This is a genomic window from Pseudomonas chlororaphis subsp. piscium, assembly GCF_003850345.1.
Classification (GTDB): Bacteria; Pseudomonadota; Gammaproteobacteria; order Pseudomonadales; family Pseudomonadaceae; genus Aquipseudomonas; species Aquipseudomonas piscium.
Genome location: NZ_CP027707.1, coordinates 5,313,902 through 5,369,217, shown reverse-complemented (window position 1 = coordinate 5,369,217; position 55,316 = coordinate 5,313,902). Strand labels below are relative to the sequence as shown.

Annotated in this window: 54 protein-coding genes, 4 tRNA genes and 1 riboswitch (2 of these 59 running past the window's edge); of the genes, 37 read left to right on the top strand and 21 right to left on the bottom strand. The window is 60.8% G+C overall.

Annotated features, from left to right (window positions below):
* From aruF to astE, 6 genes are all read left to right on the top strand, one after another.
* On the top strand, nt 1-643 hold the 3' portion of the coding sequence (gene aruF, locus C4K38_RS24125) for an arginine/ornithine succinyltransferase subunit alpha (RefSeq protein ID WP_053280483.1). Its footprint begins 377 nt before the window's first position; the window shows 643 of its 1,020 coding nt (coding positions 378-1,020); its start codon lies beyond the left edge, outside the window; its stop codon occupies nt 641-643.
* A gap of 54 nt (nt 644-697) precedes the next feature.
* On the top strand, nt 698-1,723 hold the full coding sequence (gene astA, locus C4K38_RS24120) for an arginine N-succinyltransferase (RefSeq protein WP_053280482.1): 1,026 nt from the start codon (nt 698-700) through the stop codon (nt 1,721-1,723).
* Complete coding sequence (gene astD / locus C4K38_RS24115) at nt 1,720-3,189, top strand: succinylglutamate-semialdehyde dehydrogenase (RefSeq protein WP_164487049.1); 1,470 nt, start codon at nt 1,720-1,722, stop codon at nt 3,187-3,189. The genes astA and astD overlap by 4 nt, the downstream gene beginning before the upstream one ends.
* Nucleotides 3,190-3,318: 129 nt before the next feature.
* Nucleotides 3,319-4,665, top strand: coding sequence for an N-succinylarginine dihydrolase (gene astB, locus C4K38_RS24110; RefSeq protein WP_053280480.1), 1,347 nt, complete (start codon nt 3,319-3,321; stop codon nt 4,663-4,665).
* A gap of 63 nt (nt 4,666-4,728) precedes the next feature.
* A complete protein-coding gene (locus tag C4K38_RS24105; RefSeq protein ID WP_007921560.1) occupies nt 4,729-5,016 on the top strand; it encodes a hypothetical protein in 288 nt (95 codons plus the stop codon).
* 13 nt (nt 5,017-5,029) lie between these two features.
* A complete protein-coding gene (astE, locus tag C4K38_RS24100; RefSeq protein ID WP_016702532.1) occupies nt 5,030-6,040 on the top strand; it encodes a succinylglutamate desuccinylase in 1,011 nt (336 codons plus the stop codon).
* Nucleotides 6,041-6,137: 97 nt separating this feature from the next.
* On the opposite strand, the gene C4K38_RS24095 is transcribed toward astE, so the two are convergent.
* On the bottom strand, nt 6,138-6,644 hold the full coding sequence (locus tag C4K38_RS24095) for a 6,7-dimethyl-8-ribityllumazine synthase (protein WP_025805741.1): 507 nt from the start codon (nt 6,642-6,644) through the stop codon (nt 6,138-6,140).
* 122 nt (nt 6,645-6,766) lie between these two features.
* Nucleotides 6,767-6,938: riboswitch (FMN riboswitch) on the bottom strand.
* 211 nt (nt 6,939-7,149) lie between these two features.
* Here C4K38_RS24095 and ltaE point away from each other — a divergent pair.
* The 8 genes from ltaE to mgtE all read left to right on the top strand — a co-directional run bounded on the left by ltaE (nt 7,150) and on the right by mgtE (nt 15,041).
* Nucleotides 7,150-8,154, top strand: a complete 1,005-nt coding sequence (gene ltaE / locus C4K38_RS24090) for a low-specificity L-threonine aldolase (protein ID WP_053280479.1) — start codon at nt 7,150-7,152, stop codon at nt 8,152-8,154.
* 146 nt (nt 8,155-8,300) lie between these two features.
* A complete protein-coding gene (alaS, locus tag C4K38_RS24085; RefSeq protein ID WP_053280478.1) occupies nt 8,301-10,925 on the top strand; it encodes an alanine--tRNA ligase in 2,625 nt (874 codons plus the stop codon).
* Nucleotides 10,926-11,021: 96 nt separating this feature from the next.
* A complete protein-coding gene (locus tag C4K38_RS24080; protein ID WP_007921569.1) occupies nt 11,022-12,263 on the top strand; it encodes an aspartate kinase in 1,242 nt (413 codons plus the stop codon).
* A gap of 185 nt (nt 12,264-12,448) precedes the next feature.
* Nucleotides 12,449-12,637 (top strand): carbon storage regulator CsrA, encoded by a 189-nt coding sequence (gene csrA, locus C4K38_RS24075; protein ID WP_002554426.1) that lies wholly within the window; start codon nt 12,449-12,451, stop codon nt 12,635-12,637.
* 62 nt (nt 12,638-12,699) lie between these two features.
* A tRNA-Ser gene (locus tag C4K38_RS24070) sits at nt 12,700-12,790 on the top strand.
* A 107-nt stretch (nt 12,791-12,897) separates the two neighbouring features.
* Nucleotides 12,898-12,974: transfer RNA gene (locus C4K38_RS24065), tRNA-Arg, on the top strand.
* Between the two features lie 72 nt (nt 12,975-13,046).
* Nucleotides 13,047-13,123 (top strand) — tRNA-Arg (locus C4K38_RS24060).
* Nucleotides 13,124-13,598: 475 nt separating this feature from the next.
* Entirely contained in the window at nt 13,599-15,041 is a 1,443-nt protein-coding gene (gene mgtE, locus C4K38_RS24055; RefSeq protein WP_007921578.1) for a magnesium transporter, read from the top strand.
* 143 nt (nt 15,042-15,184) lie between these two features.
* Here the strand turns inward: mgtE and C4K38_RS24050 are convergent, their stop codons facing one another.
* The gene (locus C4K38_RS24050; RefSeq protein WP_003178899.1) at nt 15,185-15,511 is read right to left on the bottom strand and encodes an Arc family DNA-binding protein; all 327 of its coding nucleotides are present in this window, start codon (nt 15,509-15,511) and stop codon (nt 15,185-15,187) included.
* Nucleotides 15,512-15,891: 380 nt separating this feature from the next.
* Between C4K38_RS24050 and phnN the strand changes: the two genes are divergently transcribed.
* The gene (phnN, locus tag C4K38_RS24045) at nt 15,892-16,476 is read left to right on the top strand and encodes a phosphonate metabolism protein/1,5-bisphosphokinase (PRPP-forming) PhnN (RefSeq protein WP_053280475.1); all 585 of its coding nucleotides are present in this window, start codon (nt 15,892-15,894) and stop codon (nt 16,474-16,476) included.
* Here the strand turns inward: phnN and C4K38_RS24040 are convergent.
* Nucleotides 16,451-16,630, bottom strand: a complete 180-nt coding sequence (locus C4K38_RS24040) for a PA3371 family protein (RefSeq protein WP_053280474.1) — start codon at nt 16,628-16,630, stop codon at nt 16,451-16,453. The genes phnN and C4K38_RS24040 overlap by 26 nt on opposite strands.
* 25 nt (nt 16,631-16,655) lie before the next feature.
* The gene (locus C4K38_RS24035) at nt 16,656-16,898 is read right to left on the bottom strand and encodes a hypothetical protein (protein WP_053280558.1); all 243 of its coding nucleotides are present in this window, start codon (nt 16,896-16,898) and stop codon (nt 16,656-16,658) included.
* 297 nt (nt 16,899-17,195) lie between these two features.
* Here C4K38_RS24035 and C4K38_RS24030 point away from each other — a divergent pair.
* Nucleotides 17,196-17,272, top strand: a tRNA-Arg gene (locus C4K38_RS24030).
* Nucleotides 17,273-17,369: 97 nt separating this feature from the next.
* Nucleotides 17,370-18,548 (top strand): formyltransferase family protein, encoded by a 1,179-nt coding sequence (locus C4K38_RS24025; protein ID WP_053280473.1) that lies wholly within the window; start codon nt 17,370-17,372, stop codon nt 18,546-18,548.
* A 19-nt stretch (nt 18,549-18,567) separates the two neighbouring features.
* Here C4K38_RS24025 and C4K38_RS24020 read toward each other — a convergent pair whose 3' ends face one another.
* The 4 genes from C4K38_RS24020 to C4K38_RS24005 all read right to left on the bottom strand — a co-directional run bounded on the left by C4K38_RS24020 (nt 18,568) and on the right by C4K38_RS24005 (nt 22,659).
* Entirely contained in the window at nt 18,568-19,689 is a 1,122-nt protein-coding gene (locus tag C4K38_RS24020) for a DegT/DnrJ/EryC1/StrS family aminotransferase (RefSeq protein WP_053280472.1), read from the bottom strand.
* Entirely contained in the window at nt 19,686-20,084 is a 399-nt protein-coding gene (locus tag C4K38_RS24015) for a sugar 3,4-ketoisomerase (RefSeq protein WP_007921600.1), read from the bottom strand. The genes C4K38_RS24020 and C4K38_RS24015 overlap by 4 nt, the downstream gene beginning before the upstream one ends.
* Nucleotides 20,081-21,649, bottom strand: coding sequence for a glycosyltransferase family 61 protein (locus C4K38_RS24010; protein ID WP_053280557.1), 1,569 nt, complete (start codon nt 21,647-21,649; stop codon nt 20,081-20,083). Before C4K38_RS24010 ends, C4K38_RS24015 begins: the two co-directional genes overlap by 4 nt.
* A gap of 77 nt (nt 21,650-21,726) precedes the next feature.
* Nucleotides 21,727-22,659: a phytanoyl-CoA dioxygenase family protein gene (locus tag C4K38_RS24005; protein ID WP_053280471.1), complete on the bottom strand. Its 933-nt coding sequence runs from the start codon at nt 22,657-22,659 to the stop codon at nt 21,727-21,729.
* Between the two features lie 386 nt (nt 22,660-23,045).
* Here C4K38_RS24005 and C4K38_RS24000 point away from each other — a divergent pair, with 386 nt between their 5' ends.
* The 4 genes from C4K38_RS24000 to C4K38_RS23985 all read left to right on the top strand — a co-directional run bounded on the left by C4K38_RS24000 (nt 23,046) and on the right by C4K38_RS23985 (nt 28,298).
* Nucleotides 23,046-24,650: a tetratricopeptide repeat-containing response regulator gene (locus tag C4K38_RS24000; RefSeq protein ID WP_053280470.1), complete on the top strand. Its 1,605-nt coding sequence runs from the start codon at nt 23,046-23,048 to the stop codon at nt 24,648-24,650.
* Nucleotides 24,647-25,339, top strand: a complete 693-nt coding sequence (locus tag C4K38_RS23995; RefSeq protein WP_053280469.1) for a sensor histidine kinase — start codon at nt 24,647-24,649, stop codon at nt 25,337-25,339. The genes C4K38_RS24000 and C4K38_RS23995 overlap by 4 nt, the downstream gene beginning before the upstream one ends.
* A gap of 267 nt (nt 25,340-25,606) precedes the next feature.
* Nucleotides 25,607-26,848: a glutamine synthetase family protein gene (locus tag C4K38_RS23990; RefSeq protein ID WP_172833194.1), complete on the top strand. Its 1,242-nt coding sequence runs from the start codon at nt 25,607-25,609 to the stop codon at nt 26,846-26,848.
* Between the two features lie 70 nt (nt 26,849-26,918).
* Nucleotides 26,919-28,298 (top strand): MFS transporter, encoded by a 1,380-nt coding sequence (locus tag C4K38_RS23985; RefSeq protein WP_053280467.1) that lies wholly within the window; start codon nt 26,919-26,921, stop codon nt 28,296-28,298.
* Between the two features lie 59 nt (nt 28,299-28,357).
* Here the strand turns inward: C4K38_RS23985 and C4K38_RS23980 are convergent, their stop codons facing one another.
* The 4 genes from C4K38_RS23980 to flgA form a co-directional block, all read right to left on the bottom strand.
* Nucleotides 28,358-29,104 (bottom strand): flagellar brake protein, encoded by a 747-nt coding sequence (locus C4K38_RS23980; RefSeq protein ID WP_053280466.1) that lies wholly within the window; start codon nt 29,102-29,104, stop codon nt 28,358-28,360.
* 95 nt (nt 29,105-29,199) lie between these two features.
* Entirely contained in the window at nt 29,200-29,667 is a 468-nt protein-coding gene (locus C4K38_RS23975; RefSeq protein WP_053280465.1) for a flagella synthesis protein FlgN, read from the bottom strand.
* Between the two features lie 50 nt (nt 29,668-29,717).
* Nucleotides 29,718-30,038 (bottom strand): flagellar biosynthesis anti-sigma factor FlgM, encoded by a 321-nt coding sequence (gene flgM / locus C4K38_RS23970; RefSeq protein ID WP_009045139.1) that lies wholly within the window; start codon nt 30,036-30,038, stop codon nt 29,718-29,720.
* Nucleotides 30,039-30,188: 150 nt separating this feature from the next.
* On the bottom strand, nt 30,189-30,950 hold the full coding sequence (gene flgA / locus C4K38_RS23965) for a flagellar basal body P-ring formation chaperone FlgA (RefSeq protein WP_053280464.1): 762 nt from the start codon (nt 30,948-30,950) through the stop codon (nt 30,189-30,191).
* 74 nt (nt 30,951-31,024) lie between these two features.
* Here flgA and C4K38_RS23960 point away from each other — a divergent pair, with 74 nt between their 5' ends.
* The 6 genes from C4K38_RS23960 to flgE all read left to right on the top strand — a co-directional run bounded on the left by C4K38_RS23960 (nt 31,025) and on the right by flgE (nt 36,026).
* Nucleotides 31,025-31,957 (top strand): chemotaxis protein CheV, encoded by a 933-nt coding sequence (locus C4K38_RS23960; RefSeq protein WP_007921626.1) that lies wholly within the window; start codon nt 31,025-31,027, stop codon nt 31,955-31,957.
* Nucleotides 31,958-32,001: 44 nt separating this feature from the next.
* Nucleotides 32,002-32,829 carry a protein-glutamate O-methyltransferase CheR gene (cheR, locus tag C4K38_RS23955; RefSeq protein WP_025805695.1) on the top strand — a complete coding sequence of 276 codons (828 nt, stop codon included), beginning with the start codon at nt 32,002-32,004 and terminating at the stop codon, nt 32,827-32,829.
* 242 nt (nt 32,830-33,071) lie between these two features.
* Complete coding sequence (flgB, locus tag C4K38_RS23950) at nt 33,072-33,479, top strand: flagellar basal body rod protein FlgB (RefSeq protein WP_025805694.1); 408 nt, start codon at nt 33,072-33,074, stop codon at nt 33,477-33,479.
* A gap of 3 nt (nt 33,480-33,482) precedes the next feature.
* Nucleotides 33,483-33,926, top strand: coding sequence for a flagellar basal body rod protein FlgC (flgC, locus tag C4K38_RS23945; RefSeq protein WP_007921629.1), 444 nt, complete (start codon nt 33,483-33,485; stop codon nt 33,924-33,926).
* Between the two features lie 15 nt (nt 33,927-33,941).
* Entirely contained in the window at nt 33,942-34,670 is a 729-nt protein-coding gene (gene flgD / locus C4K38_RS23940; protein WP_053280463.1) for a flagellar hook assembly protein FlgD, read from the top strand.
* A gap of 30 nt (nt 34,671-34,700) precedes the next feature.
* A complete protein-coding gene (gene flgE / locus C4K38_RS23935; RefSeq protein WP_053280462.1) occupies nt 34,701-36,026 on the top strand; it encodes a flagellar hook protein FlgE in 1,326 nt (441 codons plus the stop codon).
* Between the two features lie 377 nt (nt 36,027-36,403).
* Here the strand turns inward: flgE and C4K38_RS23930 are convergent, their stop codons facing one another.
* On the bottom strand, nt 36,404-39,295 hold the full coding sequence (locus tag C4K38_RS23930) for a ribonucleoside-diphosphate reductase subunit alpha (RefSeq protein WP_053280461.1): 2,892 nt from the start codon (nt 39,293-39,295) through the stop codon (nt 36,404-36,406).
* Between the two features lie 198 nt (nt 39,296-39,493).
* On the opposite strand from C4K38_RS23930, the gene C4K38_RS32405 reads away from it, so the two are divergent.
* The 3 genes from C4K38_RS32405 to C4K38_RS23920 all read left to right on the top strand — a co-directional run bounded on the left by C4K38_RS32405 (nt 39,494) and on the right by C4K38_RS23920 (nt 42,358).
* The gene (locus C4K38_RS32405) at nt 39,494-39,661 is read left to right on the top strand and encodes a hypothetical protein (RefSeq protein ID WP_155274260.1); all 168 of its coding nucleotides are present in this window, start codon (nt 39,494-39,496) and stop codon (nt 39,659-39,661) included.
* A 364-nt stretch (nt 39,662-40,025) separates the two neighbouring features.
* Nucleotides 40,026-40,751 (top strand): winged helix-turn-helix domain-containing protein, encoded by a 726-nt coding sequence (locus C4K38_RS23925; protein WP_053280460.1) that lies wholly within the window; start codon nt 40,026-40,028, stop codon nt 40,749-40,751.
* A complete protein-coding gene (locus C4K38_RS23920; RefSeq protein ID WP_025805689.1) occupies nt 40,748-42,358 on the top strand; it encodes an ATP-binding protein in 1,611 nt (536 codons plus the stop codon). The genes C4K38_RS23925 and C4K38_RS23920 overlap by 4 nt, the downstream gene beginning before the upstream one ends.
* 27 nt (nt 42,359-42,385) lie before the next feature.
* On the opposite strand, the gene C4K38_RS23915 is transcribed toward C4K38_RS23920, so the two are convergent.
* Together C4K38_RS23915 and C4K38_RS23910 are read right to left on the bottom strand one after the other, a co-directional pair.
* Nucleotides 42,386-43,111 carry a 4'-phosphopantetheinyl transferase family protein gene (locus C4K38_RS23915; RefSeq protein WP_053280459.1) on the bottom strand — a complete coding sequence of 242 codons (726 nt, stop codon included), beginning with the start codon at nt 43,109-43,111 and terminating at the stop codon, nt 42,386-42,388.
* Between the two features lie 103 nt (nt 43,112-43,214).
* The gene (locus C4K38_RS23910) at nt 43,215-44,006 is read right to left on the bottom strand and encodes a dienelactone hydrolase family protein (RefSeq protein WP_053280458.1); all 792 of its coding nucleotides are present in this window, start codon (nt 44,004-44,006) and stop codon (nt 43,215-43,217) included.
* Nucleotides 44,007-44,150: 144 nt separating this feature from the next.
* On the opposite strand from C4K38_RS23910, the gene C4K38_RS23905 reads away from it, so the two are divergent.
* The 3 genes from C4K38_RS23905 to C4K38_RS23895 all read left to right on the top strand — a co-directional run bounded on the left by C4K38_RS23905 (nt 44,151) and on the right by C4K38_RS23895 (nt 46,892).
* Nucleotides 44,151-44,753: a hypothetical protein gene (locus C4K38_RS23905; RefSeq protein WP_053280457.1), complete on the top strand. Its 603-nt coding sequence runs from the start codon at nt 44,151-44,153 to the stop codon at nt 44,751-44,753.
* A 118-nt stretch (nt 44,754-44,871) separates the two neighbouring features.
* Entirely contained in the window at nt 44,872-45,549 is a 678-nt protein-coding gene (locus C4K38_RS23900; protein WP_007931776.1) for a response regulator, read from the top strand.
* Complete coding sequence (locus C4K38_RS23895; protein ID WP_053280456.1) at nt 45,546-46,892, top strand: ATP-binding protein; 1,347 nt, start codon at nt 45,546-45,548, stop codon at nt 46,890-46,892. The genes C4K38_RS23900 and C4K38_RS23895 overlap by 4 nt, the downstream gene beginning before the upstream one ends.
* 9 nt (nt 46,893-46,901) lie before the next feature.
* Here C4K38_RS23895 and C4K38_RS23890 read toward each other — a convergent pair whose 3' ends face one another.
* Entirely contained in the window at nt 46,902-47,900 is a 999-nt protein-coding gene (locus C4K38_RS23890; protein ID WP_053280455.1) for an AraC family transcriptional regulator, read from the bottom strand.
* 343 nt (nt 47,901-48,243) lie between these two features.
* Between C4K38_RS23890 and C4K38_RS23885 the strand changes: the two genes are divergently transcribed.
* Nucleotides 48,244-49,578, top strand: a complete 1,335-nt coding sequence (locus tag C4K38_RS23885; protein WP_053280454.1) for a dicarboxylate/amino acid:cation symporter — start codon at nt 48,244-48,246, stop codon at nt 49,576-49,578.
* A 151-nt stretch (nt 49,579-49,729) separates the two neighbouring features.
* Nucleotides 49,730-50,911, top strand: a complete 1,182-nt coding sequence (locus C4K38_RS23880; protein WP_053280453.1) for a CaiB/BaiF CoA transferase family protein — start codon at nt 49,730-49,732, stop codon at nt 50,909-50,911.
* Between the two features lie 15 nt (nt 50,912-50,926).
* Here C4K38_RS23880 and C4K38_RS23875 read toward each other — a convergent pair whose 3' ends face one another.
* Together C4K38_RS23875 and C4K38_RS23870 are read right to left on the bottom strand one after the other, a co-directional pair.
* Nucleotides 50,927-51,418, bottom strand: coding sequence for a SprT family zinc-dependent metalloprotease (locus C4K38_RS23875; protein WP_007931787.1), 492 nt, complete (start codon nt 51,416-51,418; stop codon nt 50,927-50,929).
* A gap of 144 nt (nt 51,419-51,562) precedes the next feature.
* Nucleotides 51,563-52,165 carry a Yip1 family protein gene (locus tag C4K38_RS23870; protein WP_007931790.1) on the bottom strand — a complete coding sequence of 201 codons (603 nt, stop codon included), beginning with the start codon at nt 52,163-52,165 and terminating at the stop codon, nt 51,563-51,565.
* A gap of 279 nt (nt 52,166-52,444) precedes the next feature.
* Between C4K38_RS23870 and ttcA the strand changes: the two genes are divergently transcribed.
* Nucleotides 52,445-53,269, top strand: coding sequence for a tRNA 2-thiocytidine(32) synthetase TtcA (gene ttcA, locus C4K38_RS23865; protein WP_007931792.1), 825 nt, complete (start codon nt 52,445-52,447; stop codon nt 53,267-53,269).
* Between the two features lie 76 nt (nt 53,270-53,345).
* The gene (locus C4K38_RS23860; protein ID WP_053280452.1) at nt 53,346-54,017 is read left to right on the top strand and encodes a DNA-3-methyladenine glycosylase I; all 672 of its coding nucleotides are present in this window, start codon (nt 53,346-53,348) and stop codon (nt 54,015-54,017) included.
* Between the two features lie 111 nt (nt 54,018-54,128).
* On the opposite strand, the gene C4K38_RS23855 is transcribed toward C4K38_RS23860, so the two are convergent.
* The 3 genes in view from C4K38_RS23855 to arsC are tightly spaced (each overlapping or abutting the next) and all read right to left on the bottom strand, a layout consistent with a single transcriptional unit that may run on beyond the window.
* Entirely contained in the window at nt 54,129-54,554 is a 426-nt protein-coding gene (locus C4K38_RS23855; RefSeq protein WP_041989049.1) for a DUF2069 domain-containing protein, read from the bottom strand.
* The gene (wrbA, locus tag C4K38_RS23850) at nt 54,547-55,152 is read right to left on the bottom strand and encodes an NAD(P)H:quinone oxidoreductase (RefSeq protein ID WP_053280451.1); all 606 of its coding nucleotides are present in this window, start codon (nt 55,150-55,152) and stop codon (nt 54,547-54,549) included. Before wrbA ends, C4K38_RS23855 begins: the two co-directional genes overlap by 8 nt.
* Nucleotides 55,149-55,316, bottom strand: the end of a protein-coding gene (arsC, locus tag C4K38_RS23845) for an arsenate reductase (glutaredoxin) (RefSeq protein ID WP_053280450.1). 186 nt of this gene lie beyond the right edge of the window; 168 of the gene's 354 nt are visible here — the last part of the coding sequence; its start codon lies beyond the right edge, outside the window; its stop codon occupies nt 55,149-55,151. Before arsC ends, wrbA begins: the two co-directional genes overlap by 4 nt.

The following is a 55,316-nucleotide window of genomic DNA, read 5'->3' as shown; positions in this document are numbered from 1 at the left end:
CTATGTGGTCCCGGAGCTGGTGGGTTCGCCGTGGTCGGAACTCAATTCCCGCGGTCGCCTGCTGTTCGTCGCCAGCCACCCGGAGCGTTTCGCCGATTCGGTGGTGACCGAGATCGTCGGCTACAGCGACGAAAACGGCGACTCGCCGTTCTGGGACGCCATCGGCCGCAACTTCTTCGACCTCAACTACGCCGCCGCCGAGCGTCTGTGCGGGCTGAAAAGCCGCACCTTCCTCGCCGAACTGATGCCGCACTACCCGATCTATGTGCCGCTGCTGCCGGATGCCGCGCAGGAAGCCATGGGCCAGGTGCACCCGCGGGCGCAGATCACCTTCGACATCCTGATGCGCGAAGGCTTCGAGACCGACCATTACATCGACATCTTCGACGGTGGCCCGACCCTGCACGCCCGGGTCTCGGGGATCCGTTCGATCGCCCAGAGCCGTGTGGTACCGGTGAAGATCGGTGAGCTCGCCAAGGGCGGCGGACGCCAGTACCTGGTCGCCAACGCGCAGTTGCAGGATTACCGAGCGGTGATGCTGGAGCTGGATTACGCGCCGGGCAAACCGGTGACCCTGGATCTGCAAGCGGCCGAAGCCCTGGGCGTCGGCGAAGGTGCCAGCGTGCGCCTGGTGGCGGTTTAACGCCTTAAGCGAGTTTCGCGGGGGCCGGCAGCGGCGCCCGTCTGAGGAGATAGCATGATCGTTCGTCCCGTACGCAGCAGCGACTTACCCGCTCTGATCGACCTGGCCCGCAGCACCGGCACCGGCCTTACCACCTTGCCGGCCAACGAAGAGCGCCTGAAACACCGCGTGGGCTGGGCGGAAAAGACCTTCCGTGGCGAAGCCGAGCGGGGCGACGCGGATTATCTGTTCGTGCTCGAGGACGACAACGGCCGCGTGGTGGGGATTTCCGCGATTGCCGGCGCGGTCGGCCTGCGTGAGCCCTGGTACAACTTCCGGGTCGGCCTGACCGTCAGCGCCTCCCAGGAGCTGAACATCTACCGCGAGATTCCGACGCTGTTCCTGGCCAACGACCTGACCGGCAATTCCGAGCTGTGCTCGCTGTTCCTGCACGCCGATTACCGCACCGGCCTCAACGGTCGCATGCTGGCCAAGGCGCGCATGCTGTTCATTGCCGAATTCCCGCAGCTGTTCGGCAACAAGATCATCGCCGAGATGCGTGGCATGTCCGATAAAGCCGGGCGCTCGCCATTCTGGGAAAGCCTGGGCCGGCACTTCTTCAAGATGGAATTCAGCCAGGCCGACTACCTGACCGGCGTGGGCAACAAGGCGTTCATCGCCGAGCTGATGCCGAAGTTTCCGCTGTACACCTGCTTCCTCTCCGAGGGCGCGCGCAATGTGATTGGCAAGGTGCACACCGATACCGAGCCGGCGCTGGCCATGCTCAAGAGCGAGGGTTTCAGCTACCAGGGTTACGTCGACATCTTCGACGCTGGCCCGGCAGTGGAGTGTGAAACCTCCAAGATCCGCGCGGTGCGCGACAGCCAGGCGCTGGTGCTGGCCATCGGCACCCCGGGCGACGACGCCACGCCTTTCCTGATTCACAACCGCAAGCGCGAGGACTGCCGGATCACCGCCGCACCCGCGCGCTTCGCGTCGGGCACCCTGGTGGTTGATGCGCTGACCGCCAAACGCCTGCAACTCAATGCGGGCGATCAGGTCCGTGCCGTTGCGCTGTCTGCTTCCCGGGAGTCGAAATAATGAACACGCTGTACATTGCAGGCCAATGGCTGCCAGGCCAGGGCGAAGCCTTTGAGTCGTTGAATCCGGTGACCCAGCAGGTGCTGTGGTCGGGCAACGGTGCCACCGTCGCCCAGGTTGAAAGTGCGGTGCAGGCCGCGCACCAGGCATTCCCGGCCTGGGCCAAGCGTTCGCTGGACGAGCGTATCGCGGTGCTGGAAGCCTTTGCCGCCAGCCTGAAAAGCCATGCCGACGAACTGGCTCGTTGCATCGGTGAAGAAACCGGCAAGCCGCTGTGGGAAGCCGCCACCGAAGTGACCAGCATGGTCAACAAGGTCGCGATCTCGGTGCAGAGCTACCGTGAGCGTACCGGCGAGAAGAGCGGCCCGCTGGGCGACGCCACCGCGGTACTGCGGCACAAGCCTCACGGTGTGGTAGCGGTGTTCGGCCCGTACAACTTCCCGGGCCATCTGCCTAACGGCCACATCGTTCCTGCCCTGCTGGCGGGTAACAGCGTGCTGTTCAAGCCCAGCGAGCTGACCCCGAAAGTCGCCGAGCTGACGGTCAAGTGCTGGATCGAAGCCGGCCTGCCGGCGGGTGTGTTGAACCTGCTGCAAGGCGCGCGGGAAACCGGTATCGCCCTGGCTGCCAATCCGGGTATCGACGGTCTGTTCTTCACCGGCTCCAGCCGGACTGGCAATCACCTGCACCAGCAGTTCGCCGGCCGTCCGGACAAGATCCTCGCGCTGGAGATGGGCGGAAACAACCCGCTGGTGGTGGATCAGATCGCGGACCTGGACGCGGCGGTCTACACCATCATTCAGTCGGCCTTCATTTCCGCCGGCCAGCGTTGCACCTGCGCCCGCCGCCTGCTGGTGCCGCAAGGCGCCTGGGGCGACCAGTTGCTGGAGCGCCTGGTAGCGGTCAGCTCGACCATCGAGGTCGGTGCGTTCGACCAGCAGCCGGCGCCGTTCATGGGCTCGGTGATTTCCCTTGGTGCTGCCCGCGCGCTGATGCAGGCCCAGGAAAACCTGTTGGCCAATGGCGCCGTGGCGTTGCTGGAAATGACCCAGCCGCAGGATCAGGCCGCGCTGCTGACCCCGGGCATTCTCGACGTGACCGCCGTGGCCGAGCGCCCGGACGAAGAACTGTTCGGCCCTTTGCTGCAAGTGATTCGCTACGCCGATTTCGAAGCAGCGATCGCCGAAGCCAACGACACCCAATACGGTCTGGCAGCGGGCCTGCTGTCGGATTCCGAGGCGCGTTACCAGCAGTTCTGGCTGGAAAGCCGGGCCGGCATCGTCAACTGGAACAAGCAGCTGACCGGTGCCGCGAGCAGCGCGCCGTTCGGCGGCGTGGGCGCCTCCGGTAACCATCGCGCCAGTGCCTATTACGCGGCGGATTACTGCGCGTACCCGGTGGCGTCGCTGGAAACCGCGAGCCTGACCTTGCCGAGCGCGCTGACGCCGGGTGTACGCCTGTCGTAACAGGTGGTTTGAATGCGCTGGAAGGCCCTGCGGGCCTTGTCGCAGTGCGCCGCGGTGACAGGAGATGATCCCTGTCGCCGCAGCCTTGCAGATGTCACATATAAAAAACAGATTCGTGGAGCCTCGCTGATGAAATCCTATGAAGTCAATTTCGACGGTCTAGTGGGGCCTACCCATAACTACGGCGGCCTGTCCTACGGCAACGTCGCGTCCCAGAGCAACAGCCAGCAGTCTTCCAACCCCAAGGAAGCCGCGCTGCAGGGCCTGGCGAAAATGAAAGCGCTGATGGAAATGGGTTTCCAGCAAGGCGTGCTGGCGCCACAGGAACGCCCGGATGTGGCCGCCCTGCGTCGCCTGGGGTTTTCCGGCAGCGATGCGCAGGTCATCGAGCGCGCCGCCAAGGATGCGATGCCGCTGCTGGTCGCCAGTTGCTCGGCGTCGAGCATGTGGGTGGCCAACGCCGCCACGGTCAGCCCGAGCGCCGACACCGCTGATGGTCGCGTGCATTTCACCGCCGCCAACCTGAACTGCAAATATCACCGCAGCATCGAACACCCGACCACCAGTCGCGTACTGGGGGCGATGTTCGCCGACCAGAAGCACTTCGCCCATCACGCGGCGCTGCCGGCGGTGGCGCAGTTCGGCGATGAAGGCGCGGCCAACCACACTCGTTTCTGCCGTGACTATGGCCAGGCCGGTGTCGAGTTCTTCGTCTTCGGTCGCAGCGCCTTCGATACCCGCTACCCGGCACCGCAGAAGTACCCGGCGCGCCAGACCCTGGAAGCCTCGCAGGCCGTCGCCCGGCTGCACGGCCTGAGCGACGACGGTGTGGTGTATGCCCAGCAGAACCCGTCGGTGATCGACCAGGGCGTGTTTCATAACGATGTGATCGCGGTGGGGAACGGCGAAGTGCTGTTCTACCACGAGGACGCGTTCCTCGAGACCGACAAGATGCTCGCCGAGCTGCAGGCCAAGCTGGGCAAGCGTGGCGGCAACTTCCAGTCGATCTGCGTGCCGCGCTCGCAGGTCACGGTGGAAGACGCGGTGCGCTCCTACCTGTTCAACAGCCAGCTGCTGTCCCGCGCCGATGGCTCGATGCTGCTGATCGTGCCGGAAGAGTGCCGCGGCAACGAGCGCGTCTGGCAGTACCTGCAAGGCCTGACCAGCTCCGGCGGCCTTATTCGCGAAGTGAAAGTCTTCGACCTCAAGCAGAGCATGCAGAACGGCGGTGGCCCGGCGTGCCTGCGGCTACGGGTCGCGCTCAACCAAACCGAACTGGCGGCGGTCAACCCAGGGGTTATCATGACCGCGCCGTTGTACGGCACGCTGACCCAGTGGGTCGACAAGCACTACCGCGACCGCCTGAGCGAAAACGATCTGGCGGACCCGCAATTGCTGCTTGAGTGCCGGACGGCACTGGATGAACTGACGCAAATCCTTAAACTGGGCGCGGTTTATCCATTCCAGATCAATTAAAAGCCCGCGCCTGAGTCCGCTGATCCAGGCGCGCCGCTTTACCTCCAGATGAGAGCGTAATAAATGAGCGATACCCTGCAGCTGATCCTTGAAGACACCGACGGCACTCAACTGGAAACTTCCTGCACCCGCGTTGCCGTGATGTGGCAAGGCAAGGAACTGTGGATCCAGCAGGACGGCCGCGGCCAACTGCTGATCGGCGTGGACGTCGAGGAAGGCGACGAAGAGTACGCCAACCTGCTGTTGCGTCCATTGGCGACTAATCTGGTAAGTCTGCAACTGGAAATGGAACCGGCCGACGCTGGTGACGACGATCACGTGCACGGCCCTGACTGTCAGCACGACCATTAAGGAATAACGTTCTATGCTCGCCCTCGGCAAACTGCTTGAACTGACCCTCGCCGGTCGTGAACCGGCGGAGAAGACTCAACTGACTGTCGACGGCGTGCGGATGCGCTGGCTGAGCGAAGGTGCGCTGGAAGTCCGGCCACCTCAGGCACGTGACAATGGCATGGACCTGCTGCTGTCGGCCGGCATCCACGGCAACGAGACGGCACCGATCGAGTTGCTCGACCGTCTGTTGCACGACATCGCCCGCGGCGACCTCAAGCCGTGCGCACGCATTCTGTTTCTGTTCGGCAACCCCGAGGCCATGCGCCGCGGCGAGCGTTTCATCGAGCAGGACATCAACCGGCTGTTCAACGGCCGTCACGAACAAAGCAGTGGCAACGAAGCCTTGCGCGCCTGCGAGCTGGAGCGCCTGGCGGCGAGTTTCTTCAGCCTGCCGGACCGTACCCGCCTGCACTACGACCTGCACACGGCGATCCGCGGTTCGAAGATCGAACAGTTCGCCCTGTATCCGTGGAAGGAAGGTCGCCAGCACTCGCGCCGGGAGCTGGTGCGCCTGCGGGCCGCGGGCATGGAGGCGGTGCTGCTGCAGAACAAGCCGTCCATCGTGTTCAGCTCCTATACCTACGACAAGCTGGACGCCGAGTCTTTCACCCTGGAACTGGGCAAGGCCCGGCCGTTTGGGCAGAACCAGGGGGTGAATGTCGAGCGTCTGGAAACCCGCCTCAAGCAGATCATCGAAGGCCGCGAACCGCCCATGGCGGAGGAGAAGCTGGATGGCTTGCAGCTGTTCAGCGTCGCTCGGGAAATCATCAAGCACAGCGATACCTTCCACCTGCATCTGCCGGCGGATATCGAGAATTTCTCCGAACTGGAAGTGGGTTACCTGCTGGCCGACGACATTGCCCAGACCCGCTGGATAGTCGAGGAGGAGGGCGCGCGGATCATTTTCCCCAACCCCAAGGTGAAAAACGGCCTGCGTGCCGGGATCCTGATCGTGCCGACCACGGCTGACGGCCTGGCCTGATATCACGGCCCGAGGCAGCGGCTACAAAAACATCGCGAGCCAGCTCGATCCCTGTAGGAGCGAGCTGGCTCGCGATTTTGCTTTCAGCGTCTGACGCTTACACCGCTACCCGCTGCTCATGACGGCGCAGGGCGCGAGTCTTGTGCAGGGTATCGGCGCAGGTCTTCGCCGCTTCCTGGCCCTTGTGCACGAAATGCTCGAAGAAGAACTTCTGATGTTCTTCGCCGGCGTGGAAGTGGTGCGGGGTCAAGACCACCGAGAACACTGGCACTTCGGTTTCCAGCTGGACCTGCATCAGGCCGCTGATCACTGACTGGGCGACGAACTCGTGGCGGTAGATGCCGCCGTCCACCACCAGGCCCGCGGCGACGATGCCGGCATAACGGCCGGACTTGGCCAGCAGCTTGGCGTGCAGTGGAATTTCAAAGGCGCCGCCGACTTCGAAGAAGTCGATATCGGTTTCCTGATAACCCTGGGCGAGCATCTCGCTGACGAAACCTTTGCGGCTCTGGTCGACGATTTCCTTGTGCCAGCAGGCCTGGATAAACGCCACGCGTTCGCCGTGATGTTGTTTGCTTTTGCTATCGATTGCGGTGGGTTGCATCTGTTCTGACTCCTGTTTGTGTGAAAAACAGGGCGTTATGAATCGAAAGGGATTTAAGGGTACGTACGGGCCAGGCGCACAAGCAGTCGCGCGCAGGTCTGTGGACGGCCCTTTGGCGCCAATCCCGTTCTCTCTTCATCCGGACTATGACCGTCGGCCCCGGGATCACACCGGGTCTGCTGACCTTGCCGTCATTCGCCGCCGAAGCGGTGTCTGTCGCCAAGCGCTCGCGGGCTATGCGCATTGCGCGCAATTACCGCCGGTGGGGAATTACACCCCGCCCTGAGAACGTTGCCACCGGGCTTTGCGGCGGCGGTGAGTTTGTAACACATATTTTTCGGCGATGCATTGCGGCTTTTGGATGATAAGCATCGGTTTTTCCTGCCCGTCGACGGGCTTTTCCCGAGCGGGCCTTGATAAATCGCGGTTGTGCCCGTAGTAATTCAGTTCGAAAGAATTTCCTTATTCGCAGCGACGTTCGCGTCCCTTTGCCGAGGCCTGATTCATGAGCGTTATCGATCTTCGCAGTGACACCGTTACCCAACCCACGGCAGGCATGCTGGAGGCAATGGCCACAGCGGCCACGGGCGATGACGTCTACGGCGAAGATCCAACGGTCAACCGCCTGGAAGCCGAACTGGCGCAGCGCCTCGGATTCGCCGAGGCGCTGTTCGTGCCAACGGGGACCATGAGCAACCTGCTGGGCTTGATGGCCCATTGTGGGCGTGGCGACGAATACATCGTCGGCCAGCAGGCGCATACCTATAAGTACGAGGGCGGCGGGGCGGCGGTGCTGGGTTCGATCCAGCCCCAGCCGCTGGAAGTCCAGGCCGACGGCTCGCTGGACCTGGCCCAGGTCGCCGCGGCGATCAAGCCGGATGATTTCCACTTTGCCTGTACCCGCCTGCTGGCGCTGGAAAACACCATGCAGGGCAAGGTGCTGCCGTTGAGCTATCTGGCGCAGGCCCGGGCCTTTACCCGCGAGCATGGCCTGGCCCTGCACCTGGACGGCGCGCGCTTGTACAACGCGGCGGTCAAGCTGGGTGTCGATGCGCGGCAGATTACCCAGCACTTCGATTCGGTCTCGGTGTGCCTGTCCAAGGGCCTGGGCGCACCGGTGGGCTCGGTGCTGTGCGGTTCGGCGGAGCTGATCGGCAAGGCCCGACGCCTGCGCAAGATGGTCGGGGGCGGCATGCGCCAGGCCGGGATCCTGGCCGCGGCGGGCTTGTACGCACTCGATCATCATGTAACGCGCCTGGCCGACGACCATGCCAATGCCCAGTTGCTGGCCGAGGGGTTGCGTGAGGCGGGCTATGAGGTCGAGCCGGTGCAGACCAACATGGTCTATGTGGCGATGGGCGACAGGGCAGAGGCCCTCAAGGCCTTCGCCGGCGAGCGTGGGATCAGGCTGAGCGCCGCATCGCGGCTGCGGATGGTCACTCATATGGACGTCAGTCGTGCACAAATCGAGCAAGTCATCGGGACTTTTATCGATTTTTCCCGCAACTGACAGTGTTAGCCGTCCAATTGACCGTCTCTATCGTATAAACACGCTGTACCCCAAGCTCAGGGCCGATATAATGCGGCCCTTTGCCGTCGTTTCGTCTGATGACGTTTCGCACAGGCCTTTGGCCGCAGTCTCCGTGGAAGAACCTAATGAAAAGCGCAGAAATCCGTGAAGCCTTCCTTCGCTTCTTCGAAGAGCAAGGCCACACCCGTGTAGCCTCCAGCTCTTTGATTCCGGGCAACGACCCAACCCTGCTGTTCACCAACGCGGGGATGAACCAGTTCAAGGACTGCTTCCTGGGCCAGGAAAAGCGCGCCTACACCCGCGCTGTAAGCAGCCAGAAATGCGTGCGCGCCGGCGGCAAGCACAACGACCTGGAAAACGTCGGTTACACCGCCCGTCACCACACTTTCTTCGAAATGCTGGGCAACTTCAGCTTTGGCGATTACTTCAAGCGTGACGCCATCACCTTTGCCTGGACTTTCCTGACGTCCGACAAGTGGCTGAACCTGCCGAAAGAAAAGCTCTGGGTCACCGTCTACGCCAGCGATGACGAGGCCTATGACATCTGGACCAAGGAAGTCGGGGTTCCGGCCGAGCGCATGGTCCGTATCGGCGACAACAAGGGCGCGCCCTACGCCTCCGACAACTTCTGGACCATGGGCGATACCGGCCCATGCGGTCCTTGCACCGAGATTTTCTACGATCACGGCGCCGACATCTGGGGCGGCCCACCTGGCTCGCCGGAAGAGGATGGCGACCGTTACATCGAAATCTGGAACAACGTGTTCATGCAGTTCAACCGCACCGCCGATGGCGTGTTGCATCCGTTGCCAGCGCCGTCGGTGGACACTGGCATGGGCCTGGAGCGGATCAGTGCGGTCCTGCAGCACGTTCACTCGAACTATGAAATCGACCTGTTCCAGAGCCTGCTGAACGCGGCGGCCAAGGCCATCGGTTGCACCAACGACGCCCAGGCGTCGCTGAAAGTCGTGGCCGACCACATCCGTTCTTGCGGCTTCCTGATCGCTGACGGTGTGCTGCCTTCCAACGAAGGTCGCGGTTATGTCCTGCGTCGCATCATTCGCCGCGCTTGCCGTCACGGCAACAAGTTGGGCGCCAAGGGCAGCTTCTTCTATCAGATCGTGGCCGCGCTGGTCGCCGAGATGGGCGAAGCCTTCCCGGAACTGAAATCCCAGCAGGCGCATATCGAGCGCGTGCTGAAAGCTGAAGAAGAGCAGTTCGCCAAGACTCTGGAGCAGGGCCTGAAGATCCTCGAGCAGGACCTGGCTGAGCTCAAAGGCACTGTGGTGCCGGGCGATGTGGTGTTCAAACTGTATGACACCTACGGTTTCCCGATGGACCTGACCGGCGACATCGCCCGTGAGCGCAGCCTGACCCTCGATGAGGAAGGTTTCGAGCGCGAGATGGAAGCCCAGCGCGTACGTGCCCGTTCCGCCAGCTCCTTCGGCATGGACTACAACAGCTTGGTCAAGGTCGATGTGGCTACCGAGTTCACCGGTTACTACACCACCAGCGGTTCGGCCAAGGTGGTTGCCCTTTATAAGGAAGGACAATCGGTCGACGTGCTGAGCGAAGGCGAAGAGGGCGTGGTCATTCTCGACCAGACACCGTTCTACGCTGAGTCGGGCGGCCAGATTGGCGACTGCGGTTACCTGCAAGCGGGTAACGCGCGTTTCGACGTGCGCGATACCACCAAGACCGGCGGTGCTTTCCTGCATCACGGCGTATTGGCCAGTGGCAGCCTGACCGTTGGCGCTCCGGTGCAAACCCAGGTTGATGCCGAAGTGCGTCACGCCACTTCGCTGAACCACTCGGCTACCCACTTGCTGCACGCCGCTCTGCGCCAGGTGCTGGGCGAGCATGTGCAGCAGAAGGGCTCGTTGGTGGACAGTCAGCGCCTGCGTTTCGACTTCAGCCACTTCGAAGCGATCAAGCCTGAGCAGATCAAGGCCCTGGAAGACATCGTCAACGCCGAGATTCGCAAGAACACCGCGGTGGAAACCGAAGAAACCGATATCGACACCGCCAAGCAGAAGGGCGCCATGGCGCTGTTCGGCGAGAAGTACGGCGACAGCGTGCGTGTACTGAGCATGGGCGGTGACTTCTCCGTTGAACTGTGTGGCGGTATTCACGCCAACCGTACCGGCGATATCGGCCTGCTGAAAATCATCAGCGAAGGCGGCGTGGCCTCGGGCGTACGTCGTATCGAAGCAGTCACCGGTGCCGCGGCACTGGCGTACCTGAACGCTGCGGAAGAGCAACTCAAGGAAGCGGCGATCCTGGTCAAGGGTAGCCGTGACAACCTGATCGACAAGCTGTCGGCCGTGCTGGAGCGCAACCGCCTGCTGGAGAAGCAGCTCGAGCAGCTGCAGGCCAAGGCGGCCAGTGCCGCTGGCGACGACCTGTCGGCGCAGGCGCTGGACGTCAAAGGCGCGAAAGTGCTGGCGGCGCGCCTGGACGGTCAGGATGGCAAGGCGCTGTTGGCGCTGGTCGATCAGTTGAAAAACAAACTCGGTCGCGCAGTGATCCTGCTCGGCAGTGTCCATGAGGAAAAGGTCGTACTGGTTGCGGGCGTAACCAAGGACCTGACTGGCCAACTCAAAGCCGGTGATTTGATGAAGCAAGCCGCTGCGGCAGTGGGCGGGAAGGGCGGTGGTCGTCCGGACATGGCGCAGGGCGGTGGCGTCGATGCCGCTGCGCTGGATGCCGCGCTGGCCCTGACCGTTCCGTTTGTCGAGCAGGGGATTTAAGGTTCCAAGCCGAGCCCGTCGTCTAGTGGCGGGCTTTGGAGCTGCGCAGTTTGATTGATTAATGGGCGCCCCTTTACGGGCTGAGGCGGCTTAGAAATGGCTTTGATCGTACAGAAATTTGGAGGTACCTCGGTCGGTTCCGTCGAAAGAATCGAGCAGGTCGCCGACAAGGTGAAAAAATTCCGCGAAGCCGGTGACGACCTGGTGGTTGTACTGTCGGCCATGAGCGGCGAAACCAACCGTCTGATCGACCTTGCCAAGCAAATCAGCGGCGACGGTCAGCCGGTTCCTCGCGAGCTGGACGTGATCGTTTCCACCGGTGAGCAGGTGACGATCGCACTGCTGGCCATGGCGCTGATCAAGCGCGGCGTGCCGGCAGTCTCCTATACCGGCAACCAGGTGCGGATTCTGACCGATAGCGCGCACAATAAAGCGCGCATATTGCAGATCGACGATCAGAAAATTCGCGGTGACCTGAAGGCTGGTCGCGTGGTTGTGGTCGCCGGTTTCCAGGGCGTTGACGAGCACGGCAACATCACGACCCTCGGTCGTGGCGGTTCCGACACCACCGGCGTGGCGCTGGCGGCAGCCCTGAAGGCTGACGAATGCCAGATCTACACCGATGTCGACGGCGTCTACACCACCGATCCGCGCGTGGTGTCCGTGGCCCAGCGCCTGGACAAGATCACCTTCGAAGAAATGCTGGAAATGGCCAGCCTGGGTTCCAAGGTGCTGCAGATCCGCGCGGTCGAGTTCGCCGGCAAGTACAACGTTCCGCTGCGCGTACTGCACAGCTTCAAGGAGGGTCCGGGTACCCTCATTACTATTGATGAAGAGGAATCCATGGAACAGCCGATCATTTCCGGCATCGCTTTTAACCGCGATGAAGCCAAGCTGACCATCCGTGGCGTGCCAGACACTCCCGGCGTGGCCTTCAAGATTCTCGGCCCGATCAGCGCCGCGAACATTGAAGTCGATATGATCGTGCAGAACGTTTCGCACGATAACACCACCGACTTCACCTTCACCGTGCACCGCAACGATTATCTGGCAGCCCAGCAAGTGCTGGAAAACACTGCCCGTGAAATCGGCGCCCGGGAAGTGGTGGGCGACACCAAGATTGCCAAGGTCTCGATCGTTGGTGTCGGCATGCGTTCCCACGCGGGCGTTGCCAGCCGCATGTTCGAAGCGCTGGCCAAGGAAAGCATCAACATCCAGATGATCTCGACCTCGGAAATCAAGGTTTCCGTGGTGATTGAAGAGAAGTACCTGGAACTGGCCGTGCGCGCTCTGCACACGGCTTTCGAACTGGACGCTCCGGCCCGACAGGGCGAGTGATGCGTTGCCCGAAGGGCGCGGTATACCGCGCCCTTTGTTTTTTTGATCGGCGTGACAGAAAACTGTTCTTTTGCTCGCGCTAGTCAATACTTAGGCGTGTAGGGCTACGGCCGTCCTGGTTGTAGGTCGATACCCTTTTTTTTGCAGACTGTTGTCCCTGAAATGAAATGCGTGAGGAGAAAGGTATGCTGATTCTGACTCGTCGGTGCGCAGAAAGCCTGATTATTGGTGATGGCGAAATCACTGTGACCGTGCTTGGCGTCAAAGGAAATCAAGTGCGTATCGGTGTTAACGCCCCTAAAGAGGTAGCGGTGCACCGTGAAGAAATTTACCTGCGGATAAAGAAAGAGAAGGACGAAGAACCAAGCCATTAATTTTTATCGTTTTTTTTGTTTGCAAACGGGGAGAAAGCTGGTTAATATACGCCCCGTGTTGCGGAGAGCTGGCCGAGTGGCCGAAGGCGCTCCCCTGCTAAGGGAGTACACCTCAAAAGGGTGTCGGGGGTTCGAATCCCCCGTTCTCCGCCATTATTTACTTAGTTCGTTGTAATCTGGCTTCTTCTGTAAGTTGTTGAAATTACTAGAAAAAGTGCTTTACAAAAAGATTTAACGGCCTATAATGCGCGGCAACAAATGCACTCGTAGCTCAGCTGGATAGAGTACTCGGCTACGAACCGAGCGGTCACAGGTTCGAATCCTGTCGAGTGCACCATTTAAGAGTTGTTTGCAGTAATGCGGATAACTTGGCTTCAACCAGTTGTGGTCTGGTCTAAAAACACAAATTGCACTCGTAGCTCAGCTGGATAGAGTACTCGGCTACGAACCGAGCGGTCACAGGTTCGAATCCTGTCGAGTGCACCATATACCAAGAAGCCCGCATTCATTGCGGGCTTTTTGCTTTCTGTCATTTGGGTTTTCTCCCTTCTTTATTGATTCCTCTCTTTGAACGTCGCGATCATCCTGGCGTCGTATTCAGCGTGTACCTGTCTTTTTTGATGCGGTCTTTCGAAAGCTCCCGGCAATTGTGAATTGATAGCAGGGGCGAGTCCCGGATGCAGTTTTTTCGTCTGGGGTGTGTTTTCTTTTTCGGATGGTGCGTCGCAGCTTTATAGATTCAGCGCTTCTTCAGCTTTGCGCCGCAAGCGCTTGTTCTTGCCATGATTTTTTAACGTTTAAAGCCGTCAAGCGGTGTATGATTGCGCCCGTCAGCCCCGCCGGGGCTTGTGGAATACCTCCATGGACTTACCCAGTAGTTACTCAGTATCCCGTTTTTACAATCATGAATTGACTGATTGATCCTTCCGGCGTGCTCCTCTGCTGGGAGTGGAGTTCGCCTATGACCGAAGTAGAAGTAAAGAAAACACAAGACAGCCTGCAGGATCGCCTCGCTCAAGTCGTTGAGCTGCTGCAGCGCCAGCGGGTGGTCGAAGACCTGACCCATCGTCAGGAAGGTCATCATCAGGATCGGGTCGAGAACCTGGTCCACCGGCAAAACCTCGTCGAGCTGCAACGCAAACTCGACGATCTGCACTCTGCCGACGTTGCCTACATCCTTGAAGCCTTGCCGCTCGACGAGCGTCTGACTGTCTGGCAGTTGGTCAAGGCCGAGCGCGACGGCGACATCCTGCTCGAAGTATCCGATTCCGTACGTGAAACCCTGATCGCCGACATGGACGATCATGAGCTCCTGGCGGCCGCCAAGGAGATGGACGCCGACGAACTTGCTGACCTGGCTCCCGAGCTGCCGCGAGACGTTGTCCATGAGCTGATGGAAGCGTTGGACGGCCAGCAGCGTGAGCGCGTTCGCTCCGCCTTGTCGTATGACGAGGAGCAGGTCGGTGCGTTGATGGACTTCGAGATGGTGACCATCCGTGAGGATGTCAGCCTTGAAGTGGTTCTGCGTTATCTGCGTCGCCTCAAAGAGCTGCCAGGCCATACCGACAAGCTGTTCGTCGTCGACTATGACGGCGTGCTCAAGGGTGTGCTGCCCATCAAGCGGTTGCTGGTGAATGATCCGGAGAAACAGGTTTCGGAAGTCATGGCCAGCGATCCGGTAAGTTTCCATCCGGACGAAGATGCCTACGACGCTGCGCAGGCGTTCGAGCGTTACGACTTGATTTCGGCGCCGGTGGTCGACAAGAACGGCAAATTGATCGGCCGTCTGACCATCGACGAAATGGTCGACCTGATTCGTGAGGAGAGCGAGACCGAAGTCCTCAACATGGCCGGTCTGCGTGAAGAGGAAGACATTTTTGCCTCGGTCTGGCGTTCCCTGCGTAACCGCTGGGCCTGGCTGGCAATCAACCTGATCACCGCATTTGTCGCTTCGCGAGTGATCGGCCTGTTTGAAGGTTCTATCGAAAAGCTGGTGGCCCTGGCGGCCCTGATGCCGATCGTGGCGGGTATCGGCGGTAACTCGGGTAACCAGACCATCACCATGATCGTTCGCGCCATGGCGCTGGACCAGGTCAGCACCGGTAATACTTCGCGCCTGATGCGCAAGGAGTTGGCGGTGGCCTTGATCAATGGCCTGGTCTGGGGAGGAGTGATTGGTGTGGTGGCCTACCTGCTCTACGGCAGCTGGTCGTTGGGTGTGGTGATGACGGCGGCCATGACGCTCAACCTGTTGCTGGCGGCGCTGATGGGGGTTCTGATTCCGATGACGCTGGCGCGCCTGGGGCGCGACCCGGCAATGGGGGCCAGCGTCATGATCACGGCGATGACCGACAGTGGCGGCTTCTTTATCTTCCTTGGGTTAGCCACCATCTTCCTGCTTTGATCCTGCATACAGCCCCTCTAATGGGGCTGTATCGTTTTCTCCATTCCCTTGCGATCCAGGCTTAGCGCTTTTGTAGCGCTCGAGCAGCAAATTTCGGGTAAAAAAAAGCCAGCACAAGGCTGGCTCTAGCTTTCGAGGTCGAATCAGGAAGCGTCTGCGGCCATTTCGGCGTCATGGGCGATCAGCGAAACGAGAGCGTTCTGCTGGCGGTGGGAAAGTTGACGGAAACGTTGAAGCAGTTCGCGTTCATGCAAGGAGAGCTCTGGGCTGTCCAGGCGCATGCTCAACTCTTCACCCAAGGCGCCTTCCTGAATAAGACTCTGTTCCAGGCGCGCGATGATTTCGGAGTTCATGCTGCGGTGATGATTGCGAGCCACCTCGGCAATGCGTTCACGCATCCCGTCGGGTAGACGTACGACGAACTTGTCAGCCGTACGGCTGGAATAAATTGCCTGTTTCAATGGGCGCATATATTTAACCGGTTAGTTCAGGGGAGCGGTTCTCGGAATTGGCCGCGGGATGTCAGTTAGGACAAGCGTTGCTGCCAAATGTTCAACCTGAATTGTTAAGAGGCCCGCATCATGCCTCAAAATAGCCATATCCTTGGCGTCAATTCTGTGACAAATATTGAACTGGGTAAAGGCGTTATGCCAGCACCAATTATCAGAAATGCGGACTGGTTTGAAAAGATTGCCTGGTCCGCCTATCTGCCAGCGTCCTGTTGCCTGATAGGCGGCGTTTGAGTGTCGCCAGGTGGGCATCTATGCGGATCCGATCATCGTTCCCTACTCTATACAGAATAGTGGCAAATTGCCGATTTACTAGGCTGCGAGCACCATGGAGTCTCTGAATGTCAGGCAGACTGATTTATTTGATAGGGCCATCCGGGTCGGGCAAGGACAGCCTGATAGAGGCTGCGCGCCGGCCTCTGGCACAACTCGGTTGTGATGTGGTGCGGCGGGTGATCACCCGTTCCGCGGAATCCGTGGGGGAAGAGGCCCATGGGGTAAGTGCTGATGAGTTCGAGCGCCTGGAGCGGCAGGGCGCCTTTGCTTTGTGCTGGCGGGCTAATGGCCTAGCCTACGGAATTCCCGTGCAGATCGACGAATGGCTGACCAGTGGGCGTCATGTCCTGGTCAATGGCTCCAGGGTGTACCTGGATCAGGCTCGCCAACGTTATCCGGAGCTTTTGGCGATTCTGTTGACGGTGGACATCGACGTGCTGCGGCAAAGACTGATGAACCGCGGTCGCGAAAGTGCGATGCAGATCGAGGCGAGACTCAAGAGAAGCGCTCTTTTTTCCGCTGAGGACGGACCTGTGCTGGGAGAGTCCGTGTTTTTTCTGGACAACTCGAGCGAGCTGTCCGTGACGCTTGAGCGTTTTCTGAAGCTGTTGAGAGATCAGGGGATCAGCGCAGCACTGGGTCGAACTTGATTTTGCGTCCCAACGCCAGCGCCAGCAGGAACAAGCCGGAAAAAACACCACAAGCAATCAAGGGCGCATCACCCAGGGTATTTTCAGTGGTGAAGCAACCCAGTGTGGCACTGAGTACTGCCAGGATGAGAAGGCCTTTGGCAAGTCGGGACATTAACAGGCTCCTGATAGGGTCGTATTCAAAATACCCAGCTTTCGGGTCTTGGATTGGCAGGTAGAACAACGGCTTCCGGGTCATCGGCGACCCGCGCCAAGCCAGGATTCTCCAATGCGCTGCTCATCACAGCCAATTGCGGGGCCTGGTGTTGCGCGTAGTGGGTCCTGTACTGGGTGCTCTGATCAGCGCTGCCATCAGGCTGAAAGTGGAAGACCACCAGTACGGCGATGGCAATGGCATTCGATAGAAGAAGGGCGCTGTTCATGGGCTTGATCTCCATTGTTCTTTCATAGAGATGAAGCAGCGCTCATGCCAAGAGTCTAACCTCTAATAAACCCTTTAAAAACAATGATTTGATAGGGGCTTTAGAAGGCGGAGGATTGCATTCTGCAATGATGGCTTTTTGCAGTGATGCAATTTGCACGGCGACTCTGGCAAGTTGCCTGATGACCAGAGGTGGCCACCGGTTAAAAAGCCCTACTCACAACATGACAAAATCAGGGCTGGCCGTTAACATGCACGCCGTCCTTTGCGCCGCGGCAGCACACGCGGCAGTCAATTTGTCCCAGTAGCTCAATTGGATAGAGCATCCCCCTCCTAAGGGGAAGGTTGGCAGTTCGAACCTGCCCTGGGACACCATCTACTTCCGGGCTTTCAGTCCAAACGTGGTTTTCGTCCTTATTTCGCAGTACGGCTACGTTTGGTTGACGCAGTTCTCGATGCTGTGGAGTCACCCATGATTGTCATTGCTGGAAAAAACAATATTTCGGTGTTTGGCCTGGAACGGGCTCTGCGACAGTTTTCGCCTAACGAAATTGCCGTGGTCTGCAACCGTAACGATACGGGTGTCGATGGTTGGCAGCGTTCGTTGCGGGCGGCCGCGCAAAAGTATGGCGTGCGTGAGATCAGCCTGGAGACGGCTTACGAAGTAGCGTCTGTCGCGTTCATTTCCCTGGAGTTCGACCGGATCGTCGTGCCTGAGCGCTTCTCCATCAGCCGCGTGTTCAACATTCATTTCTCGAAGCTGCCGGAATACAAGGGCATGTTTACCTCGGTCTGGCCGTTGCTGGAGTCCAGGGCCGAGGCGGGTGTGACCTTGCATTTCATCGACCGGGGTATCGACACCGGGGACATCGTCGCGCAACAGGTGTTCTCGATCCCGTCCTGGTGGACCTGTCGCGATCTCTATTTCGCCTTTAACCAGCATGCCGGCCAGTTGCTGGAGCAGTGGTTTGCCAGGTTGGTCGATGGTGACGTCAGGGCGCAGCCGCAGAGTGCGGTGGGGTCCAGCTACTTCTCAAAGGACGCCATCGACTATGGGGCGTTGAAAATCGATCCTCTGTCGACGGCCTGGGCGCTACGCAACAAGATCAGGGCGTTCGCCTTTCGTGAATATCAGTTCTTGCACTGGGACGGAAAACCGGTGGTCTCGGCGACGATTCTGCCTGGGCGTTCACAATTCAAGGCCGGGACCCTGATCAACGCAACCGAGGATTATGTCGAGCTCTGCACCATCGATTACGACATCCGGCTGAATTTTGATCGATTGCCGGAGATGCTCGAGGCTTGTGAACGGGGCGATTTGGAGGCGGTGGTGGCACTGCAGGCCAATATTGCCGGTTACAACGATGCCAACCAGCAAGGCTGGACGCCGCTGATCGTCGCCAGTTATGCGGGCGCCTATGAGGTGGTTGACTGGCTGTTGCAGCAAGGTGCCGACCCGGAGCGGACCAACAATAAGGGCACGACACCCTTGATGTATGCCAAGGATGCTTTCCTGGCCGGGCGTTGCCGTAGAACCTTTCCGTTGTTGCTGCGCAAGGGCGCGAGGCTTGAGGCTGCCGACTATTCCGGTCGGGCGCTCGCCGACTATGTGAGCGATGAGCAGTTCGCTCAGTTGCGAGGTGCTTTCTAGGCACCCCGCAACAGGCGCATCAGTGGGCTGTGAACTGGTTGATAGCAGTGACAATGTATTGCTGTTGTTCCTCGCCCAATGTCGGGTAGATCGGCAATGACAGGATCGAGTCATGCAGCGGTGCCCGAGATGCCTTGGAGGTCTTGGCCAGGTCGCTGTAGGCCCGCTGCTCGGTGATCGCCAGTGGATAGTGAACCAGGCATTGGATGCCACGCTCGGCCAGATGCGCCTTCAGTTGATCGCGCCATGGGCAGCTAATGACATACAGGTGCCAGACATGGGCGCTCGCTGTTGTGACCGAGGGCAGGGTGATACCCGGGTGCCGGATGTGTTCGCTGTAGTAGCGGGCGACGCTGCGTCGACGGGCAGTATCACTGTCCAGGTGCGCCAGTTTCACCCCCAGCATCGCGGCCTGGATTTCATCGAGGCGGCTGTTCACCCCCTGATAATCGTGCTGGTACTTGATGCGCGAGCCGTAGTTGCCCAGCGCCCGGACCAGGGTTACCAGCTCGGCGTCGTTGGTGGTGATGGCTCCGCCGTCGCCCAGGGCACCGAGGTTCTTCCCGGGGTAGAAGCTGAACGCCGCGGCATCGCCCCAGTTGCCGGCCTTGCGCCCGGCCAGCTCGGCGCCATGGGCCTGGGCGGCATCTTCGAGTACCAGCAGGCCATGCTTGTGGGCCAAGGCCATGATCTGCGGCATCGGCGACAGTTGCCCATAAAGATGCACCGGCAGTATCACTCGGGTTTTTTCCGAGATGGCCCGTTTGACGGCCTCGATTTCCAGGTTGTGGGTCGCAGGGTCCACATCCACCAGGATCGGCGCCAGATCGTTTTCCAGAATGGCCGAGATGGTGGCGATAAAGGTGTTGCTCTGCACTATCACTTCATCGCCGGCCTGAAGCTTGCCTTGCTCTTTCCAGGCACGCAGGATCAGGGTCAGGGCATCCAGGCCATTGGCGACGCCGATGGCATGCTGGCTGCCGCAGTACTCGGCGAAGGCGGCCTCGAATCGCTCAAGCTCGCGCCCCATCAGGTACCAGCCGGAGTCGATCACGCGGCTGCAAGCGGCTTTGAGCTGATCGGCATATTCGTGATTGATGCCTTTCAAATCCAGAAACGGAATATTCATCATCTGAGTCATTGTCCGAGCATATCCATGAACTGGGCATAGTCTCGAACGTAATCGCCTTCTTCGTAGAGTTGATCGGCCAGAACCATCAGCACACAGTCTGGAGAGAAGTCATACATCTCACGCCAGATAAAGGATTCGATCAGCAGGCCCTGGCAAGGGTTGTCCAGGGTGATGTCGATCTTTTCCCGGCCGTCATCCAGCAGAAAACGGCACGAACCGCGTACGGCGATTGCGACCTGCTTGAGGGTCTTGTGGGCATGGTAGCCGCGGCGAACCCCTTCACCGGTATTGAACATGTAGTACACGCGCTTCACCGGGAAGGGGATATTCTTCCCTTCTTCCAGGGCAATCAGCGAGCCGCGGTCATCGCCGTGGGTCTGCAGCGGCAGAATGTGAATCTTCATCGCGTCTCCTCTTCGAGCCGTTTCGACAAATGCTGTTGCAGCCAGTTTTCAACGCTCTTGGCGTCGACCCGATAATTCCGGTAATACAGTTCTCGGGAGTCGGTCGAGCCTACCCGGTAAGCGATGTAGTCCATTTCCACGCCGACGACCGCCGCTAGGTTGGAAAAGCACGACAGCTCTGCGTATTCCTCGGCCATCCAGCACAGTGCGCGGGTGTTTTTCGAGGCGAAAATCAGATTGGTCCAGGCCGCGCCGGTGGGGCCGACTATGACTTCGGCATTGGCCATGATCGCCACCTGATGGTTGATGTCTTGTTCCTCCATGTACACGCAGGTAAACCCATAGGGTTCCAGCAGCTTGAGGATCTCGGCCTGGTTGTAGTGCCGGAGAAAGCCTTTGCGGGCCAGGAATACTCGTTTGGGGAGTTCGCTGATGGGAATGTCACGGGCCAGATGCAGCGCCTTTTCCCGCAGGAAATTGATCGACTCCGGGCGGACGAAACCGCTGCTGGCACTGTTCTGTGCCGGGCCTTTGAAGTTCGGGATCATATTGTTGGGGGCACTGATCAGCAGCAGGTCGGCCACCTGGTAGCTGGTGATGTTTTCCAGGAGCACCAGCGGGCGTTCAACGCCGATCGCCTCGATCAGGGCCTTGATCGAAGGAATGTTCTGGCTGCTCTTGGAGATCAGCAGTGGATAGTCCGCATATTGCGGCGGCAGTTCGGCCACGAATTGCAGTTGCGACAAGACTTCTACCGTCCAGTGGTAATAGTTCTGCTCGTTGCAGCCGCTGATCAGCAGGCCTTTTTCCAGCTCTACAGGTGTGCCGGTCCTGACCAGGGCCAGGCGCTGGCCGTGGTAGAGCAGGTGCGCAGCACTATAGTCGGCCTGCAGGGATTTCGCCGTGGGCACTCGCTCCAGCACCAATTGCCCGCCGGGCAGAATCACCGAACGCGACACCGAACAGACTTGCCCCTGCCGGAAGTGATACAGGGCGATCTCGGGTAACTCCAGGGTGATCGCTGGTGTCGATTGATGGATGAACCGTGGAGGTTGGCTGGTGCCCGGTTGGCTCGGGCGAAAGACATGGACCTTGTGCTCGTCGCTTTCATCCAGCCAGCGCAAGGCCAGGCGCCGGGTATCCTGGCGTCGAAAAAACAGTCGATACAGCAGGTCGCTGATCAATCCCGGCTTTCTGCACAGCCGTTCATAGCCCAGTTGCTCGAGGCGTTTGCCAATACGCTGGAACCATGGGAGTTGCGAGCTGATCTGCGCGCCATGGAAGACTTCGACTTTTTGCTCGTTGATGGCCAGCTTCTCAGTGAGCTGCGGATGGATCTCGCGGTAGTAATCACTGGCGATGATGATTTTGTCGAAAGCCAGCGAACTCAATTGTTGAGGCGCGTGGATCAGTTTGCCGAACAGGCGCTGGCCCTGCTTCTGCTGGTTGTTATCGACGAAGCCGATCACCCGGTAGCGGCGGCGGTTGTACTTGTAGAAGTTGACCCCACCGGCGCCGGTACCGAATATCAGCACCCGCGCTTTTTGTCCAAACCCTGTCGACACATTGACCTCGTCTTGCTGGTGCTGCCGGTGGTAGATCGTCACCCGAGCGGTTCGCCCGCTCGGTAAAGGCGGTGACGCTAGCCATTGTTATTGATGATGTTGCCCTTGATCTGGGCGATACCCTTGGCGTTCAGGTCGCGTCGGGTCCTTATCGGTTGCAGCTCGCCCTGGATCGCGGCGTTGATGGTATCAATCGCGGTCTTGCCGGTGTTGCTCCGGGACTTGCCCAGCAGATAGCGAAGCGACAGGCGGAACTGTTCCGACTCATTGGCCACCGGCCGCGTACCGTGCAAGGTGCAGTTATGCCAGAGCCCGACGTAACCCGGCCCGCCCGTCAGCCGGTAATCCTGGCAGGCCATCTGCTGCCCCTGATCGTCGGCGTAGGTCCATTGGTCGTGCTCCTGATGTTCCAACTGATGAGGGAACAACGTGGCGCCAAAACGGTGAGTGCCGGGCATCAGGTGCAGCGGCGAGTCGTTTTCGGTGACCTCATGCAGGTACACATAGAGGGTCAGAAAGGTCGAAGGGTCGAGTTCCACCCGGCCTTGGGGCCAGTCGATGATGTCCTGGTGAAAGTCGATCCCGCGGAAGTAGGTGATGTCGCGAAAGGGCTTTTTGATGTACGGCCCCAGGTTCGCCACATTCACATCGCGGATCTTTTCCCGTACCCAGTCCGGTAGCCACGAATCCGGTACCCCGCACACCGCTTTCTTGATCACCACCTCATAGTCGGCGCCGAGCACTTCATCGAGGACCGCGGTGAGGCGCGGGTCCTGTTCGATGAACTGCAACTGCGGCTCGAAAGCATTGAGAAAGTTGAAGGTCTTGTTCGGGTTGGCGTTGAGGTGGTTTTCCTGGGCCAGGTACTCAGCCTCGTCCATGAACAGCCCGGCCCCGAAGGCCCGTGCGGCGATCATTTCGCGGTACAGCGCCTGCGTGCGGTCAGCGTCCAGGATCTCGCCAAAGATGTGGGCGCCCTGGTCGATGAGGTTTTGGATACAGGTTTGCATGTTGCGCTCGTTTTTGACTGTTGCTGTCTGTCTGCAAGGTATCGGCGTGGCTGGCCTAAAGTTGATGCCGCCCGGCTGATATTCCCGATGGAGTTTGCCGCAACCGGAGCTGGTGGGCGGCGCGAGCAAGGATATCGAAGGCTTTTGCCAACTATCTATAAGGGAACGCCAGAATCGGCCGATAACCCCATGGATGTTGTTGCAGGTCAAATGGCTGGGCCATGGGCCGGGCGCCCGGCGAGCAGACGGGCACCATTGCGGGTTGATGTAGAATGCATTGATGGCCTTTGGCCATTATCGTTGTCCGGGTGCAGCAAGGCTGACGACCTTGAGCCTGTCCTGCTGTTGCCGCGGGCTTCATCTTTTTTACGGGTCTGGAATCTTCGATGCTGGCGTACCACCAAAAAAGCTTTTTGATCGTCGATGATTTCTCGGATTTCCGCAGTTCTGTCCGGTCCATGCTGCGTGAGCTGGGCGTCAAGGACGTAGACACTGCCGATACAGGCGAGCAGGCGCTGCGCATGTGCGCGCAAAAGCGCTATGACTTCATCCTGCAGGATTACCACCTGGGCGACGGCAAGAAGAACGGGCAGCAGGTGCTCGAAGACCTGATGACCGACAAGCTGATCAGCCATGAAAGCGTATTCCTGATGGTCACCGCCGAGACCAGCCAGTCGATGGTGCTCAGCGCCCTCGAGCACGAGCCGGACGCCTATCTGACCAAGCCTTTCAACCGCTCCAGCCTGGCTCAGCGGTTGGAGCGGCTGCAGCAGCGCAAGTCGCTGCTCAAGCCAATCCTGCAGGCGCTCGATCGCGGCAAGCCGCTTGAGGTGCTCAATGCCTGCATTGCCCTGTGCAAGCAGGACCCGCGCTATTCGCCGTTGTGCCTGCGCTACCGGGCCGATGCCCTGCGTGACCTGAACCAGAACGAAGCGTTGGAGCGGTTGTACGAGAGCATTCTGGCGGATCGCCCGTTGCCGTGGGCCTATGTCGGCCTGGGGCGCCTGCTGTTCAAGCGTGGCCAGGTGACCCAGGCCAAGGCCATCTATGAAAAGGCCTTGAAGGCTTTTCCGATGATGCCGGCGCTCTACGATGGCATGGCCGAGGTGCTGCTCGCCGAGGGTGACTCCAGGCGCGCCCAGAGTGTGCTGGAGGAGGCCGTGCGCCTGTCGCCGCTGGCTGTGCGCCGGCAAGCGCTGCTGGGCAAGCTGGCGATGACCAACGAAGACTTCGAGACTGCCTCCAGGGCCTATCGCCAGGCGGTATCCCAGGGCGCGCAATCGCGTTTCAAGGACCCGGAAAGCAACCTTGGCCTGGCGCATGCGTTGATCAGCAAGGGCAGCGAGAGGGGCCTGGATACCCGCACGCGCCTGGAAATCAACAGCACCCTGAGTGCGGTGGCCAAGGAAAACCCCAGCGATCCAGGGTTGCAGATTCGCGCGCGCCTGATGAAGGCCACCAGCCTGTTGCTCAACGATGCTGAAACGGCGGAAAAGCTCACCGAGCAGGCGATGTTGCGCCTGGACGGGATGGAGCAGTTCATGAGCCCGGAAGCGGCGCTGCTGGTGGCCAAGCAACTGCAGATGCTGGGGCAGGCCGATGCCGGCGCATCGATGCTGAAAAACTGCGCGGAAATCTACGGCGACGACCCGAAGGTGATGGAGGGTATCTCCAAGCTCACCGATGACCCGGCGATCCTCAACTCCGCCAATGCCGCGGCAGACATGAACCGTCAGGGCGTGCGCAGTTACAAGGCTGGCGCGCTGGGCGAGGCACGGGATCTGTTCCGTCGGGCCCTGGCCATGCAACCGAAGAACATCAGTATTGCCCTGAACATGGCGCAGTCGCTATTGCACGGCACCGACATCACCCAGGATGCGGCGCTGCTGGAAGAGTGCCGGACCTGCCTGAAAATGGTCGGCCTGATGCCCGATACCGACGCGCGTTATCCGCGTTATCAAAAGCTGCGAAGCAAGGCGTTTGGCGAATGAATACCCACGAACAGGCTCTCGACTTTTCCACGGTGATCGCCTCTACCGTGCACGACATGAAGAACTCCCTGACCCTGCTCATGCAGGCCCATGCCCAGTGGCTGGCAAGACTGCCGCAGGCGCAGCAGGGCACGCCGGAGCAGGGCGTGATGGAGTTCGAGTTCGCCCATCTCAACGGCATGCTGGTGCAACTGCTGGGGCTCTACAAGCTGGGGGTCAACCAGTTGCCGGTGCAGCCGGGCTACCACGAACTGGATGACTTCATCGAAGCGCAATTGGTCAGCCATCAGGACGTGTTCGTCAGTCGTGGCATTGCCGCGACCTATGAAGTCGATCCTTTGACCCCCCTGGGTTTTTTCGATCGGGAGCTGATCGCCTCGGTGCTGGCCAACTGCATCAACAACGCCATTCGTTATGCGCGCCATGCGTTGCTGGTCAGCGTGCACGATGAAGGCGGGCAGACGGTGCTGACCATCAACGACGATGGCGAGGGGTATCCGCAGCAAATGATCGATAACCAGGCCGACTACGTGCAAGGCATCAATCACAGCAGCGGCAGCACCGGCCTGGGGTTGTACTTCGCCGGGCGCATTGCCGCGCTGCATCAGCGCAACGGTGTCTGCGGGCGCACCGAGATCCGTAATGGCGGGCCTCTGGGTGGTGGCATGTTCAGTCTCTATCTGCCTTGAGATCCGCCTTGAAGCGGTTGTCGACCTTGTAGGGGCTGCGCCGTATTTCGGCGGTGTGTTCGATCCCGAGGGCTTTTTGTTCGAGGCTGCTTGAAATTCCGAACAGCCGGAGCCTATTTTGTACGGGTCGCCGTTCTCGGCTCGTACAACAACAAGGATTGAGTCATGACAACCGATGGCCGCAGTTCACTCGCGCAGCGATTGACGGGCATTGACGAGATTGAATGTGTCACTCCGGATCTGAACGGCGTGCCACGGGGCAAGGTGATGACCGCCGAGGGGTTCCTCGAAGGTCGGCGTCTGCAGATGGCCCGCGGGGTGCTGCTGCAATGCATCATGGGCGGTTATCCCCCCGCGCGTTTCTACGGTAGTGACGACGGCGACCTGGCGCTCAATGCCGACCCGCAACAGATTCATCGCCTGCCCTGGAGTTCGCAGCCACGGGCGCTGGCGATTTGCGACGCGGACGAGCTGAGTGGTGAAAGCTCGCGCCTTTCCACCCGCGGCCAGCTCAAAGAGGTCATCGCGCGGTACGCCGCCCGCGGCCTGGCGCCGGTGGTGGCGACCGAGCTGGAATTCTTCATATTTGCTCCCAATACCGATCCGACCCAGCCTTTCCAGCCACCTATTGGCCTGGACGGTCGTCGCGAAGACGGGCATTCGGCGTTCAGCATCAGCTCCAACAACGGTTTGCGGCCGTTCTTCAGTGAGGTCTATGCCTGCATGGCGGCACTGGGCCTGCCGCGCGATACCTTCATGCATGAAATGGGCGTCAGCCAGTTCGAGATCAATCTGCTGCACGGCGATCCGCTGTTGTTGGCCGACCAGACTTTCCTGTTCAAGCACCTGCTCAAGGAAGTGGCGCTCAAGCATGGCCTGACCGTGGTATGCATGGCCAAGCCGCTGGCGCACACGCCAGGCAGTTCGATGCATATTCACCAGAGCCTGGTCGAGTCGGCCAGCGGACGTAACGTGTTCAGCGACGAGGCCGGAGAACCGACCGCGATGTTCCGCCACTTCATTGGCGGGCTGCAGGCGGGCATGGCGGATTTCACTGCGCTGTTCGCGCCGAACGTCAACTCCTACCAGCGCCTGTGCCATCCTTACGCCTCGCCGAACAACGCCTGCTGGTCCCATGATAATCGGGCGGCGGGTCTGCGCATTCCGGCCAGCTCGCCGGTGGCGCGGCGGGTCGAGAACCGCTTGCCAGGCGCCGACGCCAACCCGTATCTGGCGATCGCCGCGAGCCTGGCGGCCGGTTTGCACGGCATCGAAAACGAGTTGGAACCGACGCCGGCGATTCAGGGTGAATTTGCCGTGCCGGACAGTTTATCTTTGCCTTGTACCTTGCATGCCGCTCTCGAGCGTCTGAAACGTAGCCAGTTGGCCAAGGAATTGTTTGGCAATGAGTTCGTCGAAGGTTACCTCGCTTCGAAGACCATGGAGTTGACCAGTTTCTTTGATGAAATAACTCCCTGGGAGCGGCGTGTTTTAGCGGCCCAGGCTTAACCGAACCGTCGCAGTCGGGCTATCGTCCAGATCGCCCGACACTCAATTCAAGGAGCCGCTCGGAACGCCGATGCGCCAAATCTGGAAATCCTTTCGAGCGCTTTATTTCGCCTCGCTGATGATGTTGATCGGCTCGGGCTTACTCAGTACCTACCTGGCGTTGCGCCTGGCCGCCGATCATGTCGACGGGTTATGGGTGGGCGCCTTGATGGCGGCCAACTATTTCGGCCTGGTGCTGGGCGGCAAAATCGGCCACCGCCTGATTGCCCGGGTCGGCCATATCCGCGCCTACGCCACCTGTGCCGGGATCGTCGGCGCGGCGGTGCTGGGGCATGGCCTGGTGGACTGGTTGCCGGCCTGGCTGGTGCTGCGGATGATTGTCGGCCTGGGCATGATGTGCCAGTACATGGTCATCGAAAGCTGGCTCAACGAGCAGGCCGACGTCAAGCAGCGCGGGCTGGTGTTCAGCGGCTACATGATCGCTTCGTATCTGGGGTTGGTCCTGGGGCAGTTGATTCTGGTCATGCACCCGGCCCTCGGGCTTGAATTGCTGATGCTGGTGGCCCTGTGTTTTGCCCTGTGCCTGGTACCGGTGGCCATGACCCGGCGTATTCACCCGGCGCCTTTGCATCCTGCGCCCATGGAGCCGCGCTTCTTTATCAAGCGCGTTCCGCAGTCACTGAGCACGGTGCTCGGGTCGGGGCTGATTGTCGGCTCGTTCTATGGTCTGGCGCCGCTGTATGCATCCCAGCAGGGCTTGAGTACCGAGCAGGTCGGTCTGTTCATGGGCTGCTGCATTTTTGCCGGGCTGGTGGTGCAGTGGCCGCTGGGGTGGCTGTCCGACCGTTATGATCGGGCCCTGCTGATTCGCTGCTTTGCCTGTTTCCTGGCAGTGGCAGCCTTGCCGTTGGCGATTCTGCCTCAGGTGCCGCTGGAGGTGTTGTTCGCCCTGGGGTTCCTGTGTTCGCTGGTGCAGTTCTGCCTGTACCCGCTGGCGGTGGCGTTTTCCAACGACCATGTCGAAGGCGATCGACGGGTCTCGTTGACCGCTATGCTGCTGGTGACCTATGGCGTCGGGGCCAGTGTCGGGCCGTTGGTGGCGGGGGTGCTGATGAAGCTGTTCGGCAGCCAGATGCTCTATGCATTCTTCAGCTTTTTTGCCCTGGTACTGGTCTGGCGCATCCGGCCGAAAGCCGTGACCAACCTGCATCAGGTCGATGATGCGCCGCTGCATCACGTGGCGATGCCGGACAGCATGTCCAGTTCGCCGCTGGTGGCCGCGCTCGACCCGCGGGTCGACGAGCAGGTGGTGCAGGATCAGATGCAGCAGAGCAGCACGCCGGAAGCCGAGGCCCCGGTCGCGACCGAAGATGCTGCGGATGAGGTTGAGGAGCCGCTGGTGAAGCCGGATGAGCCAGGGCAGGATCAGTTCAGTGGGGCCAGGCCCTAGAAATAAAAAAACGGGCAGTCTCCGCAAGGGGCTGCCCGTTTTTTATCGACCCGCGAATCTCAGAGGTCGTCTTTGTCGAAGCGCCGGGCTTCACGTTGCAGCTGGTAGACAAAGCGCTCGACCTGGCGTTGAACCAGGCCGCTCATGTTATGGAAGCGCACGCCGGCGAAAGTCGTGTCGATCTTCTCTTCGTGGTGCAGGTAACGCAGCTCCACTGGCGCAGTCATGCTGCCGAAGGGCAGGGCGGCGATAAAACGCTCGTAGACCTGGCCCAGTTGCAGGCGGCTGGAGATGTCGCCCTCGAAGCGCAGCTTGCAACCGGTGGCGGAGATATCCAGCAGTTTGCCGGCGATCGGCGCCTTGAGTTTTTCACCACCCAGTTCGATGTTGACCAGTTGGGCCAGCTTCAGGGCGGCGCGAAAGGCATTGCGGCGCTGGTGATAGACCACTTCGTCCGGCAGGGTGCCGCGGTAGCAGCGCCCGCCATTGGATTCGTCGATGGTCGGGATGCCGTTGCTTTCCCAGGCGATGCGCACGCCCTCGTGAAAGCCTTCGACGCGAAACGGTTCGCCGGCGAGCATGAAGCGTTCGCCGTCGCGGGGGATCATTTCATCCAGGGCGATCATGTTGCTGTCGCGGTCGACCTCGACCAGATAGCTTTGGAAGCGCTGGCTGCGTTCGTGGAAAGTGATGATCAGCGGGTCATGGCTGTCTTGCAGCAAGCGCAGCGTGGAGTTGATTTCCAAGGGGGTGGTGAGCACCTTGGGTGGCTGCGGCGCATCTTCTGCGTTTACGGCATTGAACACGGTTCATCAATCTCCAGACAAAATACGACTACACGCAAGAGCCGGCATTTTGCCAGCATGTTCCGCGACTTGATAGGGCGCGCTCATCTCTGGGGTCAAGCCTGGCTAAGCGGGCGAGGCTTGGCCAGCTTGGCGGTTGAGCCGCGGGCATCATAGAGGGCTGGAGGCTCGCCACCGGTGAGGATTTTCAATTGATTGGCGGTGGTGGCCTGTTGAACCTGGATCGAACGACCGTTGAGTTCGTTCGCTGCCTGGCAATCGGCAAGCATCTGGGTCAGCACGTCGCTCTGGGCCAGTAACTGGTCGCCAATCGAAGAATGGCTGGCCAGTTGTTCCAGGCCGGTGCGGCTGACAGGAAGATTCAGGCTGGCGAGGATTTCGCTGCGTTTGCGGCCATGCTGCTCGAGCAAAATGATCAGGGCTTGCTTCTGCGCGAGAATATCTTCCAGCAGCGGCATGTCGCGGCCGTGCAGGGCGAGGGATTCTGTGCCCAGCAATTCCAGCAATTGTTGAGCTGGAGCAAAGTCGTCAGTGATCAGTTGCAGCAAATTAGTGTCGTGCATGTATGGCCTTGGGTGTTAAGCGTCCAAAAAACTGGCGCAGGCCTTATTGGCTAGCGCTGGGCTTCGAAATTGAGCAGTTTGCTGGCTACACGGTTGCTGTCGACTTTATAGCTGCCATCGGCAATCGCTTGCTTCAACTCGGCCACGCGGGCGTTGTCGACGGCAGGCTGGTCGCGCAGCTTGTCAGTGATCTTCTGCAACTGTTGAGCCTCATTGCTGAGGTGTACCGACTCCCCGCTGGTGCTGGCCTGTTCGGCTGGAGCGTTCAGCGGCGCGGACTTGTCGGCGTCGCCGGTTTCCTTGCTGGCGCTGGTGCGCGTGCTGCCGGTGAGTGAGGGAGAGCTGTTTAAACGGCTGAAATCGATGACCATGGTAAAAAAACCTCTGGGTATTTGGACGCTTGACTTGTTTTCGGCAATACCCCGGAAAACTTTAGGCTCAAATATCGATAAGCCCGCACGCGCCGCTGTTGCCCTGCATGGGCCACAGTTTAGGGGGCAACAGTGCACAGCGCCAGTCGTCTACATCGCGACTTCCACCTGTCCCGGCGCGGTGACCCGCGCTTTGATGACCCGTTGTGAATTGAGGTTCTTGACCCGTATCTGCTCGCTCATGCCGCCATTGGACAAGGCTTCGCCGGGCATTTTCACGTTCAGCGTGCCGCTGCGGGCAGAGATCACCACCTGATCGCCCTTGCGCACCACTTCCGCCTGTTCCAGGTGAACCAGGGTGACGAGTTGGTCGGCGACCATTGGTCGGACAAGCTTCTGCCCGATGGCCTGGTCCACCGAAGTCAGATAGCCCTGGTTGATCTGGCCGATATCGCGCTCGCGCAGCATCACGTCTTCGGGGCTGATGATGCCGGCGCGTTTGAGTGGCCGGGTGGTGGTCACCACCTCGCGGAACAGCTTGACCTGGGCGGGCACGAACACGGTCCAGGGCGAGGCGCCGTCGCAGCGGACACGAACGGTCACACGTCCCAGCGGTTGCGCCGGGCTTTCCAGGGTCGCTGTCAATTCCTTGTCGCAGTGCGGCATGCGCAGCCGCGGGTCGAGCTGATTGACCTGGATCTCGTAGCGTCCAGGCGTTTGACTGGTTGCCAGATAGTCTTCTACGGTGAATTCAAGAAACCCCTGAGTGACGCCGATAAGTAGATCAGGCAGGGTTACCGAGTCAGCAACGGCAGGATGGCCAGGGTTTACAAAAAACAAAGCCGACAGCCCGTACAGCAATCTGCGGTAGTTTGATGTCAGGCGTCGGGAAAATGTCGTTTTGGCGTTCATAACAGTTAAAAAGCAAGCGCCGTGCCGTTTAGCGATGAGCGCGCGTCGGATCTTAAGCTTTGGGGAGTCTGGGCATGGCTGGTGTAATGGATTCGGTGAACCAGCGCACGCAACTGGTAGGGCAGAATCGCCTTGAGCTGTTGTTGTTCCGTCTCGACGGGCAGCAGCTCTATGGGATCAACGTGTTCAAGGTTCGGGAGGTGCTGCAATGCCCCAAACTGACGTTGATGCCCAAATCCAGTCCTGTGGTGTGCGGTGTCGCGAATATTCGAGGGGCGACCATTCCGATCCTGGACCTGGCGATGGCCACCGGTTCGGGCGGGTTGCAGGATCTGAGCAACCCCTTTGTCATCATCACTGAGTACAACACCAAGACCCAGGGGTTTCTGGTGCGCTCGGTCGAGCGCATCGTCAACATGAACTGGGAGGAGATCCATCCGCCACCCAAGGGGACGGGGCGCGATCACTACCTGACGGCGGTGACGCGGGTCGACAATCAGTTGGTGGAAATCATCGACGTCGAGAAGGTGCTGGCCGAGGTCGCGCCGACGCCCGAGACCATTTCGGTGGGCGTGGTGGATGTCGAGACTCAGCACAAGGCCGTTTCGCTGCGGGTGCTGACGGTCGATGACTCGTCGGTGGCGCGCAAGCAGGTCACGCGTTGCCTGCAGACCGTGGGGGTCGAAGTGGTGGCCCTGAACGACGGCCGACAGGCGCTGGACTACCTGCGCAAGTTGGTCGACGAGGGCAAGAAACCTGAAGAAGAGTTTCTGATGATGATCTCCGACATCGAGATGCCGGAGATGGATGGCTACACCCTCACGGCCGAAATACGCAACGATCCACGCATGCAAAAGCTGCACATCATCCTGCATACTTCGTTGTCAGGTGTATTCAATCAGGCGATGGTGAAGAAGGTCGGTGCCGATGACTTCCTTGCCAAGTTTCGTCCTGATGACCTGGCATCCCGGGTTGTCGACCGGATCAAAGCAGCAGATAACAGCTAGGGATATCCGTCCCTGGCGGTCACACGATTTAAGAGGCGGCATCATTGTCTACGGGTAATTTGGATTTCGAACAGTTCCGGGTGTTCCTGGAAAAAGCCTGTGGGATCTTGCTGGGCGAGAACAAGCAATATCTGGTGTCGAGCCGTCTCAACAAACTGATGGAACAGCAAGGCATCAAATCCCTCGGTGAGCTGGTTCAGCGCATTCAGACCCAGCCGCGCAGCGGTTTGCGGGAGATGGTGGTCGATGCCATGACCACCAACGAGACCCTGTGGTTTCGCGACACCTATCCATTCGAGGTGTTGAAGAACAAGGTCTTGCCGGAGGCGATCAAGGCCAGCCCGAACCAGCGCTTGCGCATCTGGTCGGCGGCCTGTTCCTCGGGGCAGGAGCCCTATTCGTTGTCCATGTCGATCGACGAGTTCGAGAAGGCCAACATGGGGCAACTGAAGATGGGGGTGCAGATCGTTGCCACCGACCTGTCCGGGACCATGCTGAACAACTGCAAGACCGGCGAGTACGACAGCCTGGCGATCGGTCGCGGTTTGTCGGCCGACCGCCTGCAGCGCTATTTCGACCCCAAGGGGCCGGGACGCTGGGTGGTCAAGGCGCCGATCAAGAGCCGGGTCGAGTTCCGCTCGTTCAACCTGCTGGACAGCTATGCCAGCCTGGGCAAATTCGACATCGTGTTCTGCCGCAATGTGCTGATCTACTTCTCCGCCGAGGTGAAGAAGGACATCCTGATGCGCATTCACAGCACTCTGAAACCAGGTGGTTACCTGTTTCTTGGGGCTTCCGAAGCGCTCAATGGATTGCCCGACCACTACCAGATGGTCCAGTGCAGCCCTGGGATCATTTACCAGGCGAAGTAAGATTGTCGCTGTTGAAAAGAGAGGCCTTCGGGCCTCTTTTTTTGTGCCCGAGATTCCGCCGGCAGCGCAGGGCGGCAATGACGACATTGCCGCTTTGCTGACGTTTCGCGGAAATGCCTTGCCGCTTTTCTGGCATTGCCGCTTTGCCGCTGCCGGCAAAGCCTTGATTTACGGGGCTGGAGCACTTGGCACGCAGCTTGCTATGTCCAGCTTACGAAAAATCTGGTCGAAGGTTTCCCGATATGAGCATCAGCTTCGATAAAGCGCTCGGCATTCATGAGCAGGCCCTTGGCTTTCGCGCCAAGCGTGCCGAGGTGCTGGCCAACAACATCTCCAACGCCGACACCCCGAACTACAAGGCTCGGGATCTGGACTTCTCCGCCGTGCTCGCCGAGCAGAACGAGAAAGCCAAGAACGGCACCTTTGCCCTGAACATGACCAACAGCCGGCACATCGAAGCCGAAGGCCTGAGCAGCGGCAACGAGTCGTTGCTGTACCGCACGCCGATGCAGCCGTCGATCGACCAGAACACCGTGGATGCCCAACTGGAACAGTCGAACTATGCCGAGAACTCGGTGAACTTCCAGGCCAGCTTCACGCTGCTCAACAGCAAATTCAAAGGGCTGGTGTCAGCCCTGCGCGGAGAGTAATCCATGTCCCTCGCCAGTGTTTTCAATATTGCCGGTAGCGGCATGAGTGCCCAGACCACTCGCTTGAACACCGTCGCCAGTAACATCGCCAACGCCGAGACGGTCTCTTCGAGCATCGATCAGACCTACCGTGCGCGCCATCCGGTGTTCGCCACCATGTTCCAGGGTGCGCAAAGCGGTGGCAGCGAGTCGCTGTTCCAGAACCAGGACGCGGCCGGTCAGGGCGTTCAGGTGCTGGGCGTGGTCGAGGACCAGAGCAACCTCGAGGCGCGTTACGAGCCTAACCACCCGGCCGCCGACGCCAAGGGGTATGTCTACTACCCCAACGTCAACGTGGTGGAAGAAATGGCCGACATGATTTCCGCCAGCCGCTCGTTCCAGACCAACGCAGAAATGATGAACACCGCCAAAACCATGATGCAGAAGGTCCTGACCCTCGGTCAGTGATAAGGGGCGACTCAGATGAGTGTTACCGATACCACCAGTGGCCTGACGCTCAAGGAGATCCTTGCGAACTCCGCGAAGAAGACCCCGACCACCAGCAATGATGGCCTGGCGGCGGCCACCAATAGCGTCAAGGGCAAAAATGAGCTGGGCAAGGACGCGTTCCTGAAGCTGCTGGTGACCCAGCTGAAAAACCAGAACCCGCTGGACCCTCAGGACAACAGTGCGTTCGTTGCCCAGTTGGCGCAGTTCTCCACCCTGGAAGGGATCACCACCCTCAATACCTCGGTGAACTCCATCACTGGCAACTACAAGTCGTCCCAGGCCCTGCAGGCTTCGTCCCTGGTGGGGCGTTCGGTGATCGTCCAGACCGGTACCACCCAGGTCGACACCACCAAGAGCATGACCGGTTCGGTGACTGTGCCTACCGGCGTCAGCGGTGTCACCGTGACCATCACCGACAAGGATGGCAAGGCGGTCAAGACCATCGACCTGGGGAGTCAGAAGGCCGGCAGCACCAGCTTCGTCTGGGACGGTACCAAGACCGACGGCACCAAGGCCGATCCGGGCAACTATACCTTCAAGGCCAGCACAAAGATCGATGGCAAGGCGACCGACCTGGTCACTTACCTGCCTGCGACGGTCAACAGCGTCACCATCAGCCAGACCGGCGGTGAGCTGATGTTGAACCTCGCAGGACTGAGCAGCCCCGTGGCGCTCTCCAAAGTTCAAACCATTGGTATCTAGAGCCGACTAACGCGGCACAAGGAGTGGAATATGTCTTTTAATATTGGCCTTAGCGGTCTCTATGCTGCCAACAAGCAACTGGACGTGACCGGCAACAACATTGCCAACGTGGCGACCGCCGGCTTCAAATCGTCCCGTGCCGAATTCGCCGACGTCTACTCGGCCACCAAATTGGGCTCCGGCAGCAAGACCATAGGTAATGGCGTGCGCCTGGCCAACGTTTCCCAGCAGTTCGGCCAGGGCGACGTGAACAACACCGGCAACGTACTGGACATGGGTATCCAGGGTTCGGGTTTCTTCGTGCTGAGCGACAACGGCTCGCTGACCTACACCCGCGCCGGTACCTTCAAGACCGACAAGGACGGCTACATCACCAACACCGATGGCACTGCCCGTCTGCAAGGTTATGCGGTCGATGCCAATGGCAAGATCGTCAACGGCGTGCTGACCGACCTGCGTATCGACACCTCGAACCTGTCGCCGAAGTCCACCAGTTCGGTGTCCTCGACCATCAACCTGAACTCCACCGAAAAGGTCATTGACCAGAGCGTGACAGGTTTTGCTTTCGATCCGACCAAGGTGGAAACCTACACCAAGCAGTTCAGCACACCGATCTATGACAGCCAGGGCAACGAGCACAAGCTGGACCAGTACATGGTGAAAACCGGTGCCAACACCTGGAAGACCTACACCCTGGTCGATGGTCGTAACCTCGATGGCTCCGCTCCGACCACCACCGGCGCTACGGCTCCAGTCGCATCGACCATGAGTTTTGACTCCGCCGGCAAACTGGTTTCGGTCATCACTCCGCCTGCCACTACGCCTAATCCGGGCAATAACCTGACCCTGGCGGGCTGGGTACCTGGCACTGTGACCAACGGTACGTGGAAGGCCAACGGTGCCAGCGCCAATGCCAGCGGCGTGACCATCTCCATGACCAGTACCACTCAGTTCAACGCCGATACCGCGCGTTCGCTGCCGGTGCAGGACGGTTACGCCACTGGCCAGATCACCAACCTGACCATCGACGGCACCGGTACTCTGTTCGCCAACTTCAGCAACAGCCAGAACAAGGCCATCGGCCAGATTTCCCTGGCCAGCTTCACCAACGAACAAGGCTTGCAGCCGGTAGGCGGCACCAGTTGGAGAGAAACCTACGCTTCGGGCGTACCGGGCTACGATGCTCCTGAAACCGGCACCCTGGGTTCGATCGTGTCCAACTCCCTGGAAGAGTCGAACGTCAACCTGACCAACGAGCTGGTGGACCTGATCAAGGCCCAGAGCAACTACCAGGCGAACGCCAAGACCATCTCCACCCAGAGCACCATCATGCAGACCATTATTCAGATGACCTGATAATGGCTGGCTGACAGCGCTAAAAAAAGCCCCTCACCGCAGGGGCTTTTTTGTGCCTGCACGGTTCATCGACCACGGCCCGCTTCTGTAGGAGCGAAGCTTGCTCGCGATGAGGGATATGGCATGCGGAGGAGGCGTATCGGTCCTGCCGCGGCTGCCTGGTCCGCAGGGCTGTTCGGCTGGTCCATTCCCGTGAAACTGACGATGGGAACTTCTGGCAAGTCGCCTGCAACAGGTTGTGGGAGGGTTTCGTCCTCGAGTGCCGTCCTGTTGCTTTGGTGGTGCTGTGGATTTTTCCCAGGCAAAAGAAAACCCCCGGCAGGCCAGGGGCCTGTCGGGGGTTCGGATAAGCGCCGGGAGGCGCCTATCGGCTCAGCTTATTGGCAAGCTTCGCAATCCGGCTCGTCGATGGCGCAAGCCTTCGGCACTGGAGCAGGACCGGCTGGAGCCGCCAGGACCGAGTCGTCACCGTGGTTGCCGCCGCTGGAAACAGCGTTCAGCTTGCCGGTGTTGATGGTCGACTTCTCGGTGCTGGTCGCGGCCAGGGCACGGAGGTAGTAAGTGGTTTTCAGGCCACGGTACCAGGCCATGCGGTAGGTCACGTCGAGCTTCTTGCCCGAAGCGCCGGCGATGTAGAGGTTCAGCGACTGAGCCTGGTCGATCCACTTCTGGCGGCGGCTGGCGGCGTCGACGATCCACTTGGTTTCCACTTCGAAGGCAGTCGCGTAGAGCTCCTTGAGTTCTTGCGGGATGCGCTCGATCTGCTGCACGGAACCGTCGTAGTACTTCAGGTCGTTGATCATGACCGAGTCCCACAGACCGCGAGCCTTGAGGTCGCGAACCAGGTACGGGTTGATCACGGTGAATTCGCCCGAAAGGTTCGATTTCACATACAGGTTCTGGTAGGTCGGTTCGATCGACTGCGACACGCCGGTGATGTTGGCGATGGTCGCGGTCGGAGCGATGGCCATGATGTTGGAGTTACGAATACCTTTCTGTACACGGGCGCGCACCGGTGCCCAGTCCAGGGTTTCGTTCAGGTCGACATCGATGTACTTCTGGCCACGGGATTCGATCAGGATTTGTTGCGAATCCAGCGGCAGGATACCTTTGGACCACAGCGAACCCTGGAACGTCTCGTAGGCGCCACGCTCGTCGGCCAGGTCGCAGGAAGCCTGGATCGCGTAGAAGCTCACCGCTTCCATGGACTTGTCGGCGAAGTCGACGGCGGCATCGGAACCGTAAGGGATGTGCTGCAGGTACAGCGCGTCCTGGAAGCCCATGATGCCCAGACCGACCGGACGGTGCTTGAAGTTGGAGTTCTTCGCCTGCGGTACCGAGTAGTAGTTGATGTCGATCACGTTATCGAGCATGCGCACGGCGGTGTTCACGGTGCGTTGCAGCTTGGCGGTGTCCAGCTTGCCGTCGACGATGTGGTTCGGCAGGTTGATCGAGCCCAGGTTGCAAACGGCGATCTCGTCCTTGTTGGTGTTCAAGGTGATCTCGGTGCACAGGTTCGAGCTGTGGACCACGCCCACGTGCTGCTGCGGGCTGCGCAGGTTGCACGGGTCCTTGAAGGTCAGCCAAGGGTGGCCGGTTTCGAACAGCATGGACAGCATCTTGCGCCACAGGTCTTTGGCCTGGATGGTCTTGAACAGCTTGATCTTGCCGTATTCGCACAGGGCTTCGTAGTACTCGTAGCGCTCTTCGAAGGCCTTGCCGGTCAGGTCGTGCAGGTCCGGCACTTCCGATGGCGAGAACAGGGTCCACTTGCCGTCATCGAAGACACGCTTCATGAACAGGTCAGGGATCCAGTTGGCGGTGTTCATGTCGTGGGTACGACGACGATCGTCACCGGTGTTCTTGCGCAGTTCGATGAATTCTTCGATGTCCATGTGCCAGGTTTCCAGGTAGGCACATACAGCGCCTTTGCGCTTGCCACCCTGGTTCACGGCTACGGCGGTGTCGTTCACCACTTTCAGGAACGGCACGACGCCCTGGGACTTGCCATTGGTGCCCTTGATGTAGGAACCCAGCGCACGCACCGGAGTCCAGTCGTTGCCCAGGCCGCCGGCGAATTTCGACAGCATGGCGTTGTCGTGGATGGCGCCGTAGATGCCCGACAGGTCGTCCGGCACGGTGGTCAGGTAGCAGCTCGACAGCTGTGGACGCAGGGTACCGGCGTTGAACAGGGTCGGGGTCGAAGCCATGTAGTCGAAGGACGACAGCAGGTTGTAGAACTCGATGGCACGGTCTTCTTTCTGCTTCTCTTCGATCGCCAGGCCCATGGCCACGCGCATGAAGAAGATCTGTGGCAGTTCGAAGCGCACGCCGTCCTTGTGAATGAAGTAACGGTCGTACAGGGTCTGCAGACCCAGGTAAGTGAACTGCTGGTCGCGCTCGTGGTTGATCGCCTTGCCGAGTTTTTCCAGGTCGAAGTCGGCCAGCACAGGGTTCAGCAGTTCGAACTCGATGCCTTTGGCGACGTAGGCCGGCAGTGCCTTGGCGTACAGGTCAGCCATCTCGTGGTGAGTGGCGCTCTCGGCCACTTCCAGGAAGCTCAGGCCTTCGGCACGCAGGGTGTCCATCAGCAGGCGGGCGGTCACGAACGAGTAGTTCGGCTCGCGCTCTACCAGGGTGCGCGCGGTCATCACCAGGGCGGTGTTGACGTCCTTGAGCGCTACGCCGTCGTAGAGGTTCTTCAGGGTTTCGCGCTGGATCAGGTCGCCGTCGACTTCTTCCAGGCCTTCGCAGGCTTCGGTGACGATGGTGTTCAGGCGGCCCATGTCCAGAGGCGCGAAGCTGCCGTCGGTACGGGTGATACGGATCGACGGGTGAGCCTGCACCGGCTCTTCGCCTGGGGTGCGGGTGGCGCGCTCTTTGGCGCGCGAGTCACGGTAGATCACGTAGTCGCGGGCAACTTTCTGCTCGCCGGCGCGCATCAGGGCCAGTTCGACCTGGTCCTGGATCTCTTCGATGTGGATGGTGCCGCCCGAAGGCATGCGACGCTTGAAGGTGGCGGTGACCTGTTCGGTCAGGCGAGCGACGGTGTCGTGGATTCGCGACGAAGCGGCAGCGGTGCCGCCTTCAACTGCGAGAAACGCTTTGGTGATGGCGACGGTGATTTTGTCATCGGTGTAAGGAACGACAGTGCCGTTACGCTTGATCACTCGCAGTTGGCCAGGCGCGGTGGCAGCCAGATCCAGGTTGGAATCGGCAGCCTGCGGCGCTTTGGCCTGCGGGTTCTCGCGAGTTGTGTCGGTTTGCATGGGTGTCTCCACGTTCTCTATGTTTGTTTGGGCACCCTTTGGGTGCCCACCGTTCCGTCCTGAAGCACTACAACCGGCGCACGCCGGGCATAACGACTTCGGGACAGTTCAGGAAGGGGGCTGTTGGCGCCGCTTCCATGCCGAAGTCATAGGCCGCGAGCCAGTGGCTCGTGACCGTATTCCTGGTGGGTGACAGTCATGTACTGCAACACCCGTACCGTTTTCCTTGCCGTGGGCTGGAAAACCGCAGCCATCCGCACGCGCGGTTTGGCTTCTGAAAATCCGATTGGTTCCACCAAACGAGTGCAAGAAAAGCGCTTGAGTTTCTTGTCTGATTTGTGTTTGGTTTTTGGCCTGAAACCCTAGATGTAGGGTTTTTTTGCGGCCGAGCTACAAGATAATGCGTTTTTGGGGGTGATTGCAACGTACAGCCTGTGGATAAGGTTGTGCGTAAATTGTGTATGAAGCAGGTAAACCTCACGCAGGCCGCAGCAGGGCTGGATCCTACCGTTTGTCACTGTTTTTTACCCTGCAAAACTGCCCGGGGCGGATTTTTGCGGGCGCGAACCCTATCACAAAAAAACGCCTTTACCGAGTGCATTCAGCGCCTTGTGTTCACGGCCTTTGCCGTTGCTACAATCGGGCCTTCCAGAGATTGTTTTATCCATCTCACATTACAAAAAGACGGGCGGATTCTTCCTGAGCCCGTATCTGGCAAGCAGAGGTCACTGTGGAGCAAGAAACGTGGCAGATATTGATCGTCGAGGACGATCAGCGACTGGCCGAGTTGACCTGTGAATATCTGCAGAGCAACGGACTGCGCGTCGCCATCGAGGGCAATGGCGCCCTGGCCGCGGCGCGGATCATTGCCGAACAACCCGATCTGGTGATCCTCGACCTGATGCTGCCCGGCGAGGATGGCCTGAGCATTTGCCGCAAGGTCCGCGACCGTTACGACGGACCGATCCTGATGCTGACCGCGCGCACTGACGACATGGACCAGGTGCTGGGGCTGGACACCGGTGCCGACGATTACGTGTGCAAGCCGGTCCGTCCGCGTCTGTTGCTGGCCAGGATCCAGGCCCTGTTGCGGCGTAGCGAACCCGTGGAAGGCGTCGCACCGGAGAAGTCCCGGCGCCTGCAATTCGGCCCTCTGGTGGTGGACAGCGCCTTGCGCGAAGCCTGGCTGCACGATGCCGGTATCGAGTTGACCAGCGCCGAGTTCGACCTGCTCTGGCTGCTGGTGGCCAACGCCGGGCGCATTCTGTCCCGCGAGGAAATCTTCACCGCCCTGCGCGGCATCGGCTATGACGGCCAGGACCGTTCCATCGATGTGCGCATTTCACGAATCCGCCCGAAAATCGGCGACGACCCGGAACACCCGCGGCTGATCAAGACCATCCGCAGCAAGGGTTATCTGTTCGTCCCCGAAGCCGCTGCCGACCTGTCGTCGTGAACTCCATATTCCTGCGCATCTACGGCGGCATGTGCGCCGCCCTGATTCTGGTGGCGCTGTTGGGCGTGCTGGCGCTGCACCTGCTCAACCAGGTGCGCAGCGAGCAATACCGCGAGCGCCTGGCCCACGGCACGTTCTCGCTGATGGCCGACAACCTGCAACCCATGAGCGAAATCGAGCGCCGCCGCGCCCTGGCGGTGTGGGAGCGCCTGTTGGGCATCCCGCTGACCCTGCAAACCTTCACCCAGACCGGCCTCGACCTCGGGCAGCGCAACCGCGTGCTGCGCGGCCAGGCCCTGGTGGAGCAGACCGGGCCTTACGCGGCGCGGGTCTATCGTCTGGTCAGCGAGTCGGAACAACTGCTGCTGACCGGTGAGGTGCAGCAGATCAGCGAACAATTGGCGCGGGCGACTATTTATCTGTTGGCCGACGAGTTGGTGCGCTTTCCGGTGGCCGAGCAGCCGGAACGCTTGGCGGCGCTGAAAAAGGACAAGGGCTTCGGTTTCGACATGCACCTGGTCACCCAGGACGATGCGGACATGGACGAGGACCAGCGCCGCCGAGTTTCCGAAGGCGACACGGTGATGGCCCTGGGTAAGGGCGGCGACTCGATCCGTGTATTCGCGGGCATGGTGGGCACCCCCTGGGTGCTGGAAATTGGCCCGCTGTACCAGATGAATCCCTACCCGCCGCAATGGTTGGTGTTGATCGCGGTGCTGGGCTTGAGCCTGATCGGTTTGATCGTCTATTTATTGGTGCGCCAGCTGGAGCGACGCTTGCGTGGCCTGGAATCGGCGGCCACGCGCATTGCCAAAGGCAGTCTGGAAGCCCGGGTGCCGGCCGGTGGCGCCGACTCCGTGGGGCGGCTGGCGGCGGCCTTCAATGGCATGGCCGAGCACTTGCAGCGCTTGCTGGCGATCCAGCGCGAGCTGGTGCGCGCGGTGTCCCACGAGTTGCGCACACCGGTGGCGCGCCTGCGCTTCGGCCTGGAGATGATCGGCTCGGCGACGACGCCCCAGGCCCGGGACAAGTACATGGAGGGTATGGACAACGATATCCAGGACCTCGACCGGCTGGTGGACGAAATGCTCACCTATGCGCGGCTGGAGCAGGGCTCGCCGGCGCTGAACTTCCAGCGCATCGATCTGGACGCTCTGATCAACCAGGTGATCAGCGAACTGGCGCCGTTGCGGGCGCAGGTCAAGGTGCAGCGCGGTTCGTGCCTGTCCGCGGCGGATTGCGATGGCGCCTGGGTCGAGGCCGAGCCGCGCTACCTGCATCGGGCGTTGCAGAACCTGGTGAGCAACGCTATGCGCCACGCCGAGTCGCAGGTGCTGGTCAGTTACCAGGTGGGGCAGATGCGTTGCCGGGTCGACGTCGAGGACGATGGCCCGGGGGTTCCGGAAAGCGCCTGGGAACGGATCTTCACCCCGTTCCTGCGCCTGGATGACAGCCGTACCCGGGCTTCGGGCGGTCATGGCCTGGGCTTGTCGATCGTGCGGCGGATCATTCACTGGCACGACGGCCGGGCGTTGATCAGCAGGAGCAAGACCCTCGGTGGTGCCTGTTTCAGCCTGAGCTGGCCACGGCATCAGGATAAAGGTTGAGGGCTTTCGATCAGGTTCGTCCGGGCATCAAGCCCGGATGCTGACCAGACTCAGCAGGTGCCCGTCCTGCACGGCGAACTGCGCATCCAGCTCGCTGCCACTGCGCCACTCGCTGGACAGGTCGGTCAGCAGGCGCAGGCGGACCTGGCCACTGCCTGTCCACTCCAGCACTTCGGCGTGTTCGAAATAGAAGCGTTGCTGGACGATCGGGTACAGCGCCTTGAACAGGCTTTCCTTCACCGAAAAGGTCAGGGTGACCCAGAGCGCCAGTTGCTCGCGCGGGGCGGCGGCCATGCGCTGCATTTCGGCCGGGATGAGGATTTCCCCCGCCAGGCGTTCCGCCCGTTCGATGTTGAGCAGGTTCTCCAGGTCCATGCCCAGCCCGCGCCAATGCTCCTTGCGCGCGACGATCGCCGCGGCGCGCCCGGTGCTGTGGGTGATCGAGCCGCAGATGTGCGCTGGCCAGACTGGTGCCCGGTCTTCGCCGATTGGTGGAATGCAGTCCAGGCCGTCCAGGCGTTGCAGAGCGGCGCGGGCGCAGAAGCGCCCGGCGAGAAACTCGGCCTGCCGTTTCGCCACCGAACGTTGAATGCTTGCGGGCGGCTCGATGGCACTGAGCTGGAAGTCGTCGCTGGCCAGGCGCGAAGCATCGAAATGGGTGCCGAGCAGGACGGTGTCCGGCAGGGCATCGGGCAGCGGCCACTGGTCGTCGAGTGGGGAGCAGCAGGCGGGGAGGGTAGGGATGAGATTCATGCCAGGCATTTTGCCGGGTTGTAAGGCTGGAGGGTAGCCTGGCAACCGTCGGCCTTGATGCCGCCACCCCGGGAGTTGAGGGCCCGGGGCGGTCGGCGCGGAGTCAGTCGAACAGTTTCTTGAAGAGCGCCTGCATGTCCGCCCACGAGCGTTCATCGGCGGCCTTGTTGTAGCCGATGTCCAGCCCGCCATGTTCGCCGTGGCTCAGGCGGTCGGCATCCGGATTGCTGAAGCTGTGTTTGGCGCCCTCGAGGTTGACGAACTGGTAGTCGGCGCCGGCCTTGTCCATTTCCGCCTTGAAGGCGCTGACGTTATCGGCGGTGACCATGCTGTCGAGGGCGCCGTGTTCGACGAGGATTTTCGCCTTGACGCTGCCTGGAGTGGCGGGGGTGTTGGTGACCAGGGCGCCATGGAAACTCACTACCCCGAGCAGCGGCAGGCCCTGGCGCGCCGCGTCCAGCACCACCTTGCCGCCAAAGCAGTAGCCGATCGCGGCCAGCTTGTCCGGGTTGGTCTGTGGCTGCTTCTTCAGCAGGTTGAGCCCGGCCTTGAAGCGCGCGTTGGCGGCGGCACTGTCTTTCGAGGCGGCCTGCATGAAGGCCATGGCGTCTTTCGGGTGCTCAGTGTGCTTGCCGTCGCCGTACATATCGATGGCCAGGGCGCTGTAGCCCAAGGCCGCGAGATCCCGGGCCCGGCGTTTGGCGTAGTCGTTCAGGCCCCACCATTCATGCACCACCACGACTCCGGGACGTGGCCCTTGCAGGGCGTCGTCATAGGCGTAGTAGCCGATGAAGCGAATGCCGTCGGGGCCCTGGTAGGGAATTTCCTGGGTCTTGATGGCCGCCTGGCTCAAGCCGCAGAAAGCCAACAACAAGCAAGCGAAAAGCGCGCGCATGGTCCGTTCTCCTTTAAAAGACTGCCAAACAGCCTAGTCGATTTGATTCAGCCGAGGTTCAGAGTGTGTTCAGGGGGAGTTCAGGGCGGGGTCGGTAGTCTGGCCCCGTACCCAAAAACACATAGCGAATGAGGAAATACCCCCATGACTACTTTCAAGAAGATGATCCTGGCCTTCACTGTTCTCGGCGCCAGCGCTGTCGTCCAGGCCGCCGACAGCAACTTCGCCAGCCTTACCTACGGCCAGACCAGCGACAAGGTCAAGAAGTCCAGCCTGCTCAACAGCAACCTGAACCATCCGAACGCCGACGGTGTGATCGGCAAGGACAACACCTGGGGCGTGCGCCTGGGTCAGCAGAATGACCAGCACCGCTACTACGCCACCTACGACAATGTCTCCGGTTCCCACAATGGCATTAAACTGCGCCAGGAAAACCTGCTCGGCAGCTACGATGTGTTCCTGCCAGTGACCAGCAGCACCAAGCTGTTCGGCGGCGGTACCGCGGGCCTGACCAAGCTGACCCAGGATTCCCCAGGCTTCAGCCGCGACAGCGATATCGGTTATGCCGTCGGCGTGCAGGCCGGCGTCCTGCAGCAGGTTTCACAGAACACTTCGGTCGAACTGGGTTACCGTTACCTGCGCAGCAATGCCAGCACCGAGATGAGCGAGCGCAGTGGCAGCAAGCAGGGTTCGCTGAGCCTGACCAGCAGCGCCCAGACCTACCTGTCGGCCAACTACGCTTTCTAAAATATCGTCCTGGTTCTGACCGCGCCGGATCTGCCAAGGCAGGATCCGGCGTTGCCATATATACGATCAGGGCGCCTGAGCGCCCTTGGAGATGTCGAATTTTGCCTGGGAGAGCTGCATGAAACTGCTCGTCGTTGAAGATGAGGCGCTGCTGCGCCATCACTTGCAAACCCGCCTCACGGACAGCGGCCATGTGGTCGAGTCCGTGGCCAATGCCGAGGAGGCGCTGTATCAGACCGAGCAGTTCAACCATGATCTGGCGGTGATCGACCTGGGCCTGCCGGGCATGGGTGGGCTGGACCTGATCCGTCAGCTGCGCTCGCGGGGCAAGGCGTTTCCGATCCTGATCCTGACGGCTCGCGGCAACTGGCAGGACAAGGTCGAAGGGCTGGCTGCCGGCGCCGACGACTATGTGGTCAAGCCCTTCCAGTTCGAGGAACTGGACGCGCGTCTGAATGCGCTGCTGCGCCGCTCCAGCGGGTTCACCCAATCGACCATCATCGCCGGCCCGCTGCTGCTCGACCTGAATCGCAAGCAGGCCTCGCTCGACGAACAACCGCTGGCGCTGACCGCCTACGAATACCGGATTCTCGAGTACCTCATGCGCCACCATCAGCAGGTGGTGGCCAAGGACCGGTTGATGGAACAGCTGTACCCGGACGATGACGAGCGCGATCCGAACGTGATCGAAGTGCTGGTCGGCCGCCTGCGGCGCAAGCTGGAAGGCCCTTCGGGCTTCAAGCCCATCGATACCGTGCGCGGCCTGGGTTACCTGTTCAACGAGCGCTGCCGATGATCCGATCGTTACGCCTGCGCCTGATGCTGGCGGCCACGACGCTGGCAGTGCTGTTCATGCTGGCGCTGTTGCCGGCCATGCAAGGCGCGTTCAGCCTGGCGTTGCAGGATTCCATCGAGCAGCGCCTGGCCTCCGATGTGACCACGCTGATCTCGGCGGCCCGGGTCGAGAACAATCACCTGCAAATGCCGGCGCAACTGCCGGACGAGCGCTTCAACCTGACCGACAGTCGCCTCCTGGGCTACATCTATGACCGGGAGGGGCGGCTGGTCTGGCGTTCCAGGGCGACTCAGGAAGAGAACATCAACTACAAGCCGCGTTATGACGGACGCGGCAACGAGTTCGCGCGTATCCGCGAAGTCAACGGCCAGGAGTTTTTCGTCTACGACGTCGAGGTCAAGCTGCTGGGCGGTAAGAGCGCGGCGTTCAGCATCGTCGCCCTGCAGCCAGTACGTGAGTACCAGTTGACCCTGGAGGGCGTGCGGGAAAACCTCTACCTCGGTTTCGGCGCCGCGTTGCTGGTGCTCCTGGCGCTGCTCTGGCTTGGCCTGACCTGGGGTCTGCAGGCCTTGCGCCGGCTGAGCCAGGAGCTGGACGAAATCGAAAGCGGCACCCGGGAAAGCCTCAGCGAAGAACATCCGCGCGAACTGTTGCGCTTGACCGGTTCGTTGAACCGCCTGTTGCACAGCGAGCGCGAGCAGCGCAGCCGTTATCGCGATTCCCTGGACGATCTGGCCCACAGCTTGAAAACCCCTCTGACGGTGTTGCAAGGGGTCAGCGAGGACATGGCCCTGCGTCCTCAGGACCGCGAACAGGCCTGGGTGCTGCAGACCCAGATCGAACGCATGAGCCAGCAGATCAGCTACCAGTTGCAGCGTGCCAGCCTGCGCAAGAGCGGCCTGGTGCGTCACCAGGTGCGCCTGCGTCCGGTGCTGAAAAGCCTGTGCGACACCCTGGACAAGGTCTATCGCGACAAACAGGTACGGGTCTCGTTCGACCTGCCGGAGCGCTGCTATGTGCCGATCGAGCATGGGGCCTTGCTCGAATTGCTGGGCAACCTGTTGGAGAACGCCTATCGCCTGTGCCTGAGCGAAGTGCGCATCAGTGTCCGCCAAGACCTCCACGGCGCGCAGTTGTGTGTCGAGGACGACGGGCCGGGCGTGCCGCCGGACCAGCGGGCGCGGATTCTCCAGCGCGGCGAACGGCTGGATCGCCAGCATCCGGGGCAGGGGATCGGCCTGGCGGTGGTCAAGGACATCATCGACAGCTACGGCGCCCAGCTGACCCTTGGGGATTCCACCCTGGGCGGGGCGGCGTTCCGCATTCACTTCCCGGCGATTTGACCGACGCGTTCAGGTTTCCTGGGCGCGGTAGGCGCCCGGCGTCAGCCCGGTCCACTTCTTGAACGCGCGGTGAAAGGCCGAGGGTTCGGAAAAGCCGGTCTGCTCGGCGATCTGTTGCAATGACAGGTCGGCCCGGCGCAGATGGTAGATGGCGATATCGCGCCGCAACTGATCCTTCAATTCCTGAAAGCTCGTGCCTTCTTCGCGCAAGTGCCGGCGCAGGGTCTGCGGGCTGATGTGCAGGTGCTGGGCGATGTTTTCCAGGTCCGGCCAATGGTTGCTGTCGCGGCTGAGCAGGCGGCGCAGCTGGCTGCTCAGGCTGTCGCCGTCGTCCGGGCGGGCCAGCAGGTCGGCGGGGGAGCGTTCAAGGAAGTGCTTGAGGGTTCGTTCGTCCTGCAGCAGCGGCATGCTCAGGTAGCGGCTGTGGAACAGCAGGCTGCTGCGGTCACAGGAAAACACCAGGGGGCAGGGGAACAGCAGGTCGTATTCGTTGCCGTGTTCGGGTTTCGGGTAGCTGAAACAGGCCTGTTCGAGGCGGATGCGCTGGCCGATCAGCCAACTGCCCAGGCGATGCCAGATCACCAGCAGGCTCTCGCTGAGGAAGTGGTCCGGGTCCCACAGCGCAGCGTCGTCCAGGCTCAGGCGGGTCATTTCCCCTTCGCGCGTCAGGCTCAGCCGCGGTGCCTGGGGGAACAGGCTGTAAAACAGCAGGCCACGCTGCAGGGCCTTCTCCAGGTTGCTGCAGTGGATCAGGGCGTGGCACATCATGGCGAAGGTGCCGCGCTTGCTCGGGCCGTCGCCGAACCCCAGGTACTCGTCATCCAGGACCTGCCAGAGCTGTTGCAGCAGGCTGGTGAACTGCTCGGGGGCGATACGGGCCTTGGGTTCGTTCAGCAGTTCGAGGCTGATGCCCAGGGTCTGCAGCAACTCCGAATAGTCGTAGCCCCGCCGGCGGGCCCCGCCCAGGGCGGCGCGGGCGAAATGACTGGCGATGGTGCGTTCGCGCATGAAGGTTGATCCGTCCATTAAGTGGCGGATGTTAACAGCCGCCAACGACTGGACAAGGCGGATATCCGCCAAATTGTAGGACGAGCGTCGGGTGATGGGCGGAAATCCGCCACTTCACCCGGGAGCCGGGATAACCAAAGGCGGGCGCAACCCCTGATGTCCAAAGGCCTTCAGGGTTTTTCGGCAAGCTGGCACGAGCTTTGCGATAGCGAGGAGCAGGGAGCAACCAGAGGTGTTCCCCGCAGCTCAACACAACAAATCCCTCCAGCGCAGGAGGGTTCGCACTTTAGGCGTCGTGTGCATCGATGGATGGTGTGCAACGGCGCTCTTGAGGAACTTTGCAATGACGACTCGTCAGCCACTGTACAAATCCCTGTATTTCCAGGTGATCGTTGCCATCGCCATCGGCATCCTGCTCGGTCACTTCTACCCGCAGACCGGTGTGGCCCTCAAGCCCCTGGGTGACGGGTTCATCAAACTGATCAAAATGGTCATCGCGCCCATCATCTTCTGTACCGTCGTCAGTGGTATCGCTGGCATGCAGAACATGAAATCGGTGGGCAAGACCGGTGGCTACGCGCTGCTGTACTTCGAAATCGTTTCGACCATCGCCCTGCTGATCGGCCTGGTCGTGGTCAACGTCGTGCAGCCGGGCAACGGCATGCACATCGATGTGTCCACCCTGGATGCCTCGAAAGTGGCGGCCTACGTCACCGCCGGCAAGGACCAGAGCATCGTCGGCTTTATCCTCAACGTCATTCCGAACACCATCGTCGGCGCCTTCGCCAACGGCGACATCCTGCAAGTGCTGATGTTCTCGGTGATCTTCGGTTTCGCCCTGCACCGCCTGGGTGCCTACGGCAAGCCGGTACTGGACTTCATCGATCGCTTCGCCCACGTGATGTTCAACATCATCAACATGATCATGAAGCTCGCGCCGATCGGTGCGCTGGGTGCCATGGCCTTCACCATCGGCGCCTACGGCGTGGGTTCGCTGGTGCAGCTGGGCCAGCTGATGATCTGCTTCTACATCACCTGCGTGCTGTTCGTGCTGGTGGTACTGGGCGGTATCTGCCGCGCCCACGGTTTCAGCGTGCTGAAGCTGATCCGCTACATCCGTGAAGAGCTGCTGATCGTACTGGGTACTTCCTCGTCGGAATCGGCCCTGCCACGCATGCTGATCAAGATGGAACGCCTGGGCGCGAAGAAATCGGTAGTGGGTCTGGTGATCCCGACCGGTTACTCCTTCAACCTCGACGGTACTTCGATCTACCTGACCATGGCGGCCGTGTTCATCGCCCAGGCGACCGACACCCACATGGACATCACCCACCAGATCACCCTGCTGCTGGTGCTGCTGCTGTCCTCCAAAGGCGCCGCGGGCGTGACCGGTAGCGGTTTCATCGTGCTGGCGGCGACCCTGTCGGCCGTGGGTCACCTGCCGGTGGCCGGCCTGGCGCTGATCCTGGGTATCGACCGCTTCATGTCCGAAGCCCGTGCGCTGACCAACCTGGTGGGTAACGCCGTGGCCACCCTGGTTGTCGCCAAGTGGGTCAAGGAACTGGACGAAGACAAGCTGCAGGTCGAGCTGGCTTCCGGTGGTCGTGGTATTTCCGACACCCGCGAAGAAGATGACCTGGGCGTCGCCGAAGGCCCAACCCCGACGACCGTGAAGTAACTTCACCGCGTTGATGAAAAACCCGCTCCGGCGGGTTTTTTCATGCCCGGCGTTTGAGCGCAACGGTCAGCCCGGGTGGCGCTTGCGGTGATTGCCGGGCCGCGAGACGCTGCCTACTCTGTGGGCAATCAATCGGCAAGGGAGGGTGCTCATGCAAGGGCCACTGGCGTCACTCAAGGTACTGGATTTCTCCACGCTGCTGCCGGGGCCGTTCGCCTCCTTGCTGCTGGCGGACATGGGCGCCGAGGTACTGCGCATCGAGTCGCCGACCCGCATGGACCTGCTGCGGGTACTGCCGCCCCACGATCAGGGCGTGTCCGCCAGCCACGCCTACCTCAATCGCAATAAACGCAGCCTGGCGCTGGACCTCAAGCAACCCGAGGCGCTGGAGGTGATCCGCCAACTGGTGCTGGAGTACGACATCGTGCTGGAGCAGTTCCGTCCCGGGGTGATGGAGCGCCTGGGGCTGGGCTACGAGGTGTTGAAGGCGCTCAATCCGAAGCTGATCTATGTCTCGATCACCGGTTATGGCCAGACCGGCCCGTACCGGGATCGCGCCGGCCATGACATCAATTACCTGGCCCTGGCGGGCCTGGCCAGCTATACCGGGCGCAAGGATAGCGGGCCGCTGCCCCTGGGCATCCAGGCGGCGGACATCGCCGGAGGTTCGCTGCATGGGGTGATCGGCCTGCTGGCGGCGGTGATTGCCCGCCAGCACAGCGGCCTGGGGCAGCACCTGGACGTGAGCATGACCGATTGTGTGTTCAGCCTGAACGCCATGGCCGGGGCCGGCTACCTGGCGTGCGGGATCGAGCCCGCGGCGGAGCAGCAGGTGCTCAATGGCGGCAGCTTCTATGACTATTACCGCAGTCGGGATGGCCGCTGGCTGTCGGTGGGCAGCCTGGAGCCGCCGTTCATGCAGGCGCTGTGCAAGGCGCTTGGGTGTCCGGAACTGGCGGCCCAGGGGCTGTCACCGCAGCCGGAACAACAGCAGGCGCTCAAGCTGGCCCTGCAGGTCGAGTTCGAGAAGCGCGATTTTGCCGAGCTCCGAGAGCTGTTTGCCGCAGTCGATGCCTGCGTCGAGCCGGTGCTGGGCCTGGCGGAGGCGGTGGCGCATCCGCAGTTGCAGGCACGGCAGTTGGTCAGCCAGGTGCCGCGTGGCGATGGCAGCTACCAGGCGCAAATGGCCTGTCCGTTGAAGTTTTCCCAGGGGCTGCCGGAGCCTCGGCATATCGGGGCGGAGCTGGGGGCGCATAGTGACCAGGTGCTGGCCGAGCTGGGTTACAGCGCGCAGCGCATCGCTGAGTTACGCCAGGGCCGGGTCATCCTGTAAGCGCCTGGACCGGGCTCACTCGACCCGCATTTCGCCGCTGAACACCAGGGTGTGTCGGCAACGCCGGCACAGATAACGCCGGCCCTGGGCGACCAGGCGATGGCGCTGGGCGGAAAACGGGAAGTCGTTGTCGCAGGGGCAGCGATAGATGTAGCGGGTCACGCTGCGACGCTGGATCTCGTAGGTGTGGCAGCGATTGGGCGGCAGTTCGTACACGCCGCGCATGATCAGTTGCCATTCTTCGCCGTGGGGCTGAATGCGCTCGCCGAACAGTTGGTGGGCGATCAGGTGCGCGACCTCATGGGCCACGGTCTGTTTGAGGAAGTCTTCGGTGTTTTCCCGGTACAACTGCGGGTTGAAGCGCAGCAGGTTCTCGTGCAGGTGGGCGACACCGGCTTTCTGGCCGCGCAATTTGAGGCTGACCACCGGGCGTTTGAAAGGTCGTTTGAAAAAGGATTCAGCGAGTTGGAAACAGTCTTCGACGCGGGTATTGAGTTGCTCGGGCATGCTTAACGGCTCTCCAGAGCGAGTGAGTATGCCGCAAAGCTGATGCATTCCGAATCGTCCAGGCGCCGAATGGTCGTTGCGCAGATTGGAAGGCCGCCTTGCGGCGGCCTGTGTTGGCAGATTGTGTTTGTTTTTTGAGCGACGTCAGTTGGTGTAAACGGGGCCGACGCCAAGACCCCAGACGATCACGGTGAATGCCATGATCGCGACCAGCACCACCAGCCCAACGGCCAGTACTGAGCTTGAGAACAGGAAACCTTCGTCCGAGGGAATGTTCATGAAGGTCGGCAACCCGACATACAGCAGGTAGACGGTGTAGCAGATAGCGGCCGTGCCGACGATCATGCCGAGCCACATGTGCGGATACAGCGCCGCCAGGCCGCCGATGAACAGGGGCGTCGCGGTATAGGTGGCGAACGCGATGCAGCGCGCCAGGCTCGGGCTGGCGTCGTAGGTGCGGGCCATCCAGTGGACGAAGGCGCCCATGACCGCGACCCCGCCAAGCATCGCCAGGTACGACATGATGGTCATCCACAGCGCGCTTTCCATGGTCAGCATGACCGGCGCTCGATTGCCGATGACCCAACCGACCTGGGTGGTGCCGATAAATGCCGAAATCGCCGGAATCGCCGCGAGAATCAGCGTGTGGGTGAGGTACATGTGGCTGATGCTTTCCTCTTCGTCGCCACGTATTTCTCGCCATTCCTGATCGGGGTGGGTGAAGAGTCCCACGACATGATGAATCATAGTCAGTCACTCCTTTGTTATTGCCATCGCCCCCCAACGGAGCGCCTACGGGCCAGCGGCCAAGTAAGTAAAGGTCTGAATATGCGTGCGACCTTATGTCGCAGTATAGAAAGGACTGACTTGCAAAAGGCGCAGGCGTTAGAGCAAATCGCGCTGTCGGCGCGGCTGGTAATCGCATTCGGCGATTTGATCGGTCGGCTGGCGCCCGGCGCTTCGCCCGCGCGCGGTTTTTGCGTAAAATGACCGGCTTTTCGTCACACACCGCGGATTTCAAGCGCCATGGGCACTCTTACGGTCAACCAGAACAAACTGCAGAAACGCTTGCGCCGCCAGGCCGGGGAAGCGGTCGCCGACTTCAACATGATCGAAGATGGCGACAAGGTCATGGTCTGCCTGTCCGGCGGCAAGGACAGCTACACCATGCTCGACGTGCTGATGCACCTGCAGAAGGTTGCACCGATCAAGTTCGACATCGTCGCCGTGAACATGGACCAGAAGCAGCCCGGGTTCCCCGAGCACGTGCTGCCGGCCTACCTCGAGACACTGGGTGTGGAGTACCACATCGTCGAGAAGGACACCTATTCGGTGGTCAAGGAGCTGATACCGGAAGGCAAGACCACCTGCTCGTTGTGCTCGCGCCTGCGTCGCGGCACCCTGTACACCTTCGCCGACGAGATCGGCGCGACCAAGATGGCCCTGGGTCACCATCGCGACGACATCGTCGAGACCTTCTTCCTCAACATGTTCTACAACGGCTCGCTCAAGGCCATGCCGCCCAAGCTGCGGGCCGACGATGGGCGCAACGTGGTGATCCGCCCGCTGGCCTATTGCAGCGAGAAGGACATCCAGGCCTATTCCGACCTCAAGCAGTTCCCGATCATCCCGTGCAACCTCTGCGGCTCCCAGGAAAACCTGCAGCGCCAGGTGGTCAAGGAAATGCTCCAGGAATGGGAACGCAAGACCCCGGGTCGTACCGAAAGCATTTTCCGCGGCCTGCAGAACGTGGTGCCGTCGCAGCTGGCGGACCGCAACCTGTTCGACTTCACCAGCCTGAAGATCGACGAAACCGCGGCCTCGCGTTTCGTCAATGTGGTGAACCTCTGAGTCGTTTCGCGGCTCTGTATCATGGAATCACGGCGCTCCTCTGAGCGCCGTTTCTTTATCGTCATTAGGAGAGGGCATGCGCGATTACAAGTGGCTGCACGAATACTGTCTGAACCGCTTCGGTTCGGCGGCCGAGCTGGAAGCCCATCTGCCGGTGCCGAAAACCCCGGCGCAATTGCGCAAGATCAGCGATGACCGTTACCTCTCGACCCTGGCCCTGCGGGTATTCCGCGCCGGTTTGAAGCACAGCCTGGTGGACGCCAAGTGGCCGGCCTTCGAAGAAGTTTTTTTCGGTTTCGATCCGGAGAAAGTGGTGCTGATGGGCGCCGAGCACCTCGAGCGGCTGATGCACGATGCGCGGATCATTCGCCACCTGGGCAAGCTCAAGAGCGTGCCGCGCAACGCGCAGATGGTGCTGGACGTGGAAAAGGAGAAGGGCAGTTTCGGCGCCTTGATCGCCGACTGGCCGGTAACCGACATCGTCGGCCTGTGGAAGTACCTGGCCAAGCACGGTCACCAGTTGGGCGGCCTGTCGGCCCCGCGTTTTCTGCGGATGGTCGGCAAGGACACCTTCGTACCGAGCTATGACGTGGTGGCGGCGCTGAATGCGCAGCAGATCATCGACAAGGTGCCCAGCAGCCTCAAGGACCTGGCCACCGTGCAGGGCGCCTTCAACCAGTGGCATGCCGAAAGTGGCCGGCCGCTGTGCCAGATCTCGATGATGCTGGCGTATACGGTCAACCACTGATCTGGACGTGCTCTCTGGAGTACTGCGTCATCGTTCATCGCGGGCAAGCCTCGCTCCTACAGAAAACCCAATGCTTCTGTAGGAGCGAGGCTTGCCCGCGATAGCGCGCTGTCAGGCGGCGCTGACCTCGCCTTCACCCGCCAGCTTGCGGTTGAGCTGGAAGCGCCAGCGCACGTAGAGCAGGGCCGAGCAGAACACCGCCAGGCTGGCGAGCATCTCCAGGATGCCGAACAGTTGCCGGTTCGGGTCGTAGGCGGCCAGCGCGCCCTTGATGAAATACAGGTTCACCACGAAGCACATCCAGGAATGCCCGCGCGCGCTGCCCACCAGCATGCCTGGCGCCATCAGCAGCAGCGGCACCAGTTCGATCAGCAGGATCACCCAGGGCCGGGCGCCGTGCAGGTCGGCGACGAACAGGTAGTAGCCGCAGAGCAGGCCGACCAGGCCGAAAAAGCAGATCAGGCTCAGCACCCGGGTGATGCGTACGCGCGGCTCCAGCCATTCGATGGCCGGCAGGATCTTCGGCTTTTTAGCCACGGCTGCTCTCCAGTTGCAGGGCAGTCTTGGCTAGGCGCAGGCCCAGGGCGCGGCAGAGGGCGACCTCATGCTCGTTCAGCGGGCTCTTGCCGTCGGCGCCGGCATGGTGGCTGGCCCCGTAAGGCGTGCCGCCGCCACGGGTTTCCAGCAGGGCCGATTCGCTGTAGGGCAGGCCGGTGATCAGCATGCCGTGGTGCAGCAGCGGCAGCATCATCGACAGCAGGGTGGTTTCCTGGCCGCCGTGCAGGCTGGCGGTGGAGGTGAACACCCCGGCGGGCTTGCCCACCAGGGCGCCGGTCAGCCACAGGTTGCTGGTGCCGTCGAGAAAGTACTTCAGCGGCGCGGCCATGTTGCCGAAACGGGTCGGACTGCCCAAAGCCAGGCCGGAGCAATGCTTCAGGTCATCGAGGCTGGCGTACAGCGCGCCGTCTTCCGGGATGCTCGGGGCCACGGCCTCGCAGTCGGCGGACACCGCCGGCACGGTGCGCAGGCGCGCTTCCAGGCCACCTTGTTCGATACCCCGGGCGATCTGCCGGGCCATCTCGTTGGTCGAGCCGTTGCGGCTGTAGTAGAGAACCAGGATGTACGGCGCACTCAAGGCAGGATCTCCAGCACGTTCTCCGGCGGCCGGCCGATGATGGCCTTGTCGCCGACTTCGAGAATCGGCCGTTCCATGAGTTTCGGGTGCGCGGCGATGGCGGCGATCAGCTGCGCTTCGCTCAGGCTGGTGTTGGCCAGGTTGAGGGTCTTGTACTCGTCTTC

Excerpts from the sequence above, each read along its gene's own strand:
- C4K38_RS24025 (WP_053280473.1), top strand. The coding sequence starts at position 17,370 with ATGATTGTCATTGCTGGAAAAAACAATATTTCGGTGTTTGGCCTGGAA.
- C4K38_RS23885 (WP_053280454.1), top strand. The coding sequence starts at position 48,244 with ATGACGACTCGTCAGCCACTGTACAAATCCCTGTATTTCCAGGTGATC.
- C4K38_RS24020 (WP_053280472.1), bottom strand. The coding sequence starts at position 19,689 with ATGACTCAGATGATGAATATTCCGTTTCTGGATTTGAAAGGCATCAAT.
- C4K38_RS24105 (WP_007921560.1), top strand. The coding sequence starts at position 4,729 with ATGAGCGATACCCTGCAGCTGATCCTTGAAGACACCGACGGCACTCAA.
- astA (WP_053280482.1), top strand. The coding sequence starts at position 698 with ATGATCGTTCGTCCCGTACGCAGCAGCGACTTACCCGCTCTGATCGAC.
- C4K38_RS23870 (WP_007931790.1), bottom strand. The coding sequence starts at position 52,165 with ATGATTCATCATGTCGTGGGACTCTTCACCCACCCCGATCAGGAATGG.
- C4K38_RS24080 (WP_007921569.1), top strand. The coding sequence starts at position 11,022 with ATGGCTTTGATCGTACAGAAATTTGGAGGTACCTCGGTCGGTTCCGTC.
- C4K38_RS32405 (WP_155274260.1), top strand. The coding sequence starts at position 39,494 with ATGTACTGCAACACCCGTACCGTTTTCCTTGCCGTGGGCTGGAAAACC.
- C4K38_RS24050 (WP_003178899.1), bottom strand. The coding sequence starts at position 15,511 with ATGCGCCCATTGAAACAGGCAATTTATTCCAGCCGTACGGCTGACAAG.
- alaS (WP_053280478.1), top strand. The coding sequence starts at position 8,301 with ATGAAAAGCGCAGAAATCCGTGAAGCCTTCCTTCGCTTCTTCGAAGAG.
- C4K38_RS23890 (WP_053280455.1), bottom strand. The coding sequence starts at position 47,900 with ATGCGCGAACGCACCATCGCCAGTCATTTCGCCCGCGCCGCCCTGGGC.
- flgA (WP_053280464.1), bottom strand. The coding sequence starts at position 30,950 with ATGAACGCCAAAACGACATTTTCCCGACGCCTGACATCAAACTACCGC.
- C4K38_RS24040 (WP_053280474.1), bottom strand. The coding sequence starts at position 16,630 with ATGTCCCGACTTGCCAAAGGCCTTCTCATCCTGGCAGTACTCAGTGCC.
- csrA (WP_002554426.1), top strand. The coding sequence starts at position 12,449 with ATGCTGATTCTGACTCGTCGGTGCGCAGAAAGCCTGATTATTGGTGAT.
- flgD (WP_053280463.1), top strand. The coding sequence starts at position 33,942 with ATGAGTGTTACCGATACCACCAGTGGCCTGACGCTCAAGGAGATCCTT.
- astB (WP_053280480.1), top strand. The coding sequence starts at position 3,319 with ATGAAATCCTATGAAGTCAATTTCGACGGTCTAGTGGGGCCTACCCAT.
- C4K38_RS24015 (WP_007921600.1), bottom strand. The coding sequence starts at position 20,084 with ATGAAGATTCACATTCTGCCGCTGCAGACCCACGGCGATGACCGCGGC.
- flgM (WP_009045139.1), bottom strand. The coding sequence starts at position 30,038 with ATGGTCATCGATTTCAGCCGTTTAAACAGCTCTCCCTCACTCACCGGC.
- C4K38_RS24095 (WP_025805741.1), bottom strand. The coding sequence starts at position 6,644 with ATGCAACCCACCGCAATCGATAGCAAAAGCAAACAACATCACGGCGAA.
- C4K38_RS23990 (WP_172833194.1), top strand. The coding sequence starts at position 25,607 with ATGACCGCCGAGGGGTTCCTCGAAGGTCGGCGTCTGCAGATGGCCCGC.
- astE (WP_016702532.1), top strand. The coding sequence starts at position 5,030 with ATGCTCGCCCTCGGCAAACTGCTTGAACTGACCCTCGCCGGTCGTGAA.
- C4K38_RS23895 (WP_053280456.1), top strand. The coding sequence starts at position 45,546 with ATGATCCGATCGTTACGCCTGCGCCTGATGCTGGCGGCCACGACGCTG.
- C4K38_RS23900 (WP_007931776.1), top strand. The coding sequence starts at position 44,872 with ATGAAACTGCTCGTCGTTGAAGATGAGGCGCTGCTGCGCCATCACTTG.
- C4K38_RS23930 (WP_053280461.1), bottom strand. The coding sequence starts at position 39,295 with ATGCAAACCGACACAACTCGCGAGAACCCGCAGGCCAAAGCGCCGCAG.
- C4K38_RS24005 (WP_053280471.1), bottom strand. The coding sequence starts at position 22,659 with ATGCAAACCTGTATCCAAAACCTCATCGACCAGGGCGCCCACATCTTT.
- C4K38_RS23910 (WP_053280458.1), bottom strand. The coding sequence starts at position 44,006 with ATGCGCGCGCTTTTCGCTTGCTTGTTGTTGGCTTTCTGCGGCTTGAGC.
- C4K38_RS23975 (WP_053280465.1), bottom strand. The coding sequence starts at position 29,667 with ATGCACGACACTAATTTGCTGCAACTGATCACTGACGACTTTGCTCCA.
- ltaE (WP_053280479.1), top strand. The coding sequence starts at position 7,150 with ATGAGCGTTATCGATCTTCGCAGTGACACCGTTACCCAACCCACGGCA.
- C4K38_RS23860 (WP_053280452.1), top strand. The coding sequence starts at position 53,346 with ATGCGCGATTACAAGTGGCTGCACGAATACTGTCTGAACCGCTTCGGT.
- flgC (WP_007921629.1), top strand. The coding sequence starts at position 33,483 with ATGTCCCTCGCCAGTGTTTTCAATATTGCCGGTAGCGGCATGAGTGCC.
- mgtE (WP_007921578.1), top strand. The coding sequence starts at position 13,599 with ATGACCGAAGTAGAAGTAAAGAAAACACAAGACAGCCTGCAGGATCGC.
- C4K38_RS23985 (WP_053280467.1), top strand. The coding sequence starts at position 26,919 with ATGCGCCAAATCTGGAAATCCTTTCGAGCGCTTTATTTCGCCTCGCTG.
- C4K38_RS23880 (WP_053280453.1), top strand. The coding sequence starts at position 49,730 with ATGCAAGGGCCACTGGCGTCACTCAAGGTACTGGATTTCTCCACGCTG.
- C4K38_RS24035 (WP_053280558.1), bottom strand. The coding sequence starts at position 16,898 with ATGAACAGCGCCCTTCTTCTATCGAATGCCATTGCCATCGCCGTACTG.
- flgE (WP_053280462.1), top strand. The coding sequence starts at position 34,701 with ATGTCTTTTAATATTGGCCTTAGCGGTCTCTATGCTGCCAACAAGCAA.
- phnN (WP_053280475.1), top strand. The coding sequence starts at position 15,892 with ATGTCAGGCAGACTGATTTATTTGATAGGGCCATCCGGGTCGGGCAAG.
- C4K38_RS23995 (WP_053280469.1), top strand. The coding sequence starts at position 24,647 with ATGAATACCCACGAACAGGCTCTCGACTTTTCCACGGTGATCGCCTCT.
- C4K38_RS24000 (WP_053280470.1), top strand. The coding sequence starts at position 23,046 with ATGCTGGCGTACCACCAAAAAAGCTTTTTGATCGTCGATGATTTCTCG.
- C4K38_RS23915 (WP_053280459.1), bottom strand. The coding sequence starts at position 43,111 with ATGAATCTCATCCCTACCCTCCCCGCCTGCTGCTCCCCACTCGACGAC.
- C4K38_RS23905 (WP_053280457.1), top strand. The coding sequence starts at position 44,151 with ATGACTACTTTCAAGAAGATGATCCTGGCCTTCACTGTTCTCGGCGCC.
- C4K38_RS23960 (WP_007921626.1), top strand. The coding sequence starts at position 31,025 with ATGGCTGGTGTAATGGATTCGGTGAACCAGCGCACGCAACTGGTAGGG.
- C4K38_RS23875 (WP_007931787.1), bottom strand. The coding sequence starts at position 51,418 with ATGCCCGAGCAACTCAATACCCGCGTCGAAGACTGTTTCCAACTCGCT.
- ttcA (WP_007931792.1), top strand. The coding sequence starts at position 52,445 with ATGGGCACTCTTACGGTCAACCAGAACAAACTGCAGAAACGCTTGCGC.
- flgB (WP_025805694.1), top strand. The coding sequence starts at position 33,072 with ATGAGCATCAGCTTCGATAAAGCGCTCGGCATTCATGAGCAGGCCCTT.